The sequence below is a fragment of the Paenarthrobacter sp. JL.01a genome (assembly GCF_025452095.1).
Taxonomy (GTDB): Bacteria; Actinomycetota; Actinomycetes; order Actinomycetales; family Micrococcaceae; genus Arthrobacter.
Genome location: NZ_CP104877.1, coordinates 3997630 through 4053401, shown reverse-complemented (window position 1 = coordinate 4053401; position 55772 = coordinate 3997630). Strand labels below are relative to the sequence as shown.

Sequence of the window (55772 nt, the reverse complement as noted above, 5' to 3'; positions counted from 1 at the left end):
CTCCGGTGGAGCGGAGGACGTCGGCCACGGACTGGTCGCGCTGGAAGTCGACGAAGTGGTTGTGCCACTCGCCCGGCTCGCCGGTCTGGCCCGGCACCAGCCACAGCTGGCGGGTCGGGGCACTTGCCACTGGAGCCTTCAGCTCGGACGGGGTGGTTGCGGACTCGAAACCGGCAGCGATCGAAGCGGCCGCACCGGCGGAGATACCCTCAGCCAGGCAATCCTGCAGCTCGTAGCTGCCACGGCCTGCGCCCACCACCTGCTGGTCGCGGACAACGCTGGACGGGATGAACGCAGCGAGTTCATCGTCCCAACGCAGCTTGCCTTGGCGCTGGCTGTGGAGGTGGACCACGGGGCTCCAGCCACCGGAAACGGCGAGCAGATCGGCAGCCAGCTGTTCGACGCCCGAGGTGAGTTCGCCGTCGTCGTTGATGCTGCGGACGGTGACGCCGTTCAGGCGACCCGACTCATCTGCGCTGGTGTCTGCAACGGCGCTGCCGATCAGGACCCGGATACCGCTTTCGACGGCGGCTGCGGCCTTCGCGCTGATCTGCGGACGGGCATCGACGACGGCGGCAACCGGTACGCCTGCTGCCTTCAGGTCCGCGGCAAGTGCGTAAGCGGAGTCGTTGGTGGTGCTGATGACCACCCGCGAGCCGGCGGCCACGGCGTAGCGGTTCAGGTAGGAGCGGGCGGCAGAGGCGAGCATGATGCCCGGGCGGTCGTTGTTCTCGAAAACCAACGGACGCTCGTGGGCGCCAGGGGCCAGGACAACCTGTGCAGCACGGATGTGCCAAATCCGCTGGCGCGAGACGCCCGGGGCTGCCGGGACGCTCAGGTGATCCGTGCGGTTCTGGGCCGCGATGACGTAGTTGGAATCGTAGGAGCCGAAGGCTGTGGTCCGGTTCAAGACCGTGCATTCGGCGGCGGAAACGAGTTCGGCCTCGACGTCTGCCACCCACTCGAGGGCGGGCTTGCCTTCGATGGTTTCCTGCAGCCCGGGGGCCGTGGAGCCGGAGAGCAGCGAGCCGCCAAGCTCAGGCTGGTCGTCGATCAGGATGACGCGGGCGCCGGTGCGGACTGCTTCACGTGCTGCTGCCAAGCCGGCAACGCCACCGCCCACTACCAGGACATCGGTGTGGACGTACTTCTTGTCGTACTCTGCCTTGTCCTCGTTGGGGTCCAGCTTGCCCAGACCGGACAGGAGCTCAATGTCCATGCCGTCAACCAGCGAAACTGCGCTGGCCGGGAGCATCGACTCGGCGACGTGGCCCGGGAAGCGGGGTGCGATCTTGACCAGGGCGTTCGACTCTTCCACACCTGCGGCCATGATGCCGCGGGGGCGGTCCTCGTAGAGGGAGTTGCCGGCGTTGATGTGGCCGTTGGCCAGCAGCGCTGACGCAATGGTGTCTCCCGGGTGGCCGGTGAATTCCTGGCCGTCCACCGTGAAGCGCCATGAGATGCTGCGATCGATGCGGCCGCCGGTAGCGAGGCGGGCGTTCTGGCTGCTCACTTCTGGGCTCCTTCCGGGGAGGTGGTTGTGGTGGGGGCGCCTGGGGCCAGGCCGGGTCCGCCGGCTTGGCCTTGTGCTGATTGGCCCGCAATGTCCGGCCGCGGTGAGCCCATCGCGTAGATGGAGTGGATGTCGTAGCTCACGGTGTCGCGCAGCATGTTGAACCACTGGCGGCAACCGGTGCTGTGGACCCAGCGCTCGGCGAAGGTGCCCTTGGTGTTCTCGCGGTAGAACAGGTATTCAGCCCATTCACGGTCCGTGAGGTCGTTCGGGTTTTCCGGGTAGGGGACGTGTGCTTGTCCGCCGTAGTGGAATTCGGTTTCGTCGCGTGGCCCGCAGTTGGGGCATGAAATGAGGAGCATGTCCTTGCCTTCCTGTCTTAGTGGGCCACGGCTGCGGCGCCGTGTTCGTCGATGAGGGCACCGGTTTCGAAGCGTTCCAGTGCGAACGGGGCGTTGAGCTCGTGCGGAGCGCCGGTGGCAATGGTGTGGGCGAAGGTGAGGCCCGCTGCCGGGGTTCCCTTGAAACCGCCGGTTCCCCAGCCGCAGTTGACGAACATGTTTTCCACCGGGGTCACGCCGACGATCGGGGAAGCGTCCAGCGTGGTGTCCACGATGCCGCCCCAGGTACGGAGCACGTGTGCCCGGGCGAAGATCGGGAAGAGCTCCACGGCTGCTGCCATCTGCTCCTCGATCACGTGGAAGGAACCACGCTGGCCGTAGCCGTTGTAGGAGTCGACGCCGGCACCCATCACCAGTTCACCCTTGTGGGCCTGGGAAACGTAGACGTGGACGTGGTTGGACATGACCACGGTCGGGTGGACGGGTTCGTGCAGCTCGGAGACGAGGGCCTGCAGCGGGTGGGACTGGATCGGGAGGCGGAAGCCGGCCATTTCCGCCAGTACCGAGCTGTGGCCAGCGGCTGCGAGGCCAACCTTTTCCGTGTTGATGGTGCCGCGGGTGGTCTTGACGCCGGTGACGCGGTTGCCGTCCTTGATGAAGCCGGTGACTTCACAGTTCTGGATGATGTCCACGCCCAGCTCGTCACACTTGCGGGCGAAGGCCCAGGCAACGTGGTCGTGCTTGGCGATGCCTGCGCGCGGCTGGTACGTGGCGCCCATGACGGGGTAGCGGATGTTGTCGCTGGTGTTCAGGATGGGGCAGAGTTCCTTGACCTGGTCCGGCTCGAGCCATTCGGCGTCCACACCGTTGAGGCGGTTGGCGCCGACGCGGCGCATGCTTTCGCGGACATCGCCCAGAGTGTGGGCGAGGTTCATGACACCGCGCTGGCTGAACAGAAAGTCGTACTCGAGTTCCTCGGGCAGGATTTCCCAGAGCTTGAGGGCGTGCTCGTAGATGGCGGCGCTCTCGTCCCAGAGGTAGTTGGAACGGATGATCGTGGTGTTGCGCGCCATGTTGCCACCGGCCAGCCAGCCCTTTTCCAGGATGGCGATATTGGTCATGCCGTGGTTCTTGGCCAGGAAGTAGGCGGTGGCGAGGCCGTGCCCGCCGCCGCCAACGATCACTGCGTCGTAGGACTTTTTGGGTTCCGGGTTGCGCCAGAGGAAGTCAGGGTGTTCGGGGAGGTGGTCGACACTCACTGGGCTGCTCCAATCATTTCTGCTTCGAATACGGATTCGGCGCCATTGCCGAGGTGGGGGTAAAGCGGGAACTTCTCCGCGAGTGCGGTAACGCGGCCGCGGAGTTCGACGGCGGTCTGGTCACCCAGGGTGCCGCTGGCAGCAGAGGCGATCAACGCCGTCGCAATGATGTCCGCGACTTCGGTGAATTCCTCGGCGCCGAAACCGCGGGCAGCCAGTGCCGGGGTGCCGACGCGCAGGCCGGAGGAGACCATCGGCGGGCGGGGGTCGAACGGCACGGGGTTGCGGTTGACGGTGATACCGATGTGGTGCAGCGCGTCTTCACCTTGCTGGCCGTTGAGTTCGGAGTTGCGCAGGTCCACGAGGACCAGGTGAACGTCGGTACCGCCGCTGACGACGGAGATGCCGGCTGCTGCGACATCTTCTTTAAGGAGACGCTCAGCAATGATCTTGGAGCCTTCAAGGACGCGCTCCTGGCGCTCCTTGAATTCGGGCTCTGCAGCAAATTTGAAGGCCACGGCCTTGGCTGCGATGACGTGTTCCAGTGGTCCGCCCTGCTGGCCGGGGAAGACGGCGGAGTTGACCTTCTTGGCGATGTCGGCGTCGTTGGTGAGGATGACGCCGCCGCGGGGACCGCCGAGGGTCTTGTGAGTGGTGCTGGTGACGATGTGGGCGTGGGGGACCGGGCTCGGGTGGAGTCCTGTTGCCACCAGGCCGGCGAAGTGTGCCATGTCCACCATCAGGTAGGCGCCCACGGAGTCGGCGATCCGGCGGAACTCGGCGAAGTCCAGTTGGCGGGAGTAGGCGGACCAGCCGGCAACGATCAGCTGGGGCTTGTTCTCGACGGCCAGGCGCTCGACCTCGGCCATGTCGATGGTGTGGGTGTCTTCGCGGACGCTGTAGGGGACAACATTGTAGAGCTTGCCGGAGAAGTTGATCCGCATGCCGTGGGTGAGGTGGCCGCCGTGGGCGAGGTTGAGGCCCATGATGGTGTCGCCGGGCGTGATGAGGGCGTGCATTGCTGCAGCGTTGGCCTGGGCGCCGGAGTGGGGCTGGACGTTGGCGAATTCCGCCCCGAAGAGTGACTTCAAGCGGTCGATGGCGAGCTGCTCGATGACGTCAACGTGCTCGCAGCCGCCGTAGTAGCGCTTGCCCGGGTAGCCTTCGGCGTACTTGTTGGTGAGCACCGAGCCCTGGGCCTCCATAACGGCGGTAGGGGCGAAGTTCTCCGAGGCGATCATTTCCAGCGTGGACTGCTGGCGGACAAGTTCCTGGGCGATCGCCTGATCAACCTCCGGGTCCGCCTCGGCGAGCGGGCGGATCAACGGTGCAACCATGGTGTTCTCCTTAGAAGTACGGGTGGTGGCTGACTGTTAGTCAACTAATATATTAGAACTGTTGCCATGGTATGTTGGAGATCACATAGTCGTCAACAGATCTGCTGAAAGTCCTCGTGCAGACTGGGGGGATACGGCGTTGGGAGAAGGCGATGAGCACAGCACTGGAAGCTTTGGAAACAGTCCCGCAGGGTACGTCCCTGGCGGATAACGCCTACCTGCTCCTCCGCGACAGGCTCATCATGCTGGACATCAAGCCGGGCGACCCCATCAATGACGGGCAGGTCGCGGCAGAACTCGGGATCGGCCGAACGCCAGTCCGCGAGGCCATCAAGCGCCTTGAGAGCGACCACCTCGTGGTCTCGTACCCCCGCCGGGGCACCTTCGCCACCGGCGTGGACATCACCCAGCTCGCCGAAGTCTCCGAAATCCGCGAACTCCTGGAGCCGCTCGCATCACGCAAGGCTGCGCGCATGGCCAGTCCAGCCATGCGGTCCGAGCTGCGTGACGTCGCTGCCGCCATCCGTGACCTCGAGGGTCAGGATGCGTCCTCCGCGGAACTTATGCGCTACGACATTCAGGTCCACCGGCTGATCTACAAGGCCTCGGCCAATGCGCACCTCGAGGACGTCCTCATCCGGTACGACAACCTCGCCACCCGCATTTGGTGCCACATGCTGGAAAAGATGCCCTCCGTTTCAGGGCACATCTCCGAGCATGCCGAGCTCCTCACCGCCATTGCCGACGGCGACGAAGAACTCGCCGCCAAGCTCGCCATGCACCACGTGGTGAGCTTCGAAGAGACCATCCGCAAAGTCCTGTAGCACCCTCTCTCACATCCCGCCTGCTTGAGGCGCACCCTCTCTCACGTCCCGCCTGCTTGAGGCGCACCCTCTCTCACATCCCCTGTGCTTGCGCCCGACCCTCTCTCACGTCCCGCGAGACTTCGGCTGGCCAGAAGGGCCCGACGTCGGCACCCAGGCCGGGTGCCGACGTCGGGCTTTTGCTTTGCGTGAGTGAGGGTTGGGTTGAAGGGTGGGGGATGTGAGTGAGGGTGGAGGCCATTTGGGCGGTCGTCGCAACCTTGAACCGTTCACTGCAACTTTTGATGGTTTTCAGTCATGACTCGTTCCCCTGTGAATTTCCCTTGACAACCAATTTCAGCTTAAAAATAGCCTCTTGACCGTGATCCACCACACACGTAGTCTGATGCAACAGCGTTGCGTTTGATGCAACCCCAATGATTTTGGTGGACACATGAGCAATGAATCCTCTGTGGCAGCCGAGCAAGGCATATCCTCCGCCTCGGGCCACAACAACACACCCAGCCTTAAGAACACAGTCAGCAAAGACACTCGACGGCGAGTGGTCACTGCCAGCTTCATCGGCAACTTTGTCGAATGGTTCGACTACGCCGTTTACGGTTACTTGGCCGGCATCATCTCCTCGGTTTTCTTCCCGGAGTCCGACCGCCAAACGGCGCTCCTGGCGACCTTCGGTGTCTTCGCCATCAGCTTCTTCGTGAGGCCACTCGGCGGTTTCATCTGGGGCCACATCGGCGACAGGATCGGACGCAAGCAGGCGTTGTCCCTGTCCATCCTGCTGATGTCAGTTGCTACGTTCTGCATTGCGCTGATTCCGGGATACGCAACGATCGGCGTCATGGCGCCCGTCCTTCTCCTCCTGGTCCGTGTGGTCCAAGGCTTTTCGGCGGCCGGCGAGTATGCAGGTGCCTCGGCCTTCCTGGTGGAGTACGCACCGGCCAATCAGCGCGGACTCTATGCCGCCGTCGTGCCTGCAAGTACGGCAGCGGGACTGCTGCTGGGATCCCTGCTGGCCGCCCTGCTGAGTTCAGTGCTCACCGCGGAGCAGTTGAACGAATGGGGGTGGCGCCTGCCGTTCCTGCTCGCGGCGCCGATGGGCCTGATCGGCCGCTATATCCGCACCAAGCTGGAGGACACGCCGGCATTCCGTGAACTGGCCGAGAAGGACACCGCAGTCAAAGCACCTGCCTTCGCCATGTTCAGGACCTACCGGAAGCAGCTCATCATCGCAACAGGTGCGGTGCTGCTCAATGCCGTGGGCTTCTACGTCATCCTGAGCTACATGCCGACGTACCTGTCGGAGGAGCTGGGCTTCGGAGCCGCGGAGTCATTCCTGGCCACCACCATTGCACTGGCCAGCTATATCGGCTTTATCTTCCTGACCGGTATCGCTTCAGACAAATTCGGCCGCAAGCGCATGCTCCTGACCGCATCCGTCCTTTTCATCCTGTTGACCGTGCCAGCTTTCATGCTCCTGGACACCCGCAACTTCCTGGTGATCGTGCTGGTTCAAATCCTCCTCGGCGGGATGCTCACGCTAAATGACGGCACCCTGCCAAGCTTCCTCGCCGAACTCTTCCCCACCAAGGTCCGCTACACCGGCTTTGCCGTGAGCTTCAACCTCTCCAACGCCCTGTTCGGTGGCACTGCACCATTCATGGCCACACTCCTCATCGGCATGACCCACAACCAGCTGGCTCCCGGCTGGTACCTCGTGGCCGCCTCCCTGGTTTCCCTCATCGCAGTCCTTTTCGCAGCAGAAACGTCCAAGAAGCCGCTGCAGCAGGACTAAATCAACCACCCATTGAAAGGAATCACCATGACCATTACCCAGAACGAGTCCGTCAACGACGTCGCGAAACTCGAGCGCACCAAAGTCCTCAACAACGGCGAAAAAGTCTCACTGACTTTCTCCGACGCCGAATTCCAGTGCCGCCTCAGCGGCCTTCGAGCCATTATGGCCGAAAAGGACCTCGACGCCGTCATCCTCACCAGCTACCACTCCATCAAGTACTACTCCGATTTCCTCTTCACCTACTTCGGCCGCTCGTATGGCATGGTGGTCACCAAGGACGACACGGTCACCATTACGGCAAATATCGACGCCGGGATGCCTTGGCGCCGCAGCTACGGCGAGAACCTCGTGTACACCGACTGGCGTCGGGACAACTACATCCACGCCATCCAGGAAGTCCTCCGCACCCGCGGTATCAACCCGCGCCGCATCGGCGTCGAAGATGATTCCCTGCCGTTGGATAACCGCAACAAGATCCAGGCCGCTTTCTCCGGAGCAACGCTGGTGGACGTCGCCCAGGCAGCAATGCGCCAGCGCATGATCAAGTCGGATGAAGAGATCGCGGTCATCAAGCACGGCGCCCGCATCGGCGATCTCGGCGGCGAAGCCATCCGTAACGCCATTACCGCCGGCATCACTGAATACGAGGTTGCCCTGATCGGCACCGAGGCCATGGTCCACGAGATCGCCCGGACGTTCCCGGACTCGGAGATCCGCGACACCTGGGTGTGGTTCCAATCGGGCATCAACACCGATGGCGCCCACAACTGGGCCACCACCCGCAAGATCCAGGAGCACGACATCCTGTCCCTGAACTGCTTCCCCATGACCAGCGGATACTACACGGCATTGGAGCGGACCCTGTTCTATGGCGAACCGGATGCCCGTTCCCTGGAACTGTGGAACATCAACGTTGAGGTCCACAAGCGCGGACTGGAACTCATCAAGCCGGGCGCTGTCTGCAAGGACATCGCTGCCGAGCTCAACGAGATCTACATCAGCCACGGCCTCCTGGCGAACCGGACCTTCGGCTACGGCCACTCGTTCGGTGTGCTCAGCCACTACTACGGCCGCGAAGCCGGCTTGGAACTGCGCGAAGACATCGATACTGTCCTTGAGCCGGGCATGGTGGTGTCCATGGAACCGATGATCACTGTTCTGGACGGCCAGCCGGGTGCGGGCGGCTACCGCGAGCACGACATCCTGGTGGTGGGCGAACACGGCGCGGAGAACATCACCAAGTTCCCGTTCGGCCCTGAGTACAACATCATCGGAGCGTAAGTGATGCGGCCGGTGGGCGCAGTGCACGGCGTCCACCGGTTCCAGGGCCGCAACGCCAGCAGCCCGCAGCGAAATATAGTGAACCCATGACTCCCTCCGAATCCAGCGACGCTCCAAATAACGGCGACAGCAAGAGCACCTCGGTCATCGTCAACGCCATCGCAGTCCTCCGAAGCTTCTCTGCCGACGAACCCCTTCTGGGAGTCACGGAGATCGCAAGCAGGATTGGCCTGCACAAGAGCACCATTTCGCGGATTTTGGCGACTTTGGAGCAAGAGGGTTTAGTGGAGCGCGACGTCGATTCGCGCAGGTTCCGCTTGGGGCTGGGCATGATCGCGATGGCGGGCCCCCTCCTGGCGGAACTCGAAGAGCGGCGTGTCGCCTATCCCGTCCTCCGCGAGTTGACCGAGCGCACGGGCGAGACCAGCGCACTTATGGTGTGGAACGGCGTCGAATCCATGTGCGTGGAGCAGATCCCCAGCCGCCACCAGGTGAAACACCTGGCCCCGCTCGGAGCCCGCTACAACGAGGCGTTGAGTTCATCGGTGCAGGTTTTCCTGGCTGCCGAAGACCACGAACGGGTCCGGAACCTGCTTCGCGGCGGATCCATCACGTTGCCCGGGCTCGATGATGCTTCCGTGGAGACCTACCTTGACCGTCTGAAGGAAAGCGCGGCTCGTGGGTGGGCCGTCAATTTCGGTGAAACCTCCATTGAGGAAGTCGGTGTTGCCTCCCCGGTCCATGACCACCGTGGCAACATCGTGGCCGCCGTCCTGATCCCTGCCCCGAAGTTCCGCGTCTCGCAGGACGTGCTGACCAGTCTCGGCGAGGCCTGCGCGGAAGCCGCGGCCAAGGTCACCACCCGCCTGGGCGGCCGCACGCCGCAGTAGGCAGTGTGAGGCGACGCCGAGGTGGCAGTTAATGGCAGTGCGGCACGCGAACATTGTCATCAAATGCCAAGTCGCGGCACGAGAACGGCGGCCGTCCCCTCAAAGGGGCGGCCGCCGTCGTTGTTTCCGCAAATATCGAGGGCTTACATCTTCCTTCGAGTCGCGGCTGTTTCGTCCATGACATCCCTGCCGAGCCAGACGCCCAGGCCGATCATGGCTACGCCAAGGATCAGGTGGAGCCAGTTGTCGGCCGTGTTGAACGGGATGAAGTTGGCGCCCGTTCCCTGGTTGATGACCAGGCCGTAGATCCAAAGGACGATGTACACGGCGCCGCCGCCCAGCAGGAACAGGCGGGCCATGCGGTCGTTCCTTGCCATGGCCAAGCCGGCCGCGCCGAACAGCAGGTGAACGATGTTGTGGAGTATGGACACTTGGAAGACTCCAAGCAGCATGGCGCCGGATTCATGTCCCGCAAAGGTCATGGCGCCGTAATTGGTGGTGATTCCCGGGATGAAGCCCAGGACGCCTACCAGCAGAAATACAATGCCAACGCCCATGGCGGTGTTGCGAAGTGTCAACCCCATCATGTGGTGGTGTTCGGCAGGGTGCGAAGCGGTGGTCATCAGTCCTCCCTTTCACGCGGTTATCCGGCTCTTCTCCTGGAGAGCCGACCTGCGGCAAGGGGTGTGGCAAAACCTTGCCGACGCCGCCATAATACTCCTGAAATGCTCCGGATAGCAGGGGATCGGCCCGGTTCAGGAGCCGGTTAGCATGGATTCATGAGCCAAGTGCCGAACGGTCGCGTGCACACCATTTTTCATGATGTCCGGGATCTGACGCCCTTCCGCGAGGGCTACGTCCGGACGCCTGTGCGTGGCCTGGCTGACGGCGTGAATGATGTCCTTTCGGGGGTTCTCAGTGGCCGGGACCATGCACGTTTGTCCGTTGTGGGCAGCGTCCCGAGGTTGAAGATGCTGTCCTCGAAGGCGGCGAAGGCCATGCACGATGCCGTCTTTTCCTCCACTGATCCGGACCGCCTGCTCGCTTTCGCGCGGTCGAATCCCGGGTGGGCGGGGTTGTGCCACATCATGGCCGGGTTGCTGGTCTACAAACATGGCGGATACTTGCGCGCGTCCGAACTGCTGCAGCGCGGGTTGACTACCAGGATCGACGACGACGCCAGCCAGTTCTCGGCGATGTACCTCGGGCAGGTGGTCAACCGGGTTGAGGTCGCCGAACGCATAGAGGTTCCCGTGCTGTTCAGTGAAGAATCCGTATTCCTGGCGCTGGCCCATTGCCTGCGGGAAATGGGAATGACCGAGGCCGCCCTTGAAGCTGTGGTGGGTCTGCCGCCGTCGTTGCCTTCTGCGTTGGCCCGCTGCACGGCGGCGTTCTCGCTGGAGCGCCACCGGGACGTGGTGGTCTGGACCGAAGGCCTGCTGAACACCGACGATCTTTCGGCAGCCCTGCTGCTGATCCGGGCGCGGTCACAGCGCGCGCGGGGTGACTTTGAGTCAGCCCAAGTGGCCTTGAAGGAGGTCCTTCGCCGCAGGAAGACAAATCTGGCGCTGAAGAACGATGCCCTGACGGACCGGGCTCTTCTGGCCTTGGACCAGGGGCGCAGGACGTTGACGCCGCGGTCCATGCGGCAAGCTCCGCCGGCCGAGCTGGAATCCATGGATGTGATCCGCAAAGACGCCGAAATGCGCCGCCTCTGGGAGAACGACTTCCGGCAACTCGGCGGCGAATAAAAAACCCATTGTGCTGGCTGTCGCGTAGGCGTAATCTCTTAATCAACCAATTCATTGATCAAATGATTGGTTGACTACGAGAGGTCAAACAAACGATGGAACAGGAAGTCGGCCACCCCGACACCTTGGACAGGGCCTTCATGGCACTGGCCGATCCGGTCCGGCGGGCCATTGTTGCCCGGCTCTCCCGGGGAGATGCCACCGTCAACGAGCTCGCGGAACCGTTCGCCATCACCAAGCAGGCAGTGTCCAAGCACATTCAGGTCCTGGAACATGCAGGACTGGTGACCCGTTCCCGCGACGCCCAGCGCAGGCCCGTCCATCTGGACGCCGCCGCCCTTGAACGCATGACGGCGTGGATCGACCAGTACCGCCTGATCGCCGAGTCCAGCTACAGGAGGCTCGACCAACTGCTCGCCACCTCCGAACAGGAACAAGAAACAAAGGAAGAACCGAAATGAGCAATCCAACCACCATCACCGCAGACGACGGCGTCCCCTTCGTCGACACAGTCCGGGAATTCGATGCGCCCGTCAGCGCGGTCTTCAAAGCCCACGTTGACCCCGACCTCCTGGCCAAATGGCTGGGGCCGCGCAACGCCACGCTGAACGTCACCAAGTACGACGCAACCACGGGCGGCAGCTGGCACTACGAGAGCGGGCACGAAGACTCCATGTTCGGCTTCCGCGGTATCTTCCACACGGTCGAAACCGATGCGCTTATCATCATGACGTTCGAATTTGACGGCGCCCCCAACCAAGTGGGCATCAGCACCACCACTTTCGAGGAAATCGACGGCCGCACCCGGATCGTCGCCCACGAGGTCTATCCGACCGTGGAAGCACGCGACATGGCGCTGGCTACAGGCATGAACTATGGCGTAGTTGAAGGGTATGAGCGCCTGGACGAGCTGCTTGCCGGTTAAACGTGCAGCAGCAGCGGCAGGATCTGCTCCGACAACAGCACAGTTCCCAACCCGATCATGATGATCCCGCTGGTCAGCGTCACGGCCCGCGCGGCACCCGGCCGGGACGCGAGCAGCTTCCTCGATGTCAGGGCAACAGCGGTGTAGACCAGGCCGGCAAGGACCACGAAAGTCAGTCCCAACAGGCCGGACTGGACCGGGACAGGCAGTGCGGCCTCGGGACTGACGAATTGGGGCACCAGGGCGACGAAGAACAGCAGCCCTTTGGGGTTGATGCCGCTGGTGCCCATGCCCTGGAAGAACGTGCGGAGCTGGTTTCCGGAATGCACGACGCCGTCTTCCGCACTGAAGCTCGCACCTCGCCACGAGCGGATGGTGCCGATGCCGAGCCACAGCAGGTAGGCCGCACCGGCGATTGTCAGCGAACCCAGAAGCCCGGGGACTCCGGCGAGGAGTGCGGCCAGTCCAGCCGCCATCAGGAGGGTGTGGATGACGTAACCGCTGCAGAGGCCGGCAACTGCGGGCACGAAACTGCGTTGGCGCAGCCCCGCCGAAATCGAGTACGCCCAGTCGACGCCGGGCGTGCAGGCCAAGGTGACTGCCACGATGATGAAGGCGAAGAACAGTTGCGGATTCACGATCTCTCCAGAGCTTGTTGGTAGGAAAACTCTAGGGAAAATCAGCCCATAAGTGTTTCCTTTTTTAGCTCTCAGGAGCGCTCGCTGCGTAAGATTATTGCGTGATTGACGGTATAGACAGAAGTATTTTGCGTCACCTCAAAGAGGATGGTCGAATGACTGCCACGGCGTTGGCGTCCAAGGTCGGATTGACGGTGGCTCCCTGCCATCGCCGGCTCCGGGATCTGGAGTCGACGGGGGTGATTCGCGGATACCGTGCGGACATCGACCCTGCGGCTGTCGGGCTCGGGTTCGAAGCGATCGTGTTCGTTACCCTGCGCCAGGTGGACCGGGGAACTATGGCGGCTTTCGAAGCCAGGGTTACCGCCAACCCGAACATCGTGGAGGCCCAGCGGTTGTTTGGTTCCCCCGACTATCTGCTGAAGGTCATAGCAGCGGATTTGCCGGCCTACCAGCGCTTCTACGACGACGAGCTTGCCGCCCTGCCCGCGGTGGAACGACTCACGTCCACATTGGTCATGAAAAACCTTAAGACGAACATCGGGCCGCCGGTTTAGCCGGGTCAGCGACCCGGCGGGGCACTCAGCTGGCCGGGATGACGTGGACGATGATGACCTGGGTTTCCTTGGAGCCATCGAAACGGAGGTCGTAGTTGACCTCCAGTCCGGTGCTGTTGCCCGAGGTCAAGGAGTAGTCGCTTTTTGTTGATGAGTCCTTGCCGTTGGCGGAGATCCATCGCTCGGCGTCGTCGGCGTCGATACCGTACTTCTCCACTCCGTCGCGGATCAAAGCAGCAAAACCCTCTGCGGAATCCGCGGTGAGGAAGTAGGTGACTTCGGTGAAATCAGGACGGGCATCGGTGGTCTTGAACCTGATGCGGTCTGTCTGGGCGCGGATCTCACCCTTGGGTCCCACAATGGTCAGGTCTATTTTCCCGGAGTCCTGGGTGTTGATCTCCGGGCCGTAGCTGTCCCCGGATACCCGTACGGCCGACTTCTGCAGCGCGCCGCTGCTCATGTCCAGCTTGGCCCGTTTGTCGGTCCTGATCCGGTCAACACCTGCAGCATCAAGAGTGGAATAATCCGAGGTAATCACTGTGCTCCCTTGGGACGTTGATGGTGAAGCGGGGACGGGGATCTGGCATGCCGAGGTGGTGAGGAGTCCCACGCACGCAGCGGCCAGTCCCAGGACTCTCATGGTGCGGGTCATTGGTGGACCTCTGCGTCAAAGCCATCCAGGAACCGGTCCATGATGCCCGGAATGTTGTTGGTGGGCCTGTACTGCTCAACACGGCCGTTGAAGTCCGAGCCGATGATGTCCCGGGCCTGCTGTGGATTGTTGGCCAGGAGGTTTTGGTAGGCCGGGAGGGTGTCCTGCTTGATCAGGGCCCAGCGTTGATCGGCGTCGGCAATGTTGCCGTCGGGGAATCCAGTGGTGAAGTCCGTGCGGAACTGCGTTGGGTTGTCCCAATTGGTGAACGGGAGGTTCTGTGGCCCAGGGCTTTCCACGCTGAACTTGTACGGGAACACTTCGGGGTAGCTCTTTGCTCCGGGAATGGAGGGTTCACCTGCCAGCGTCACCATGTAGGTCACGGCTTCCCCGCCCGGGTGGTTGCGCATGTTGTCGTAATCGTCGGCGATGATCTCGTTCTGCTCCCGGTACAGCAGGGCCGTGTTGCCCTCCTTGACCTGTGCCGGGTCGCCCGAATTAATCTGCGCCCACGCCTTTGCGGTAGCTGGGTCGATGGCGCCGGAGTCACGGAGGCGGTTGATCTCGTCAATGCCGCCATTCATGTAGGCCTGGTGCTGCCGGGCCTGGTCCAGGAAGATCTCTTTGTTCATGTCCAGCATGGAGGTCTCGTAGAACTTGATCTCGGCATCAGTCATGCCGGCGAGCTGCTCGATTTGGTCGAGTACCGGGATGGGGATATCCGACGCGGGATTGTCTGCGATCTGCCGTGCCAGATCTCGCAGCATGGCCATGTCCTTGAATCCGCCGGCGAAGGATGGGCCGATCATGTTGGCCATGCCGGCCCACTGGAGGTCCGGATTGGCCAGAAATGCCTGACCGTAGAAGTCGTAGACCTTCTTGATGGTCTCCCAGTTGTACTCAGTGCCCTTGCTGGTGTCCCACGTGGAAGGGTCCATACCCATCTCCCGCATGGCCTGCTGGTTCCAATAGTCGCTGAGGAACTGGGAGTACTCGGGAGACTTTTTCTCTATAAGTCCCGAGTCGGCTGCCGCGTCCATGGCCGCTTTGGCTTCCTGGGGATGCTCGAGCGCCCACTTCTTGAACTCGTCGCTGCGCAGGTAATCCGCGCGCTCTTCGGGAGTCATCCCGTTCAACAGATCCGTGAGCTCCTGGCCGCTTCCGCCGGAACCAAGGCCTCCGGAGCCGGCACCGCCCACCCCGCCCTGGGTACTCGCGGTTTCCTGTTCCCCGGCATTCTGCAACAGATTCCGGGAGGCTGCCTTAATGCCGGAAGCCGCGCTTTGGAGGGCGCGCAGGTGCGAGCTGTTCCATTCGTGACGGAAGCGGTCGCCGTCGTTCCCCCGCCACTGACTGTTGGTGATGGTGCCGGATAACTGTTGACCCAGATGCGTGAGATTGTCCGCGTTGCGGGCAAGCTCCTTGGCCAACTGCCGCAACTGCGCGACGTCCGCGCCGTAGAAGTTACCCGCCACGTTGCCCCCAATGTAGTGTGCCGTTGCCTGACCCCATCCTAGGCTGGCGCCGCAACCGGGCACATGGGGACAACTTCCCTATGTGCATAAGTGACTACTCGCTGAGCAGCCCGGTGGTCCTGTAGGGAATGACTTCCCGGAGGAACATGCTGGTGGAGGTCCGGACAATACCGGGGCACAAACGGATTTCCTCGGACACCCGGTAGAGATCGTCGGGGCTCCTGGCCACCACCCGGATGATGAGGTCGGTGTCGCCGGCGGGGGCGTGGCATTCGAGGACTTCCGGGATCTTGCGAAGAGCCGCGATGGCCTGGTTCAGGTGGCTCTGGTCGAGCTCCGCGCTGACGGCGGCAGCCACTCCCCGCCCGAGGGCCGATGGCAGGACCCGGCTGCTGTTGGCCCGCAATGCACCGGACGCCGTCATCCGTTCCAGGCGGGACTGCACTGTCCCGCGCGCCAGGTGCAATTTCTGCGCCAGGACCATGATGGGTACACGGGGATCGTCGTCGAGCGCGGCCAGGATCCGGCGGTCCGTAGCGTCCAGTTCCTGCAAAATGACCACTTCCTGCCCGGTTTCTGATGGATGAGTAGTCAGATCGACCAACAACCGAGACGACTATTGCTCCTACTGTATGTCTCCTGCTGAAATTGTGGCAACGAAGCAGGTCGAGGCCACCGCCGAAGCCCGCCGGCACCAGGTCCCCGGAACACCACCCGGATTCCTGCACAGGTTTCCCGCAAGGAAGCAGCCGCTGATTGACTCTTGTTCACAGCATTGTCATTCTGCACTCGCCCGCTGGACGGGCAGCACAGCAAGAGCCCCTGAGCCACCGGATCGTTGCGGTAGCTGAGGGGCTCTTGTGTTGCCCGCACGGGGCGGGCGGCCGCAGCCCCGCCCGCACCCAGCGCCTTGCGCGCATAGGCTTGTACCATGACTTCCGCCGGGCGATTTGCCCCGAGCCCTTCGGGTGAACTCCACGTTGGCAATCTCCGTACGGCCGTGCTGGCCTGGCTGTTCGCAAAGTCCAGCGGTCGCGATTTCCTGCTGCGGGTGGAAGATCTCGATCGCGCCAGATCCGGCGCTGAGGCGCAGCAGCTCCGCGATTTGGAAGCCATCGGCGTCACTTGGGACGCCGACGTCGTTCGCCAGACCGAGCGCGCGGGCCACTACGAGGAGGCGATCCAGCGACTGGCGTCGCAGGGGCTCACCTATGAATGCTTTTGCACCCGCAAGGAAATCCAGGAAGCGCCGTCGGCCCCCCATGCTCCCCAAGGGGCTTACCCGGGCACGTGCCGGCGGCTGTCGGCGGCTGAAAGAGAGATACGGCGCGCTTCGCGTCCAGCATCCATCCGGCTGCGGTCCGAAGCCACGGAGTGGGCTGTTGAGGACCAGTTGCACGGCACTTTTGTGGGAGTGGTGGACGACTTCGTGCTGCGTCGGAATGACGGCGTGACCGCCTACAACCTGGCCGTGGTGGTCGACGACGCCGCTCAGGGAATCGACCAGGTGGTACGCGGCGACGACCTCCTGCCGTCCACCCCGCGACAGGCCTACCTCGCCACCCTTTTGGGCCTTCCCGTCCCCGAGTACGCGCACGTTCCGTTGGTGGTAAACCACGACGGCGTGAGGCTGGCAAAGCGCGACGGTGCCGTCACGCTGGACGACCTCGCCGCTGTCGGAATACCTCCCGAACAGGTGCGGGCCCTGATCCTTGGGTCCCTCGGCTTGCCCGCCGGGACCCTCCAGGACGCGCTTCCGGCGTTCGAACCGCAGCGGCTCCCCAAAGAGCCTTGGGTGTGGATAACTCCACCTGCCTGAATGGTCCACCACGTAGGCTGGCTGGATGCACTCACAGATGGTCGCCCCAGGTTTTGAACCCGTCGCTGAACTTTTTGCCCGTTTCCTGGATCAGGATCCGGAGTACTCGGCCCAGGTGGCTGCGTACCATCGCGGCGTCAAAGTGGTGGACCTGAGCGGAGGACCGCACATCCGCCCCGACTCGGTGACCGGAGTGTTCTCCTGCTCCAAAGGCATGGCCGGCCTGGTCATCGCCTTGCTGGTGCAAGACGGGCAACTGGACCTCGACGCCGAGGTGGTGAAGTACTGGCCGGAATTCGGGGTGGAAGGCAAAGCCTCCATCACCGTTGCCCAGCTCCTGTCACATCAAGCCGGGTTGTTGGGCCCGGAGGGCGGCCTGACTCTGGACGAAGTAAATGATTCCAGCCTCGCCGCTGCCAAGCTCGCCAAGCTCCCGCCGCTATGGAAGCCTGGCGCCTCCTTCGGCTACCACGCCCTGAGCATCGGGATCTTCATGGAGGAGCTGTGCCGGCGGATCACCGGCCGGCCGCTTCAGGAGGTTTTCGAGCACCGTATCCGGTCGGTCGCCGGCGCACATTTTTACCTTGGACTTCCGGAAGCCGAGGATTCCCGCTTCGCGCCCTTCCGTTGGGCAGCTGATCCTTCGTGGCCTTGGGTGGACCCGGCCAGCCACTTCGGCCTGGCAACGAATGCGGCAGTGGGTGACATCCTTGATTTGCCGAATATCCGGGAAGTCCGGGCTGCCGGGTTGAGCTCCGCGGCGGGCGTGTCCAGCGCAGAGGGCATGGCGAGGATTTATGCAGCCGCGCTGACCGGCCTGGCCGGGGACGCCGGCGTCGCGCCCCTCCTGACGGAGGGCACCATCACAACGGTAACCGCCGAACAGGTCTTCGGCATCGACAGAGTGTTCGGCGAGACCGGTTGCTTCGGCACCGTCTTCATGAAATCGCACTCCAGGATGCCCTTCGGCAGCTACCGCGCCTTCGGGCACGACGGTGCCAGCGCATCACTGGGGTTTGCCGATCCCGTTTACGAGCTCGGTTTTGGCTATGTACCCCAGCAGGCCGAACCCGGGGGAGTGGGATGCCGCAATTTCCTGCTGAGCGCCGCCGTGCGGGAAGTCATCGCCGGGTCGGCTGCCTAGCGGGACTGGGCGGCCGGCACGCCTGCGGCCATTCCTGCCCACAACGTATCCGTGGTTGCCGCAATGGCGTCGCTCACCGGAATTCCTTCCAAGTGCTTGCCGGCAGCGAGGAGCGCCGCGCCGTGGAGGCTGACGAAGCAGACCATGGCCAATGTGGCCGGGTCGCCGGGGGCCAGCTCGCCGGCTTCCTGTGCCTCGACGATCATTGCCTGCGCTATCTCGATTCCTTGACCGCCGGTGTTCCGCAGCTCGGTACTTGAACCGGGGTGGTGCTTCGTGGAGTACATAACGGTCAGCAGGGCGGGGTGGGCCAATGCGAATCCCACATACGCCTTCGCGACGCCGACGAACCGCTCCCGCAGGCTGCCACCGGCCTCCGAAGCGGTCTGGATGCGGCTGTTCATCAACTCGAAGCCAGCCATGGCCAAGGCGTCGATCAGCGCCTGCTTGTCCCGGAAATGCTTGGCCGGTGCCCCGTGGCTGACGTTGACATCCCGCGCGAGCTGCCTGAGGGAAAGCCCGTCGACGCCGACCTCTTCAAGGGTCTCCATGGCACGCTCCAGAAGGGCTTCGCGGAGTTTTCCATGGTGGTAGGGCTGCTCGGTCATGCTTCAAGTCTAGGTCAATGTAGGCATTGACAACAATGTAGGCGCTGCCTACCATGTAGACAGCGACTACATCAGTCCCCCATACAACGACGGGAACCATCATGACCATGACCTACTCCGGTACCACCGCGCTCATCACGGGAGCCAGTTCCGGGCTTGGCGCGGAATTCGCGCGGCGCTTCGCCGCCCGTGGCTCCAACCTTGTCCTGGTTGCCAGGCGGGTGGATCGCCTGGAAGACCTGGCGCAGCAACTGCGGAGTGAACACGGCGTCACGGTGACGGTGCTCCCGATGGACCTCGGCCGGGCCGGTGTGGGGGCGGAGCTTTTCAACGAACTGTCTGGACGCGGCATCGCCGTGGACACCCTCATCAACAACGCAGGCTTCGGTACCCATGGGGCCTTGGTGGAGGAAGATCCAGCGGTCATAGCGTCGGAGATCGCGCTCAATGTTGCCGCCTTGGTTGATATCACGCGGGCTTTCCTGCCTGCAATGCTCACCTCCGGCAAGGGCGCGTTGGTGAATGTGGCCAGCACGGCTGCCTTCCAGCCGATTCCCGGGATGGCTGTCTACGGCGCCACCAAGGCCTTCGTCCTGAGCTTCACCGAGGCCTTAGCCCACGAAGCCAAGGACTCCGGGATCAGTGTCCTGGCACTATGCCCGGGAGCCACAAAGACGGAGTTCTTCGAGGTCCTCGGTAGCCAGTCGGCCGCAGTGGGAGCCATGCAGACCTCGGCCCAGGTGGTGGAGACGGCCCTCAAGGCTTTGGACCGCAAGGTGACTCCGGGCAGCGTCGTCTCAGGATGGATGAACCGGGTGGCCGCAGGATTCGCCCAGCGACTGCCCAGGGCCGTTACCGTGGCGATCGCCGCACGCGCCGTCCAGGATTGGTAGGCGGTACATCCACGCCGCCGCAACGGATAGCCTGAACGGGAGGACCCATCCCTGAAGCTCCTTTGCCAACCCGGAGGCCACAATGACTGAACCACGCTTCACCGTAGAGACAGCCCAGGTCCTGGCGGAGGTGGCCCACAACCGCCAGAAGGACAAACTCAAGCGTCCGTATCGGGAGCACGTCCTGGCAGTGGGCGATGCCCTTGCCGACTTCGACCAGGACATCCAGATTGCGGGCTACCTCCACGACATCGCCGAAGACACCCCCATCACCCGGCAAGCGCTGCTGGATATGGGCGTTTCGGAGCGTGCCCTCGCCATTATCGAGCGCGTCACCCGGCGCTTCCACGACGACCCCGATGATTACGACGCCGGCATCCGGTACGTCGCGGAGGACCACGACGCCACGTTGGTCAAAATTGCGGACAATGCCCACAATTCCTTGCCGGAACGCGTCCGGGCGCTGGCGGAGAAGTGGCCGGGCAAACCACCGGTAACCCGGTACGCCGATGCCCGTCCGGTGCTCTACGCGGCCGTTCCCAAAGAGGAGGTCCGGCTGATCCTGCAACGGATCAACCCGCACCTGCTCGAAGAACTGGACGAGATCGTTCCGGAGTAGTCAGCCGGCCGCTGGCGCTAGCCGGCCGCAGCTTCCAGCCGACGCAGTGCGGCAGCCCGCCCCTTGTGTCCACGCCGTTCGTCGTAGGCAATGGAGAGCCCCAGGACCAGCATCATCTCCAGCATGCACACGGGCACGGATGCACCCGCTGCGGCCATGGCGATACTGGCCGTCAAACCAATCACCACAAGGACGGTGCTCCACAACAATTCGCGGTCCGGGCTGAGCATGAACCCGTAAAGCGTTGTCAGGGACACCTTGAAAAGAATAATGGGGATGGCTATCGATGCCACGGCTGCGGCTGCACTGATACTGGCCTCATGGTCGATGTAGTAGGCGGCGACGTGCAGGCCGGCACCCGTGGCAGCAATGCCTGCAAAGACCGGCATATGCGCATAACCGAAGACCCATGAGCGGTGCCTTTGGAGATGGAGCGCCGGACCCGCGGGAAGAATGAAGTAGATCCACCACATGGCGAAGGCCAACCCTGTACCGCTGAAGCCAACCAACGCGGTATCCAGCGTCCAGCCATGCAGGGCAACCATCGCCCGCAGTGTCTCAATGGCCCCGATCAGGCACTCGCCCAGGGCAATGATGGCAAGCAGCCCGTAGCGCTCGGCAATATGGTGGGCATGCCACGGTGTCCGGGCTTTGCGTTCAGCAAGTCCGGGAACGGACATCTCCAGGACGAACAGAGGCGCTGCCATGAGAAACGTGGTGAGAACGCCGGCGTCGATCAACAGGACGGCAACCCAGCCAACTTGGACAATCGAGACGTACTTTGCGTAGCGCAAACACGTTTCCCGGCGTTCGGGGTCTTGGCGGGCAGCGCGCAGCCACTGAAAGACCAGGGCTACGCGCATGACGATGTAGCCCAACACCATGGTGAAGTTGTCTACGTGCTTGCCTTCGATGATGGAGTGGAATACAGGCTCGATGCCCATGGCCAGGATGAGGACGCCCACCATCTGCACCATGGTGACCGTGCGGAATACCCAGTCATCGGTGTCGTAGGCGCTGGCGAACCAGGTGAAATTGATCCAGGCCCAGATCACCGCAAACATGGCGAAGGAAAAGGCCAGGAGTCCCGGCCAGAAGTGCGCCTCGGCCACAGCGTGGGCAAATTGGTTGCCTGCCACCCCGAAGGCGATAACGAAAGTCAGGTCGAAGAACAGCTCAAGCGGGGTGGCGGTGCGGTGTTTCTCATGGGGATCGCGCCCGCCCATCCGGGAGAGGGCATGGCGGAGGGGATTCGTGGACATGGCTCAAAGATTACCGTTGCCCGGCGAGCCCGCGCCGGGTTCGCGGGAACGCGTCCAGTGCGCCCGGAAATTAGCGGCGATCTGGCAAGGTTCCCGCGAACTCGCTGCGCAAAGACCCTAAACGCGGCCCAGGACGTCGATGTCTTCCAGGAAGTCCTGGTGCACTTCGGGGCTGACAGTCGTGCGGGTGTCCGCGATTGCGTCGAGGTAGTCCTGGGTAACCGGGCCCTTCCGGTCGTTGGTGCCGTCCGAGGCAGAGCCGGCGGCAGCGCCGTCGTCGTACACGGCTTTTTCCAAGGCCCGCTGGGAGGCACTGCGCGCGGCGAACTCAATATCCGCGGGCGAGAAGCCCTCGGTCCGCTCGACCAACTGCGCAACATCCACCGAGTCCACCACCGACGCCGGGATGAACCGTTGCCACATGGCCTCGCGGGCATGGACGTCCGGAAGCCCGATGGGGATGACGTAGTCGAAGCGCCCGTGCCGGAGGAACGCTGTATCCAGCGCTCGGATGAAATTGGTGGCACACACCAGCAAGCGGCCGGGCTGTTCGCGGAAAGCCGGGATGATCTTGAGGAGCTCGTTGGTGACGCCCTGAAGCGGCGAAGGCGGATCACCGGCACGCTGGGAAGCGATCTCCTCCACCTCGTCGATGAACACCACGGCGTGCTCCAGCTCGGCGATCTCCAGGAAAGTCTCCCGCAAGGCGCCCGCCAGCCCCTTGGGATCTGAGGCCAATCGGGACGGGAACACCTCCACGAACGGCCACTCCAGGCGTGAGGCGATGGCTTTGGCGAAGGTGGTCTTGCCTGTGCCGGGAGGACCGAACAACACCACGGCGCGCGGCGGAACAACGCCGTATTCGTCGGCGAGGTCGGCTTCGGCCAAGGGGAGCACCAGCCGGCGCTCCAGCAGTTCCTTCTCCCGGCGCATGCCAGCCACGTTCTCCCACAAATCGCGCGCCAGGACGCGCCCGCCGAGCAGTCCCAGCGCACCAAGTTCCTGGCGCTGCACGGGAATGGTCCGCTCGAAATAGCGCAGGTTTTTCTTCACCACGAAGCCGCGGCCCAGGAACGCCTCGACCCGGGTTTCCGTCTCCGGCATCAGCGCGGAAAGTTTATTGAGGCCGTGCGGAGCCATCCGGTTTTCGACGGCGGCCAGCAGCGAGGTGCCGATACCCCGGCCGCGGAACTCGGGAAGCGTCGCCAGGAAGACGATCCAGCCTTGGTCATGGGCGGCACGTCCGACGGCGGCACCCACCACCTGCTCGCCCTGAACCGCCACCACCGCATGGTCCTTCTCGCAGGATGCCAGGACTTCGGACAAGGCGTAGACGGGCTCCACGCCGTCGGCCTTGAGGGACTCCCACAGATGGAGTATGCCGTCGAGATCTGAGGAGTGGAAGTCCCGGATGCGCCAATTGGTCATGAGTTCTTCTCCTGGGGCTGTCAGTGAGTCGCCATTGATTCGTTGGAGTTGAGCATAAGCGAATCACTGCCGGGGAACGTTGCGGCTTCGTTGCGTTACGGGGACCGGGCCCCGTCTAGGATGAGCACAGGAAACACCCAGCACGTTCGAGGGAGAAGCGGTGGGAGCATTCAGGCGCAGGCGGCGGCCAAGGTCTGTCCGGGCGCCGGGGTCCGTCATGGCCGCGATTCTGGCGGCTGTCCTTTTGGCCGTCCTGCCCGTTCCCGCTGCCAACGCCGTGTCGCCGGACGAGTTCACCATCAGCGGCCCGACGTACGTGGGAACCGGATTGTCGGTCAGCGGCGCCTACGAGTACTTCTCTGCCTGCGATCCCGACCCGCAGCACGGCTATTCCATCCAGTGGATTCGTGACGGTGAGCCGGTAACGCCGCAATCGGGCTTCTCCAACTTCTACGAGCTGCGCATGGAGGATGTCGGCACCCGGATCTCGGCTGTTGTCACGGGTTCGCAGGCGTGCAACCCGTCACAGGTGGTGGTGAAGGAATCCGAGGTGGTCAAAAGCCAGCCCACGCGCGTTGAAGGATTTACGGGCCGGGCAGTATTTGAACTGTTGGGACGCCGGCATGATGGTGCACTGATGCTCTACCCGGGCTTGGACAGCGCGCAAGGCTGGAAGCCGCCGCGGCTGATTGGCTCCAACTGGGGTGCCTATACCAGGATCATCGGTGCCGGCGACCTCACCAGCGACGGCAAGACCGAACTCCTGGCCACTGATGCGGTGGGCAGGCTCTGGATGTTCTGGGGCAGGGGAGACGGAACATTCCCCGCAGAGGCCTATCCCTCGGAGATCGGCTGGGGGTGGAACGCCATGGACAAAGTGGTGGGCCCCGGGGACTTCGACGGCGACGGGTACAACGACCTCCTGGCCACCGAACCCAACGGCAACCTCTACCTCTATCCCAAAGCAGCCCGCGGGTGGACGCCCCGCGTCCAGGTGGGCCAGGGGTGGGACGTCATGGACCTGCTCATCACGCCCGGTGATTTCAATGGCGATGGCACAGCGGACATCCTCGCCAAGGACAAGGCCGGAAGGCTGTTCCTCTACGGCGGCAACGGAAACGGCGGATGGCTGGCTCCGAGGCAGGTCGGCCAAGGCTGGAACGTGCTGAGCAAGGTGGGCAGCGTTGGGGACTTCAACCGTGACGGTTTTGCCGAAGTCCACGGGGTTAACAGCGCCGGTGAACTGCTGATGTACTACGGCGATGGACGCGGCGGTTGGAAGGGCGTGGAAACCGTTGGCTGGGGCTGGAACATCTTCAACGGGCTCTACTGAACCGGCCTCCCTACTGAACCGGGCGAAGCCGCAGGCCCTGCATGCCGCCGTCGACCGCCAGCGACGTACCCGACGTCGAGCCTGACAGCGGACTCGCCAGGTAAGCCACCGCGCCGGCTACTTCGGCGGGATCCACCATGCGTCCGTGGGGCTGGCGGGCGTTGAGGGCAGCGCGCTCGCCGGCGGGATCGGACGCCGAGTCCAGCAGGCGCCCCACCCACGGGGTGTCCACGGTGCCGGGATTGACGCAGTTCACGCGGATGCCTTCACGGACGTGGTCTGCGGCCATCGCCAACGTAAGGGACAGGACCGCGCCCTTCGACGCCGAGTACAGCGCACGCTGTGGCAAGCCCGCCGTTGCGGCGATGGAGCAGGTGTTGACGATCGAAGCAGCCGGCGACTCGCGCAGGTAGGGCAGTGCCGCCCGGCTGACGCGCGCGATTCCCACCACGTTGATGTTGAGGACGCGGAGCCACTCATCGTCATCGTTCGCGGCGATGTCACCTTGCGCCCCGATGCCGGCGTTGTTGATGACGATGTCGAGGCGGCCGAACCGCTGGGCGACATGCTCGACGGCGGTACGCACCGAGGCGTCATCGGCAACGTTGCACTGCACGCCGAAGTGCGGGCTGGCTTCCGGTGTGAGGTCCAGGACCGCTACCTGGGCGCCGCCTGCGGCGAGGCGGTCCGCGATGACCGCACCGATCCCGGAAGCCCCACCTGTCACGATTGCCGCGAGGCCATCAAATTCCTTGGTGGTCATGGCGCGGCCTCAGGCGTTGGTGCCGGCGACGGCGACCGGGCGGGCTGACCCGGCATGTGCCCGGAAGTACTCCTGGCGCTGGCGTCCCAGCCCATCAATTTCCAGCTCCACCACGTCACCGGGTTGGATGAACGGGAAGCGGCCGGACAACGCTACGCCCTCGGGGGTTCCGGTGATGATCACATCGCCGGGTTCCAGGACCATGTACTGGCTGAGGTGGTGGACGATCGTTGCGGGGTCGAAGATCATGTCCGAGGTATTGGAGTCCTGGCGGGCTTCGCCGTTGACCAGGGTCCGGAGGCGAAGGTTGCCCGGATCGATCTCGGAGGCGGGGACCAGCCAGGGACCCAGGGGAGTCGAACCGGGGAGCGATTTGCCCTTGGTCCACTGTCCGGCAGCCCCGGGGATCTGGTACTCACGCTCGGAGAGGTCGTTGGCCACCGCGTAACCGGCGATGCTGTCTTCGGCCTCTTCCAGAGTGGAAAGGTATGACGCTTCCCTGCCGATGATGATGGCCAGTTCCACCTCCCAGTCGTACTTTTCCGACGACGGCGGGATGGGAGCGGCGTCGTACGGTCCGGCGATGGTGTTGCTTGGCTTCAGGAATACGACCGGAACTTCGGGCGGGTTCGCGCCGGACTCGGCTGCGTGTGCGGTGTAGTTCAGGCCGATCGCGATGACGGATCCAGGCCGGGCAACGGGTGCTCCGATGCGCAGTCCTTCAGCCGGAATTTCCGACAGTTCCCCTTTATCCAAGGCTTCGCGGGTGCGTTCGATACCGTCCGAGGCGAGGAAGCCGCCGTCGATGTCCTTGGTCAGGGGCGCAAGGCTGTAGTACTTTTCGTCGCCGTTGGCGTCCTCGGCGATGACTGCCGGTTGTTCGTTTCCGGCCGTACCCAGCCTGGCGAATTTCAAGGTCATGGCTTCCTCCGTGCGTTCGGGACTAACATCCGAGCTCTAGTGTGATGTTTCCTCCCATAATACGGAAATGTGACCCATTGACAAGGCATACATCCGATGTTTAGCTTCAACGAAGAACAGCTATCCAGCCAGGAGCCCCATGAGCCTCATTACCGACGTCGAGACGTTCGATATCCGCTTCCCCACTTCCCTGGACCTTGACGGCTCCGACGCCATGAATCCGGACCCGGATTACTCAGCCGCCTACCTGATCATCCGCACGGACGCAGATGACGGATATGAAGGCCACGGCTTCGTGTTCACCATTGGCCGCGGCAACGAAGTGGAAACCGCGGCCATCGAAGCGCTTCGTGGACACCTCCTTGGCCTTTGCGTCGAAGAACTCCTCGACGACATGGGAGCCACCTGGAAACTCCTGGCCCACGATTCCCAACTCCGCTGGCTTGGGCCGGAAAAGGGCGTCATGCACATGGCGATCGGCGCCGTCGTCAACGCCCTCTGGGACCTGAAGGCCAAGCGCGCCGGGCTGCCGATTTGGGAACTGCTCGCAGGCATGACGCCCGAAGAACTCGTGGCGTTGGTGGACTTCCGATATCTCACGGATGCCCTCACGCCGGATGAAGCATTGGCCATCCTTCGCGCCGCCGAACCCGGACGGGAACAGCGGAAGGTGGCACTTCGCGCCGAAGGCTACCCGGCCTACACCACGACGCCGGGCTGGCTGGGTTACAGCGACGCGAAACTGACCCGGTTGGCCAAGGAAGCCGTGGCTGACGGCTTCGAGCAGATCAAGTTGAAGGTGGGGGCGTCCCTGGAGGACGACATCCGGCGGGTTCGTGCTGCGCGGGAGGCCGTTGGTCCTGATATCAGCATCGCCGTGGATGCCAACCAACGTTGGGACGTGCAGGAGGCCATCGACTGGATGGCCCACCTTGCTCCCTATGACATCGCCTGGATCGAGGAACCCACCAGCCCGGACGACATCCTGGGCCACGCAGCGATTGCCCGGGCTGTTGCGCCGATTCCGGTGGCAACAGGGGAGCACGTGCAGAACCGGGTGGTGTTCAAACAGATGCTCCAGGCAGGCTCCCTCCAGGTCCTGCAGATCGACGCGGCCCGCGTGGCCGGAGTCAACGAGAACATTGCCATCCTCCTGCTCGCGGCCAAGTTCGGGGTGCGCGTTTGCCCGCATGCCGGCGGAGTTGGTTTGTGCGAAGCCGTGCAGCATCTGTCCATGTTCGACTACGTCGCCGTGTCAGGAACCAAAGAGGGACGGACCATCGAGTTCGTTGACCACCTGCACGAACACTTCGTCACGCCGGTGGAGGTCCACGGCGGTGCTTACTGGCCGCCGTCGAGTCCTGGTGCCGGAAACGAAATGCTCCGTGAAACACTGGCCGCGTACAGCTTTCCTGACGGCCCGGTATGGAAGGAAGACCAGTGATCCAGCACGCCCCCTGGTTCGAGGAAGCACGCTTCGGGATGTTCGTGCACTGGGGCATCTACGCCCTGCCCGCACGGCACGAATGGGTGATGAACAGGGAAGAGATCACCGTGGAGGAGTACTCGAAGTACTTCCGGCGCTTCGATCCTGACCTGTACGACCCCCGCGAATGGGCCCGGGCCGCCCGCGCCGCCGGGATGAAGTACGTCGTCCTCACCACCAAGCACCACGATGGCTTCTGCCTGTGGGATTCGGCCCTCACCGACTACAAAGCCACAAACACCCCCGCCGGCAGGGACCTCATCCGGCCGTATGTGGAGGCACTCCGCGAGGAGGGGCTGAAGGTCGGCTTCTACCATTCCCTTATTGACTGGCACCACCCCGACTTCACCATCGACGGGGTACATCCCCAACGCAACGCGGCCGACGTCGAACGTTTGAACAGCGGCCGCGACATGGCCCGCTATCGTGAGTACCTCCACGGCCAGGTCCGCGAACTCCTCAGCAACTACGGCACCATCGACTACCTGTTCTTCGACTTTTCCTACGCAGGGCACGGAGACTTCTGGGGAGGCAAGGGCCGGAAGGACTGGGACTCGGAAGAGCTGCTGGCGATGGTGCGCGAGCTTCAGCCGGGCATCGTGGTCAACGACCGCCTGGACATACCGGGAGACTTCGTCACGCCGGAGCAGTACCAGCCGGCCGGCCCCATGACGCTCGACGGCGAACCGGTCACCTGGGAGGCTTGCCAGACGCTGAACGGCAGCTGGGGGTACGACCGGGACAACCAAAACTACAAGTCTGTGGACCTGCTTATCCGGATGCTGATCGACGGGGTGTCCAAGGGCGGAAACCTGCTGCTCAACGTGGGCCCAACGGGGAGGGGCGCTCTGGATCCGCGGGCTCTGGAGTTGCTGGAGGGAATAGGGGAATGGATGAAACTGCATTCCCGCTCCATCTACGGCGCGGGTGTTTCCCCGTTCACCGCTCCCTCGGACGTCCGGTACACCCAACGCGGGGACCGGCTCTATGTGCACTTGTTCGCTTGGCCGTTCGAATACGTGCACCTGCCTGGCCTGGCCGGGAAGGTGGAGTACGCCCAGCTGCTCAATGACGCGTCGGAAGTGTTCTTTCGCGAGGTGGACCCGGACCAGCAGGCCATGAACATGACTCCGGGGGGCCAACCGCCGGGAACACTGACCATCAAGTTGCCGGTGCAAAGGCCCGACGCGGCAGTCCCGGTGCTGGAACTGTTCCTAAAGCCCTCCACTGTGGAACCGACGGTCAGCCATGGTTGAGAGCATCGCCCTGCACACCAGGCTCAAACCGGGCACGGAAGATGAGTACGCCGACGCCCACGCGCACATCCCTCCGGAACTCGTGTCCGCGCTGAAGGAAGCCGGCGTTCGGAACTGGCGGATCTGGCGCAGCGGACTCGATCTCTTCCATGTAGTGGACGTGGACGACTACCAGGCGATGCGGCATGCGCTCGCCGACCATCCCGCCAACGTGCCGTGGCAGGCCAGGATGGCTGAACTTTTGGACGTCCAGGACGATTACTCCGGGACGGATACGGGTATCCCCAAAGTATGGGAACTGCCGTGAACTCACTCGACCTCCACAGGCTGGGCAGGCTCGGCTTCGGCGGGGCCGGGATCGGAAACCTTTACCGCGCCATCCCGGACGGCGAAGCCCTTGCCACGGTACTGGCCGCCTGGGACGCGGGAGTCCGCTACTTCGACACCGCGCCGCACTACGGCCTGGGCTTGTCGGAACAGAGACTCGGCGCCGTCCTGCGGGACAAGCCGCGCGATGAGTTCATCATCTCCACCAAGGTTGGCCGTTTGCTGGAGCCCAACCCAGCCGGCGGGCGCGACTCGGAGGGCTTCGACGTCCCGGCCACCTCCCGACGCGTCTGGGACTTCAGCGAGGCAGGCATCCGGCGCAGCATCGAAGAATCGTTGGAGCGGCTTGGGCTTAGCCACGTGGACATCGTTTACCTGCACGATCCCGACGTCCATGACCTTCGCACCGGAATCACGCACGGGCTGCCCGCGCTGGAAAAACTCCGCTCACAGGGCCTTGTCTCCGCCATCGGCGTCGGCACCAACTCCGCCGAAGCCGCCCTGGAATGCATCGAAGCGGCTGACCTTGACCTCGTGATGCTCGCCGGACGCTACACCCTGCTGGAGCAGCCCGACGTTCCCCTGCTTGAACGCTGCAGCCAGCGCCGCACCGGCGTCGTAAGCGTTGGCGCCTATAACTCGGGCCTCCTGGCCCGTCCCGAGGTCCCTGATGATGCGCACTACAACTACGGGCAAGCACCGTCGGCTGTTCTGGAGCGGGCCCGGGCGCTCGCGGCCCTTTGCCGCGATTTCGGGGTGGAACTTCCGACGGCGGCACTCCAGTTTCCGCTGCGGCATCCGGCAGTCGTGAACGTGACGGCTGGAGCAACCTCCCCTGAACAGATGGTCACCAACGCGAAACGAATGGACCAGCCCGTTCCCGAGGAACTGTGGGCGGCGTTGGAAGGACTGGGCAGTGATTGATTCGCACCTGCATCTGTGGACCTTGGATACCTTCGTCACGGGCGGTGAGAGGCCCTATTCCTGGCTCGGCCCGCAGCATCGGGCCTTGTTCCGCAGCTTTGGCGAGGACGAAGCGTGGGAGACTTTGTCCGCCGCGGGTGTCAGGGGAGCGGTGCTGGTCCAGGCTGATGACACCGTTGCCGATACCGAGAGCATGCTGGCTGTGGCCGCCCGGAATCCGTGGGTCCTGGGGGTGGTGGGTTGGCTGCGGTTGGATTCACCGGACGAGGCAGCTTCCCAGCTGGACCGCTTCGCAGCGAACCCGGTGTTCCGCGGCGTACGGCACCTGGTGCATGACGATCCCCGGCCGGATTTCCTGGACCTTCCCTCCGTGCGGGAATCGCTGGCTTTGGTGGCGCGCCGTGGCCTCACGTTCGACGTTCCGGATGCTTTCCCGCGGCATTTGGGTGCGACGGTCCGGCTGGCCCGTGAGCTTCCCGAATTGATCGTTGTCCTTGACCACCTGGGCAAGCCGCCTTTGGCTGATTCGGCGCTCATGGAGCCGTGGCGCAAGGATTTCCTCGCTTTGGGACGTGAGCCGAACACCGTGGCGAAACTCTCCGGGCTTCACGTCGCGGGGCAGCCGTACACCAGCGAGGCGTTGCGGCCCCTGTTCGAGACTGCCGTGGAGGCTTTCGGTGCCGGACGCTTGATGATCGGCGGAGACTGGCCGGTCAGCACCCTCGGGGCGCCGTATGGCCGGACGCTCGATGTGCTGCTGGAACTCGTGTCCACGCTGGACCCGGCTGAACAGGACTCAATTTTGGAGGGGACCGCGATCCGTACCTATGGGCTGGCAGCCAACCCGATGGTGGATGCCTAAAGAGCTTGGCGCAGCCAGTTCTCCACGCCACTGATGTGCACAGTGACCAGCGCGCGGACCAGCTCCGCGTCCCCGCGCTCCAGTGCGTCCGCGATGGCCCGATGCTCCGCCAAGGTGTGTGACACAGCCTTTTCCTGGGTCAGCCCACGCCAGATCCGCGCCCGGACAGTGCTGCTGGACAGGGCTTCCAGGAGGCTGCCCAAGTAGTCGTTCCCGGCGGCTTCGGTGATGATGCTGTGGAATTCGAGGTCGTGGGCGACGAGTTCCTCAACGTCCGTGTTCTCGTCGATTCCGTCCATCGTTGCGCGCAGGGCCAGGAGTTTTTCCGGGGTGATCTTCGCCGCCGCGAGGTGGGCCGTGGCGGGTTCAAGGATTCGTCGGACCTCGAAGAGCTCCAGGATGGAGCGGTCCTGGTGCAGATCCACCACGAACGCTACGGCCTCGTTGAGAAGTTTGGCGTCGAGGCTGGTCACGTAGGTTCCGTCACCGCGGCGCACATCCAGCACCCGGATCAGCTCCAGGGCCTTCACCGCTTCGCGCAGCGAGCTTCTGGACAGGCCGAGCCGTTCGCTCAGTTCCTTCTCCGGCGGAAGCCGATCGCCGGCCTTGAGTTCGCCCCGGATCAGCATGTCCTTGATCTTGCTGATCGCCTCGTCTGTCACAGCCATGGACCAATAGTAGCCACGAATGATCGGATGTCTGTCTCCGCCGCGTCCTCACCCATCTGGGGGACAGCAAATGTCGTATTGGGGCGTCATTGCGACATGTGCTGTCCCCCAGTTGGGACGTTAACGGACGACGGCGGCACCCACGTTCCGCTGTTACGGAACCCGGGTGCCGCCGTCGTGAGTCAGGGGTTGCTTTACTTGTCGCCGCCGCCAGGCAGCGGACGGTTGGCGATCACCGGAGCGCTGCCGGTATAGCCATCGCGGGTGGCAGCGAGCTCGTGGATCTGCTTGCGGCACAGGAACCAGCCCCAGACCATCAGCGCGCAGGCGATCGCGGTGACCAGCATGGTGAGCGGCGACTCAATGAACACCATCACCAGGACGCCGGCAAGGAAGAGCAGCGATAACCAACCGGTGTACGGGGCGCCGAAGAGGCGGAAGGACGGGCGCTTGACCCAGCCCTTATCCGACCAGCGCTTGAGCTGCATCTGGCACAGGACGATGGTGGCCCACGTAACGATGATGCCGACGGATGCGACGTTCAGGACGATCTCGAACGCGTCGGACGGGACAAGGTAGTTCAGCGGAACGCCGAGCAGGGAAACACCGGCAGTGATCGCGATGCCACCGTAGGGGACGCCGGCCTTGTTCATGCGCTGTGCGAACTTCGGAGCAGAACCGGCCACGGACATGGAGCGGAGGATACGGCCCGTGGAGTACAGGCCGGCGTTCAAGGAGGACAGTGCGGCGGTGAGGACCACGAGGTTCATGATCACGTCAACGCCCTGGACGCCGATGGATCCGAAGAACGTCACGAACGGGCTGACGCCCTTCTGGTACGAGGTGTACGGGAGCAACAGCGCCAGCAGGATGACCGAGCCGACGTAGAAGACTGCGATACGGAAGACCACGGAGTTGATGGCCTTGGGCATGATCTTCTCGGGTTCCTTGGTCTCGCCCGCCGCGGTACCCACGAGTTCGATGGAAGCGTACGCGAACAGGACACCCTGCATGAGGATGATCATGGGGAGGATGCCGTTAGGGAAAATGCCGCCGTTGTCCGAGATCAGGCTGAAGCCGACTGTTTGGCCATCAACCGGGGTGCCGAAGATGACGAAGTAGGTGCCCACGAGCAGGAAGGCCACCAGGGCAGCAACCTTGATCAGCGCGAACCAGAACTCCATCTCGCCGAAGACCTTGACGGAGACCAGGTTCAGGCTCAGCACCACTACCAAGGCGATGAGGGCCCACGCCCATTGCGGCACGGCGCCCATCCACGGCACGTATTTGCCGAAGAAGTTCATGTAGAGGGCTGCGGCCGTGATGTCCACGATGGTGGTGGTGGCCCAGTTGATCCAGTAGAACCAGCCCGAGACGAAGGCCGCCTTCTCGCCGTAGAACTCACGGGCGTAGGAGACGAACGATCCGGACGAGGGGCGGTGCAGCACCAGTTCGCCCAGTGCGCGGAGGATCAGGAAAGCGAAGAAACCACAGACGGCGTACGCGATCACCAGGGAAGGGCCGGCTGCGTTAAGGCGGCCACCTGCGCCAAGGAACAGGCCGGTGCCGATGGCGCCACCGATAGCGATCATCTGGATCTGCCGGGGCTTAAGGTCCTTGTGGTAGCCGGAGTCCTCTTTGTGGAGGGCTTTCTCACTGGCGTGCGCTTGGGCCGGAACCGTGTGGTCAGTGATTGGATTGGTCATTGGAATCCTTAGGAGTGTCCTGTTGGGGTTGTCCTGGGTGCTGGCCGGTCGGGGTTCCGGGCACACAAGACAGCGCCTCGATTGGGGTATGCCTCATCGGGCGGGTCGGCTGTTCAAAGCCGCTGGGCTTTTGGCCGTTGTGGGCCTATTTGCTCAGGTTGGCCAGACGTTCTGGACTGAGCAATTCTTCGAGCTGGGCAGCGGTCAATAGGCCGTGCTCCAAAACAAGTTCTGCCACACCCTTGCCCGTTGCCAGCGCCTCCTGGGCAATGGCGGTGGCGGAGGCGTAACCGATGTGGGGGTTCAATGCCGTGACGAGACCGATCGACTGCTCCACGGTAAGCCGTAGCCGTTCGGTGTTTGCGGTGATGCCCCGGACGCAGCGTGCCGTAAGGGTGCGGCACGCTGCTTCCAGGTGGGAGATGCTCTTGTGCAGGCTGTGCACAATGATCGGTTCGAAGGCATTCAGCTGAAGCTGGCCTGCCTCCGCGGCCATGGTGACTGTGACATCGTTGCCGATGACTTCGTACGCCACTTGGCTGACCACTTCCGGGATCACCGGATTGATCTTGCCGGGCATGATCGACGAACCGGACTGCACGGCCGGAAGGTTGATCTCGCCCAATCCCGCGCGCGGTCCGGAGGACAGCAGGCGAAGGTCGTTGCAAATCTTGGAAAGCTTCACGGCCACCCGCTTCAGTACACCGGAGAGGTGGACAAACGCTCCCACGTCCTGGGTGGCCTCGATGAGGTCGGCGGCAGTGAGCAGCGGCAGGCCGGTGATTTCGGCCAGGTGGCGGCAGGCAGCTTCCGCGTAGCCCACCGGGGCGTTCAGTCCGGTGCCGATGGCCGTGGCACCAAGGTTGATCTCGTGGATCAGCATGTGGGACTCGTCCAAACGGGCACGGTCCTCGCCGATGGTGACGGCGTAGCCCCCGAACTCCTGGCCCAAGGTCATCGGAACGGCGTCCTGAAGCTGCGTACGGCCCATCTTCACGACGGTGCGGAACTCGCGGCCCTTCTCGGCGAAGGCCTCTTCGAGTTCCTCCAGCGCCGCAAGGAGTTCCTTCACGGAGAAGATCGTGGCGAGGTTGACCGCCGTCGGGTAGACGTCGTTGGTGGACTGGCTCAGGTTCACGTGGTCGTTCGGGTGCAGCTTGGAGTAGTCGCCCTTGGGGTGTCCCAGGATCTCCAGTGCACGGTTGGCGATGACCTCGTTGGCGTTCATGTTGGAGCTGGTGCCGGCTCCGCCCTGGATCACGTCCACCATGAACTGTTCCTGCAGTTTGCCATCCAGGATGTCCTGGCAGGCCTGCTCAATGGCATTGGCGCGTTCTGAGTCCAGGAGGCCGAGTTCGTGGTTGGTTCGGGCGGCTGCCTGCTTCACTGCAGCCAGTCCGCGGACCAGGTGCTTGTTGGTGGAGAGCGGCTGCCCGGTGATGGGGAAGTTCTCGATGGCTCGCAGTGTGTGGACGCCCCAGTAAGCGTCCGCAGGTACATCGCGGTCGCCCAGGAGGTCGTGTTCGGAACGGAGGGGGATCGCCTGATCGACGGTGGTCATAGCTGTCCTTGGTTGGTTGCTGAAAATTCTGCTGCGCGGAGTTCGCCGACCGGAAGGCCGCCGCCCAACACAGGTGGGCTTTGAAGCGTGTCCAGGCTGCCGCCGTCGACACCCAATCTGCGGAGTACCTCAACGGTGACCGGCATGCGGGCGCGGTCGCCGCCGTCGGAAATCTTGACCGCCAGCCCGGTGCCGTCCGGAAGGCCGACGAGCTGGAGCCCCTCGAAGCCGTCCTTAGCGAGCAACCCGGGGACGGCGCGCATGAGGGCAGTGACATCCCTGCCTTCGCCGGCCACCATCTCCGGGAAGCGGCGCATCGCGTGCGCCACCTTGCCTTCGAGGGTGTCCTCGTCCGCGGCGGCCAGACGGCCATAAGCGCGGGCCATGCCGTGCAGCGAGTGGGCGAACAGCGGAGTACCGCAGCCATCCGTGCTGACGGCGGCGGCTTCCTCGCCGGTCAGCTCGGTGATGGTGTCGCGGACCAGCACCTGCAGCGGGTGCTCGGGGTGCAAGTATCCCTCCAAAGGCCAACCGTTGATGACGCATACGGCGGTCATCGAGGCGTGCTTGCCGGAGCAGTTCTGCGTGATGTGGGTAGGGCCGTTGCCGGCCCGGAGCCACTCCTCGCGCTCGGCGACGCCGTACGGGAGGTCCGTGCTGTTTGCCAGGGCTGCCTCGGTGAGACCGTGGAGCTTCAGGATTTCAGTGGCGCCGTCACGGTGCATTTTCGCGCCGGAATGGCTGGCAGCGGTGAGGGCCAGGAGGTTTTCGGGGATGTCCAGGCCGGCCTTGAGCAGCGCGACGGCCTGCAATGGCTTCAGGCTTGAACGCGGGTACATGGGGGCGTCGGGCTGGCCGGCTTCGACGATGCTGCTGCCGTCAGCGGCAAGCGCGATCAGTGAACCGTAGTGGACGCTTTCCACCAGTCCATCCCGGGTCACTTCGACCAGGGGGACGTGGTTGGGGGCCGTCGCTTTGTGGGCGGCAGGTGCCGGGGCTTTGTGCGCCGGAGCTTCGTCTGCCGGAGCTTCGTGTGCCGGTGCTTTGGGGGCGGGCATGGTGTCGGTGTCCTTCGGGTGTGTCATTTGCTGAGGATTGTGTCCAGTGCCACGCTGACGGCCTGCAGGTGGGCGGCCATCGCCTTGCTTGCGGCGTGGGAGTCGCCCGCCTCGATGGCGTCGAGGATGGCGACGTGTTCCTCGTCCGAACGGTGTTGCCGGTCAGCGACGAGGTTCAAGGTTTCGGACTGGTGGGCCAACGCTTCGCGGATGTCCGACACCACGCTCGCGAACACCCGGTTCCCACTGGCCCGCGCAACGGCCGAGTGGAAACTGGCATCCAGGTTTACCCAGGCTTCGGGGTCGTTCTCGTTGAGCATTTCCTGGATGATGTCCTTCAGGTGCTCAAGCTCTTCTTCCGTCCTTCTCTCAGCCGCCAGGCCGGCAGCCGGGATCTCGATGTGAGGACGTGCTTCGTTAAGATCGCGCGCGCTGTACTGGCCCAAGGTAAGGTCATTAGCAACCTTGTTGGCCACAATGAAAGTGCCCTTGCCGGTTTTGGTGACAGTGAGGCCCAAGGTATTGCAAGACCTCAGCGCTTCCCTGATCACTGAACGGCTGACGCCATACTGGGCAGCCAGGGTCGCTTCAGAACTCAGCTTGGTGCCGATGTCGAACTGTCCGCCTTCGATGGCCCGGCGGAGTGCGGCAAAGACGGCCTCAGCCGCGGAAATCCGCGAAATAGGCATATGCGCTGGGCGGCCGCTCTGGGACTCCGGTTGTCCGGCTGTCCGGCTGTCTGACAGGTTCACGTTTCGAATATGGCACGGGTCACAAGACGCTGTCAACGCTGAAAGGCTTGCTTCACGGTTTGGGGACTGGTAATGGCGTCAGCACAATGGATCATGCCCTTCACCAGAAAGTCCCTCACCGAGGACGGCTTCACCGGCTTTCGCCCCCTCGACGAACTCGACCCCATGCGGATCCCTCAGGGGCCGGGGTTATTCGTGATCCTGCGGAAGGGCGACTTTGTGCCTGCCTTCCTCAGCAAAAGCGCCGCGGGGACCTTCAAAAAGAAGGACCCGTCTCTGAAGCGAGAAGCATTGGAAGCCGAATGGGTTTCCGACGCCTCCGTGCTGTATATCGGCAAGGCCAGCGCCGGCAGCCAGGGGAACAGGGGCCTTCGCAAGCAGATCCAGGAGCTTTTGGATTACGGTCGCGGCCGGCCGACCATCGTATGGGACGCGCGCCTGATCTGGCAGTTGCGCGATGCCCTGGACCTGATCATTGCCTGGAAGGAGCTCCCCGCCTCCGAGGTCAGCGCTGCCGAAGCCGCCTACCATGCCGCTTTCGTTGCCGAACATGGGCGCCTTCCGTTCGCGAACCTCGTCCAGGCCCGCCCCAGGAAATAGGTAACAGCGCCCGACGGCGGCAGGCGCGTTCCGTCGTCGGCCTCCCCCTGGGTGGCTAAACGGCGCATAATGGCGTCCATGACGGCCAGTAACCCCGACAAGCCGCGCATCACCGTTGAGGTGCCGGTTCTGCGCGTTGGTGCAGGAACCGCTGACTACCAGGGCCTTGATCGATTCGTTGATTCACTGCGCAAGCCCCAAGGACTGCACATGACCTTGCTGCATGTGGGAATCCTGGATGAACTCGTCGGGGACATTGCCGCGTGGACCAAAGGCAGGGCGGAGCCTGGGAAGGTGCTGCCCGAGGTCACCAGTTGGCTGACCGAATTGCCGGTGTTGCAGGGTTTTCTGGGTAAGTCGGACAAGCTGGTGCCCCTGGGTGGCGGTCGACTTATGGGACTCGAAGTTGACGTTCCCCAGGACGTACACGATTACCAGGCCCTCCTGGTGCAGGGCCTGCACGTGTTGCTTGATGAGCTGGGCCTCGACAACATCGACGACTTTATTCTGAGCTCACCTGCCTTGGGATACAGGTCGCCGAGGTGGCTGCCCCATATTGCCGTGGGGAGGGCACGGTCCCGTCACGAACCGCCAATGGAAATTTCTCCGGTGGCCATCGAGTTCGGTGATTCGCGCATCCGGCACCGGGAGGCCCTGCCTCCTGCTGATTCTTAGCGACTTGCCAGTCACGGTAGGTTGGAGGTGTCTCCCGCTTCCTACCCGAGGACTCCCATGCAACCCCGCGCCTTGTTTCGTACCGTCGCTTTTGCCGAGGCCGTGACATGGACGTTGTTGCTGATCGGGTTGTTCCTTAAGTACGTCACCCGGACCACCGATGTGGGCGTGAGCATCGCCGGAGGCATCCACGGCTTTGTTTTTCTTTGCTACGCAGCGACGGCAGCCTTTACCTGGATCAACCAGAAGTGGTCCCTACGCACGGGCCTCCTTGCCATCTGCTCGGCTGTGATTCCGTATGCCACCGTCCCAATGGAAAAGTCGCTGGATCGACGAGGACTCCTTGCCGGCGGGTGGCGCTTGGCCGCCGGAGGTGAATCGCCGCAGGGAGGGTTTGAAAAGGCCCAGGCTTGGGTGCTGCGGAATCCGATCCTTGCTGTTGTGGTGACTTTGGTTGCCGTGGGGGTTGTGTTCAGCTTCCTGCTGTTCATGGGCCCTCCGGGGACCTGGTTCTCCTAATGTTTGCCACCGGGAAGCATCAGTTCTTCGGAACTGGTGCTTTTCTTCTTTTAACACTTGGTTGCCGCCTTTGCGTGTGCTCTCAGCACCGACTTTGAATCCCGGATGGCCTGGACGCGCCGTTGGAGTGGTGCCTCGATCGGTGTTTGACGGTCAAAGTGGGTGCTGGCGGCCCGGGCTGGGTCTTGTGTGGCTTCCTGACCTTGTTTGAGGTCGGAGGGCGTGATTTTCCGGTGGTTTCGAGCTGTTTTGGGTCTAAACCGGGTCAGGAAGCTGCGGTGCCTCGGGCCTCTACTGGGGTTCTGTGCCGGGGCAGCCCCAGGATTGGGGGTTTTGTTCGCAGGTGTCGGCGACGAGGGCTCGTTCTGTTTTCCAGACTTGGATGGTGATGGGCGGGGTGGTTAGGTTCAGGGTTCCGTTGATGGGCAGGGGTGGGCCGTTGTTGACGGAGTAGGTGCCGGTGAAGGTGGTGGTGACTGATGCCGGGTAGTTGCCGGTGTCTGTGTAGGCGTGGCTGGTGCGGGTGTCGGTGGTGAGCCATTCGCTTTGGGGGATTGAGTAGCCGGTGGCGGGGGTTGGTCCGAGGGTGGTGCCGTCGCCGAAGGTGTAGGTGTAGCTGGTCGGTATGGCGGTGAGGTGGACTGTTTGGCCGAGGATGGTGACGTTGAAGCTTTGCTCGGTTGTGCTGGTGTAGAGGTTGGTGGGTGCGCCTTTGAGGGTGTGGGGGAGGGGCTGGGCTTGGAGGGTTCCGGGGTTGACGGGGAGTTGCCGGAAGTCGGTGAGGATGCGGGCGGCGATGTCGGCCAGGACGTTCTGCGGCTCTGCATCATAGAGGCACGCGGGTTTACCGTCGACAGGCTGCCAATCGGTGAAGGTCGGGTTAGTGACGGCTTTCGGTGCTTTCAACCAGATAACCGGTGAACCCTCTTTCCCTCCGGGTGTTGTAGGTGGGCATTCAAGGGTCAGACAGCCCATTTCACGCGCCCCGGGGCCACCGAGAGTACAGCGAAAGTCCGGCTTGTACTGGTAGGGATCTTCGGTGGCATCATTGCCGAGCTTCGTCGAAGGAACACCGGTTGCTGATTCGACTGTGAACTCAGCGCCGACAGCAATTGAGCGATCAGTGAAGCCAGTTCCTGGACTGGGCGTCGTGTCCATCCCGGGAGCTAGGGCATAGGTTGCTGCCAAACTAAACAAAGCGCCCACGACGGTGGTACGGATTCCCTCTCCGATCATCACCTGATGACCCCGAGGTCAGTTACGGACCAAGATCCGTCAGCAAAAACACCAAAGAAGGCAGCCGCGTCATTAGTTTCGCCGGTTGGCTCCCGTCCGGCCGAGCCATCTCCATTCATGTAAAGGATCTGCTGCTGCAGAACCTGAACTTTTGCTGATTGGGACGGGCTGGACGGAGCCCAAAAGACCTCGACCACGGGAGTTTGATACTGCCCGCCGATCAGCCACCGGCCATTCGAGTAGTTCGCAGCGACTCCCGACAGGAGGTCGTTGCACAGTCGGCACGTATCGCTAGACAACTCGTCGGCCCTTGCAGTATCGCCGGTTTCGTAGGCGTAACTCAGCTCCTGAAACCAGTACCCAATGAACGCCTCCAACCCCGCCTTCGAGTTCTCCTTGGCCAGCTCAGGCATCACCGGAACCGGGACGTTCTGTGCCTTCCCCTGCGCATCAGCGGGTTTGTAGGCACCGGACGAGGACGAAGTAGGCGAAGCAGCCGGAACCGAAACGCTCACGGTGGGTGACGCCGTCGTCGAGCCTGTCTCGGAAGGGGAGCCGCTGGGTGTTGCGGAGCCCTGGCAACCACTGAGAAGCACAGCGGCCCCAACGGTGAGCACCACCACCCGTCCTCGTAAAGACAACAAAGCGGCAAACGTAACGCGTGACATAAAGCTCCCCAAAGCTGTTTCGGCGGTGTGGCGGCCAGTCTAAGCAGCGGGCGCGAGGGGATTCACGTCAGAAAAATGCTCCTGTGGATAAGTGCCAGGTAATTTCTGCTGGATGATCGGGACGTTGATGTCGCAAAAGCCTGAGATTCCACGGATTCCGGTCGGCGCCCAGCCTGATGATCCAGCAAAATCTAAGCTAAACACCGCAGGGTCAGCCGCGCAGTTTCTCCATGTCGCGACGGTCCTTCTTGGTGGGTCGGCCGGCGCCGCGGTCGCGCTGGGGCAGGCCGAGCTTGGGGGCCACCGGGCGCGGGGGAGTGTGGTCGGTGAAGCAGTGCGATGCGGCCTCGGCACCAACGCGTTTTGCGATAAGCCGCCGGACTTCGAGGATCCGTTCCCAGCCGGACTCGCGGATGCGGATGGTGTCGCCGATGATCACGCTTTGGGAGGCCTTCACGGGGTTTCCATTGATCCGGATATGCCCGGCGCGGCAGGCAGCAGTAGCCGCGGAGCGCGTCTTGTAGGCACGGATGGCCCACAACCAGGCATCAACGCGGACGTTCGCTGGGGATGATGACGGGATACTCATGATTGGATCGAGTCTAACGGGGCGGCAAGCGCACTGCGAGGACGCGGGAAAGCGTCGAATTCGCTGGAAGTTTCCCGGAGTACTCGCAGTGTTCCAGCGACCTCGGCGCAACCGGCGCAACCAGCCCGAGCAACCACCGCAACCAGCTACCGCACCGTCACCTCCACCCGCTGCGCCATGTTGTTCCCCAGTCCTTGGTAGTTCCACACCTGCTCGGTCGACTGCAACGCGCCCGACGTATCCATCGCCCGGCACCGCAGCACATGCTCACCCGGACTGGCCACCCACACCATGGACCACCGCCGCCATGCGAAGTCGCCCAGCGCCGGTTCGAGGTGCGCGGGCATCCATTCCCCGTCGATTCCCACTTCCACCCGTTCCACTTCGCCGTGACCGGACCATGCGCGCCCTTCCAGCATCACCGGACCGGCGTCCACGACGCGGCGGCGCGTGAAAAAGTCGGGTATTCCCGGCGGCACCATCAGTGAACGAACCCGGATGTGGGAAACGGGCAGACCCGGCCCATCTGGCCCCTGCAGGTAGTGGTAAGCCACGGACTGCTGCCAACCTGTGAACCTCGACCTCACTGCCTCGATGGAAGCCAGCCACTTCACACTGGCCATCCCGTACCACCCCGGCACCAGCAGCCTCAAGGGAAAGCCGTGCTGCGGCGGCAAGGGTTGGCCGTTCATGGCGTAGGCCAGCATGACTTCGGGATGCATGGCCTCTTCGATCGAAAGACTCCGGGCATACGGCTCTTCAACCCCGCCTTGGATGCCGCTGTCGGCACCTGTAAAAACGAGTTCGACGGCGTCACGCGCCAAACCTGCCTCCTCCAGCAGGGGTGCCAACGGGGCCCCGGTCCACTCGGCCGTGCCCACTGCGCCGAGTACCCAGGGCTGGCTCAGGGGCCGAGGTTGGAGCAGTGAGCGCCCATTACCCGCACATTCAAGAGTTACGGGCATGGTGACGGCGGGCCGGGCCTTGATGTCGTCGAGGCTCAGCTCCAGGCTGCGGTGCACGGCCCCGCCCAACCTCAACCGCCAGGATTCGGCGGACACGAGCGGGATGTCGAAGTGGATCAACAGGTAATGGAGCCCGGCCGGAGTGATGTCCTCGTGCAAGGCTTCCAAGGGCATGGAGTGGTTCCGCCCCGAGAGCAGAAGTTCCTCGTGGGTCAGGGGGCCTTCGGTGGGTTGCCCTGACCTGGCGGCCTGTGCAGCCTTTTGTTTCGTGTGATTCTTGGACATGGACGGCGGCGTTCTACTGGAAGTGAAACGCTGCGGAGTGCCGCAGCACTTAGCTCAAGGATCACGCCACGGCCAAGACCCGTCAATAGCTCCTTGCGAGGCCTGCTCTGCGCGCAAACGCATGGCTATAGCGTGCAGAACGGGCCCCACAACGGAAGGGGGCTACCGGCGTCGTAGTTCTGGGTACTCGAGGTGGGGTGCTACGGTGCCGGCGTCGCGCTCCAGGAAGTTGACGGCCGGCGCCACGATGTCGTCGATCTCATCGAGGATTGCTTCGCTGAGCACCATATCAGCCGCCTTCAGGTAATCCGTCAGGTGCTCCTCTGTCCGCGGTCCGATAATCACGCTGGTCACCGCGGGGTGGTTCAACGCAAAAGCAACCGCCAGCTGAATGAGGGTCAGGCCGTGACGTGCTGCGAGCTGTGCCAGCGCGTCTGCTGCGTGCAGCTTGCCTTGGTTGAAGGGCGCGGTCACGTCGAACCGGCCGGGAAGCGCGGAGAAGCGCGAGCTCTCGGGCTGCCCGGCCCCGACGCGGTAGCCGCCGGCGAGCCAGCCGCCGTCGAGCGGTCCGTAACTCAAAACCCCGACGCCGTACTGCTGGGTGATGGGCAGGACGTCGCGTTCGTTGGCACGCACCAGGAGCGAATAGGGAACCTGGTCCACTACCGGCGGGGTCAGATGGTTGGTGTTGGCGATCCACTGGGCTTCGACCAGCTGGGCAGGGCTGAACACGGAAGTGCCGTAGTACAGGATCTTGCCCTGGCGGATGAGGTCGTTGAGGGCGGTAATGGTTTCCAGCAGGTCGGTGTTGTAGTCCGGACGGTGCGCCTGGTAGAGGTCGATCCTGTCGGTGTTCAGTCGTCGCAGACTGTCCTCGACGGCACGGACTATCCAGCGCCGGGAGTTGCCGGCGTGCGCGGGGTTGGAGCCCATTTGGCCGTGGAACTTGGTGGCGAGGAAGACGTCGTCGCGGCGGCTGTGAATGGCCTGGCCGACCACGGTTTCGGACTCGCCCTGGGAGTAGATGTCGGCTGTGTCGACGCTGGTGATCCCTGCGTCGAGGGCGGCCTTGATGATCCGGATGCTTTCTGCCGGACCCGTGGGAGCGGCGCCGGTGCCGAAGTTCAGGGTACCCAGCGTGAGCGGGCTGATCAGGGCGCCAGTGCGTCCAAGCGTTCGTAGCTCGTTGAGGCTCATGTCGGCTTCCTGTGGAGGGATAGTGCTTGGTGTCCAGGCCGGGGCATTGGCCGTGGACGGGGTGTTCAATCGAGGCTACACACGGCCCGGTTGGGCATAAACGCAAATGGTAGAAGTTCTTCGCTTTTCGTCTTGCGGAGTAACGGAAGGGGCCATACTTCGCGACATTTCTTGACACACGGCAACACAAATGACTTGCGAATCAACAAATATTGCCGTTCGTCCAAGCACGTGAATTATGGGAAAGGAACTCAGGAAAACGCACGAAAGGGACAGCGGGATGACACAGACCACAGTGGAAGAAACGGCGGCCATCAAGGCGGCCTTTGCGCAGTTCCCGTCGGGAGTGGCAGCCTTCAGTGCGATGGTTGACTTCACACCGGAAGCCCTGGTGGCATCGTCCTTCACAGTGGGTGTCTCACTGGAGCCGCCGCTGGTCATGTTCGCGGTCCAGAACTCGTCCACCACCTGGCCCAGGTTGCGCCAGGCCCAGCGGCTTGGCGTTTCGGTCCTCGCGGAAGGACAGGAGGCCCACGCCCTCCAGCTGGCGTCGAAAACGCGGGACCGCTTCGCCGGACTCGATACCAGCGTCAGCGACTCAGGTGCCGTCCTGATCGATGGTGCCGTGCTGGGCTTCGAATGCGAAATCGTCTCTGAGACTCCTGCCGGCGATCACGCGATAGTTGTTCTTGAGGTCAAGGCAACCAACGTCAACCTTGAGTCCAAGCCCCTGATCTACCACGGCGCCGCATTCCGTCAGTTGGCTGCATAGCACCAGCCGCCCACGCTAGGAGTTGCGGGAGACGCCGCTGAGCGAATCTTTTTGGCCGGGATTTTTTTGGGCAGGAACCTGAGGCTTTCCTTTTGCGGAAGCACCGGGGTTCTGTTTTTTGGCCGGGCTCGCGGGGCTGCCGGTGTTCGCGCCATTCGCTGCGGGCGCCGGCTTCTGGCCGTTCGACGACGGCGCGGGCTCGTCCAGGTCCCGGACCGTCACCCTGATGGGCGGCGGCTGTTGGGCCTTGGCGCGCTCGGCTTCACGGCGGTCTGCTTCAGCAACTGCGTCGGCCCAATCCTTCGCGAGAACAGGCGGTTCCTTGGTAGCGGCCACAACAATCGGGTGGTGCGCGGTCTGGTGTTCGACCGCTGACTTGACCTCTGCCGGTTTGGGCAGCTTCCGCGGGTTCGCCTTGGTCTTCAACGCGCCATCCTTGACGACCGCCGGAGCCGCAGGCTCCGCGACGGGAGCAGCAGCAACGCCAGCAGGCTCCGCGACGGGAGCAGCAGCAACGCCAGCAGGCTCCGCGACGGCAGCCGCAGCAACGCCGGCCGGGACAGCGACAGGCGCCGCCTCCGGTTCCACATCGCCGTCCTCGTCAAAGGCGGGGTCCGGGGCGTAACCAGGTTGCGCAGGAAGGTGCACGATGGGCGTGTTGTCCTTCTTGGGGAAGATCCCGATCAACGCCAGGAGAATGACGGATATCAGCCGTCCCACTCCGGCAACCACCAAGGTGATGATGATGACCAGCCCAAGGCCCAGGAACATCAGCACTGCCAGGCCCAGCGTCCCCAAGTACGTCAGGTTGATGGCGAGTGTTGTCGGATCCTCCACTTAGCCTCCCCTGGCCGTCGTTGTGCGATGCGCGCAGTGCCCACCCAACTTGCTTATCAAGCCTAAGGTCCCGCACCGACGGAATCACGCGCCGCAGCCCACTCGGGCAGGGTTGTTTCGAAGCTGTTATATGGCATGGGAAAATATGTTGCCCAGCTCTCATTTCCAGCCCAGATTGGCGCGTCGTGACCCCTGACACCACCCGGCTCCGCAACGGCTCATGCCCCTGCCTTTCCGGCGAACAGTACAGCGACTGTTGCGGCCGGTTCCATCGCGGCGACGCTGAGGCGCCCACGGCGGAGCAACTCATGCGCTCCCGGTATTCGGCATTCGTGGTCCTCGATCCCGGATACCTGATCCGCACATGGCATCCGAGTACCCGCCCGGCGTCCATGGATCTCGATCCGGACGTTGAGTGGCGCAGGCTGGATATCCTCGGCACAAGCAACGGCGGACCACTGGATTCCGACGGGATCGTTGAGTTCGCAGCCCACTACAGGTCCGACGGCGAACGCGGAGTCCAGCGCGAAATCAGCCGTTTCGTGCGGGAAGGCAAGCGTTGGTACTACGTGGACGGGGACGTCCGCTAGCTGGTTACCGATACTTGCGGTGGAGGTTCTCCTTGGTCGAAGCGCCGGGGGAGGCGTCGCCGATCCAGGGGCCTGTTCCTTCGGACTGGTCCAGGATTCCGGCCTCCATCCAGGTGTAGTCGCCGGCCAGGACCTTGCGTGAGAGGTCGTGGTCGCCGTCGTCGGTATTCCTCCACAGCTGGTCGAAGTATTCGTCAACCCGCACGCGGGCCTGTTCGCAGAAGGCCTCGGCCAATTCAAAGGCGGGGGCGCCCTGTTCGGGGTGGGTCCGCAGCAGCGCCTCGGCGCGCGAGCAGCAGGCTGCCATAGCGAACAGCTCCGCCCCGATGTCGACGATCCTGCCCAGGAATGCCTGCTTGTATTCGAGCTTGGCCTGCCATCGCCCCATCCCGTAGAACGTCTGCCGGGCCAGTCGACGGGAGGACCGCTCAACAAACCGCAGCTGCTTCCCCAGACGCCCGAATTCGGCGTAGGACCGTGGATCCATGCCCGCACCCGCAACCAGTTTGGGCAGCCACCTCGCGTAAAAGCCGGAAGCGCCGACGGCGGCCCTCGCCTTGTCCTGCAGGCTCGCATCCACTGAGGCGAGGTCGCCGGCCGCGGCAAGGTGGGCGTCCACGGCTTCGCGGGCGATCAGCAGTTTCATGATCTCGCTGGAACCCTCGAAGATCCTGTTGATGCGAAGATCTCGAAGCAGCTGTTCGGCAGGAACCGCCCGCTCGCCACGTGCTTCCAGGGAGTCGGCGGTTTCGAAGCCCCGGCCTCCACGGATCTGCACCAGCTCATCGGCAATCCGGCAGCTCAGTTCGGTGGACCACAGCTTGGCCAAGGCGGCCTCGATGCGTACGTCCTTCTGTCCGGCGTCGGCCATCTCGGCGGACAGCTCGAACACTGCTTCCAAGGCAAAAGTGGTGGCAGCGATGAAGGCGATTTTCTTGCCCACGGCCTCATGCTTGCCCACTGGGCGGCCCCACTGGGTGCGCGCGTTGGACCACTCGCGGGCGATCTTGAGGCTCCACTTCCCGGCGGCTACACAGAGCCCCGGGATGGACAACCGCCCGGTGTTGAGCGTGGTCAGGGCGATCTTCAGTCCTTGGCCTTCGCGTCCCAACCGGTTGGCGGCAGGCACGCGCACCCGGTGGAAACGCGTCACGCCGTTCTCGATGCCGCGCAGCCCCATGAAGGCGTTGCGGTTTTCCACGGTGATGCCGGGCGAGTCCATCTCCACGACGAACGCCGAGATGCCGCCCTTGTGCTCGGTTCCGTCGGTATCGGTGTGGGCGGGAACGCGGGCCATGACCACCACGAGTTCGGCAATGACACCGTTGGTGGTCCACAGCTTCACGCCGTCCAAAACGTAAGAACCGCCGTCGTCGGACAGTACGGCAGTGGCGCCCATGCGCGCGGGGTCGCTGCCGACGTCGGGCTCTGTCAGGAGGAACGCCGTGATGGCGCCGGCGGCGCAGCGCGGGAGGTATTCCTTCTTCTGTTCCGGCGTGCCGAATTCCTTGACCGGCTCGGGAACGCCGATTGACTGGTGGGCGGAAATCAACGCACCCAAGCTTGGATGGACCGAACCTAAAAGGGCAAGCGCCCGGCCGTAGTAGACCAGCGACAAGCCCAGGCCGCCGTATTCGCGCGGGATCTTCATCCCGAACACGCCAAGTTCGGCCAGTCCTGCCAGGTATTCGTCCGGAATCCGGGCATCGCGTTCAATCACCCGTCCGGACAGTGTCTTGGCGAAAGCGAGCAACCGGGCCATGAATTCTTCGCCGCGCTCCACGTCCTCCGCCTTGGCTTGCGGCCAGGGATGGATCAGGCTGAGGTCGAAGCTGCCCAGGTACAAGCCCTTGGCGAAGCTCGGCCGGTTCCATTCGGTTTCGCGTGCGGCTTCGGCGACGGCGCGGGCTTCTTCTGCTGTGGCGTTGACGCTGGCGGCGGTGAGGCTGTTGTCAGTAGCGGACGTCATGGGACAACTCCTTTAACCGGTTGTGCCGGTGGTGGAGCCAGGGTCCGCCGTGGGTGGGAACCCTTCAGCTGTCCCTCAATGCTACCCGCGGGTAGCTACCCGTGCCAGAGGAAACCTGCGGCTGGAATTCTGCCGGAATTTCCACTTGTACGGCGTGGTGGACCAAACGGTCCCACGCGAAATTGATGCCGTGGACCAGGCCACCCAGGACACCCTTGACGGTGTACCAGACCATGCCCATGGCGCCGATAAGAACAATCGTTGCCATCGCTGCGGCGGCAATGAAAGCAGCCAGAATGACAGCGAATAACAGCGTCCCAATAACTACGTAAGTGCCCGTTTCAAGCGCAGTGACATCGAAATCCATGGTTCCCCCCGGAGCGACATTGCGTGGGTCGACGCGGCGTGGTTGCGTCGATGATCTGACATTAGGGGCGGGGTTGCTTTCCGGCCAGCGCTGACGCGCGTCTTCGCGGCGTTGATATCCGATCGAAACAGTACCGAAGGGTAAGTCACGGAATGGTTGCGGGCCCTTGCGGCAGACGCGCGACGCCGGCACGTCCGGCCCGCTCGACGCCGGCACGTCCGGCCCGCTCGACGCCGGCACGTCCGGCCCGCTCGACGCCGCCTCGACGCTCTGCGTTAACCTTGTACGGGGCAGTTTCCGCTGCCAGCCAGGTTTCGCAGCAGCTGAAGGAGAGTAGTTGTCCCGTTCAGCCATGTCCTCGGCCGATGCCATAGGCGCGAGGCTCCGCGACCTCGAGCAGCTGACGAAGGGCCCCCCATGGGCCCTGACCCGCTCGGCGCCGTGGGTTATAGCCGTCCTCCAGGCTTCCTTCACCCGCACCAGGCCGCAACTTCCGCTCGAAGAGTTCCATGCCGACGTCGACGCTTTCCTTGAGCAGCTCCGTCGCCAGGATCCCGTGCTCGGCGGGCAGCAAAACGGCAAGTCATTCGGCGACGAATGGACACGCAAGCAGTTCCTGACCCGTCGTAACCAATCCGGCCAGATCGTCTACGAAGTCACGGAACCGGCGGCCCGCGTGCTCGCGTTCCTCGACAGCCTGTCAAGCGAACGTTCCACACTCAACGGGTCACGACTGGGCACCCTGCTTGGCGATGTGGAGAAGCTCGCCAACGAAACCAACCCGGACCAAAGCGCCCGCCTGGAAGTTCTGGAAGAGGAAATCCAGGAGCGCCAGCAGCTGGTGGAAGACATCAGTTCCGGCGAGTTCGATGGCCTGCTGGATGACGAGGAAGCCGTGGAAGCCGCGGGCAACATCCTCGACCTGGCCGCCAGCCTTCCCGCGGACTACAAGAAAATGCGTGACCGCATCGAGGAACTGGTGGGTGAACTCCGCAACCAGATCATTGAAGAGTCCCTCAGCAAGGGCGCCACCATGGCGCAGGTTTTGGAAGCGGACAAACGGCTGCGGCAGAGCCCGGAAGGGCGTACGTTCCGCTCGTTTACGGCCTTCCTGGAGGATCCGCAGCAGCAGCTTCGTTTCCGATCGGCGATCGGCGAGGTCCTCAGCCGGCAGTTCGCGGATGATCTGTCGCACGAGGACCGCGAAACACTGAAAAACCTCGTGGCCGAACTGCGTTACCAGCACAGCCAGATCCAGCGGATTTACGGCAAGCTCTCCGAGAGCCTCAACACCTACATCCAGAGCGACGACATCCGGCAGTCGGTCAGCCTCCGCAAGGTCCTGGCCGAGGCCGAGCAAGCCATCCGTTCCCTGCCCTACGAGCGTGACAGGCCGGGCCTTATCCCCGGACCGGTGCTGTTCAACGCGGGTTTTGAATCACTGGCCATGGTCAAGCTCTTTGACCCGGACGAGTTCGCGACACCCCCACGGCTGGCCGACCCCATCGCGTTCAGCGACTCGGACCGGATCCGTTCGGCGCGCACCGGCAAGGCGCGGCCCGCCGTCGTGCGTGCTGCCATGGCGGGTTCGGCAACCATTGGTGAGGCGTGGGAAAACCTGCCCGCCGAAGAACGGCACATCAACAGCGTCCGGACGCTCCTGTCCCTGGCGCTTCAGGGCGGCGCAGCCTTCGACCGCGCCGCGTGGGAACACATCGACTTCGAACAAATCGACGGCAGCATGCGCACGGCGTACCTGCCGGTCGTCACGCTGAATGAGGATTCCAATGACTGAGGACATCACGACGACGGACGTCACCCTTGAGGAGGACGTCACTGGCCCGGATGAGGTCACAAATACCGACGAAGTCACCGGCCCGGATGAGGTCACCGAAGAGGCGGCCGGGACCGCGGCCGGGCACGTGGACCCCTTCCGCATCACGCCGCGGGATACCTTCGTGGACGGCGCCGCACTCTTCCCGGGCGATACCGGCGTGCTCCCCATGAAGGTCCGCCATGCCCTGGTGAAGCTCCTCAAGGGTCCCTACATTGACGGTGGCCGCGACGAGAAACTGTGGACCACCCTTTTGGACAACCAGTTGATCCTCCGCAGCCGCCTGTCCGAGCTCTTCCTCACCCTGCAACTGGACCACGACCGCAAGATCGCCGTGCTTCGGCCGGTTGATCCGGAAATCGTTGGGGCCAGCTCCCGCTCCAGCATCCTGCGCCAGCAGCGTGCCCTCAGCCGTGTGGAAACCATCGTGCTGCTCCGCCTGCGCCTCCTCCTGGACCGCCACGTCACAGCCCAGACCGACCCGACGATCACCCGCGAAGAGATCTCCGACCTCGTGGCGAACTACACCCCGGCCGGCCAGCAAGATGCCCTGCGCGACTCCGACGTCGTGACCCGCACCATCACCAAACTCCTGGCCCGCCAACTGCTCCTCCCCACCCCGTTGGACGATACGTACACCATCAGCAACGCCCTCCCTCTGGCCCTCCCCTTCGAAAACATCGGCGACATCCCGGCCCACATCGAAGCCCTGGTGGCAGTAGGAACAGACGAATCCGGCACGGAGCCCCTGCTGGAGCTCTCCGATTCGAACGAGGACACGGATGACGACGCCGACGGTGACGTGCGAGCCGACGCGGACGCAACCAACGCTGAAGGGACCACGAAGTGACTATCGCAAGCATGCTCCCGCTCGGCGAACTGACTAACCCCGGCCAGATGCGCCTGGCACTGGTCCAGGTGGTCAACTGGGGTACGTTCCATGGCGCCCACACCATGCACGTGGACCGCAAGGGGACGCTGCTCACCGGTAACTCGGGCGTGGGCAAGTCGACGCTCTTTGATGCGATGCTTCGCGTTTTCGATGCCCGTCCGCGCTCCAATGAGGCCGCTGCCCAGCGTGCCGGCGGGGCTGTGGAGGACAAGAGGACCACCTTCACCTACATGCGCGGCAAGGTTGGTGATAAGGCGGTAGGGGATAGCTCGGCCAGTGCCTTCCAGCGCCCCGGTGCCACGTGGTCCGCCGTCGCCCTCACGTTTGATAACGCCGCCGGCACCAAGGTGACGATATCGGCGCTGTTCGACCTGCCAAAGAACGGCACGGAGTCCAGCGTCGGGCGTTTCTATGTGATTGACAGCAAGCCGCTGGATCTCGAGGCGATCGAGGGCATCGCGCAGAAGCGGTTCACCAAGGGCGCTCTGGAGGGGATTTTCCCTGACGGCCAGGTTTTCGACGTCCACAAGGCTTTCGCCGAGCGCTTCCGCCGCCTGCTCGGTATCAACTCCGACCAGGCGCTCCCGTTATTGCGTGTGATCCAGGCGGGCAAGGGCTTGGGCGGCAGCGTCAATACCTTCTTCCGTGACCAGGTCCTGGACGCCCCGGCCACGTTGGCTGCTGCGGATGATGTGGTGGAAGAATTCAGCAACCTGATGTCCATCCGGCAACGGCTGGAGGATGTTCGCCTGCAGCGCGACCAGTTGGCTCCGGTGCCTGCGCTGAACAAGGAGTACGCGCAGGCTCTACTGGATGCCAACCGTCTCCGCGAGCTGGCCGGCGAGGAGTTTGAGGCCTACAAACAGCAGCTCGCCGTCACGGTGCATGCCAAGACGTTGGCCCGCTTCAAGGAATTGGCGCAGTCCAAGGCGCAGGAACTCGCCGCAGAGCGTGTGGTGCGTGACGCCTTGGCCAAGGAGCTGCGCGACCTTGAGCTGGACTACAACAACCGGGGCGGCAACGCCATTTCGGCTATCGAGCAGGCCTTGGAGAACGCCAAGGTCGGTTTGAAACTGCGCAAGCAGGTTGAAGATTCGGCCAAGAAGGCACTGACGGACGCCGGGTTGAACCTGGAATGGTCCGCCGAGGGCTGGGACCAGGCGCACGAGCAGGCAGCAGCCCGCTCCATCGAGCTGAAGGACGATTCGGAGGCCTTGAAGGAACTCCGCTTCGAAGCTTTCGACGGCCACGCAACCAAGAAGCGCGAACTTGCGGCAGCCCAGCAGGAGCTGCTGTCCCTGCGGTCGCGCAAGTCCCTGCTGCCGCCGTCGAGCATTGAGAACAGGGCGGCCATCGCGGCCGCCACGGGCGTTCCCGAAGAGCGGATGCCGTTTGGCGGCGAGCTGATCGACCTCGCCGAGGGGCAGGACCAGTGGCGTCCCGCCGCCGAGCGGGCCCTGCGGAACCTCGCTACCACATTGCTGGTTCCGGGCGAGCACTTCGCTGCGGTGACCCGGTATTTGAACGACAACACTGTCCGCGGAGCGCTGCGCGCGGTGGATGTTTCCAAGCCGCTCGCCGGTGGCGCGCTGGCTGTGGAGGACGTGTCCGACGGCGACCTCTTGACCAAGCTGAGCATCCTCACCTCGGGTGCGAACGCCGACGCCGGGGAATGGATCCGCGAGCGGATCGCCCTCGACTTCGCCTACCCGTGCGTCGAAAACCCGGACGAGCTCGCTGCGATGGACAAGGGTCTGAGCCTGGGCGGCGTGGTCAAGCGGAACCGGCACACCGTGGAGAAGGACGATCGCTTCACCAGCCGGCAGGACTACGTTCTGGGCTTTGACAACGCCTCCAAGCTGGAGCTGGTAGCGGCCCGCGTTGGCGAGCTGGAAAACGAGCTTGCAAAGGCCGCGGAGCTGGCGCAAAGCCGCGAGGATTCGCACCAGGGCATGGCACGCCAGCTGGAGGCCCTGCGTCGCGTAGCTGAAGATGAGCGGCCGTGGGAGCAGGTTTCCGCCGATGTTGCAGCCGAGGAGCTGGCGCGGATTGAGCAGCGCCTGGTCGATGCCCTGGCCGCCCAAGCTGACCTTGAACCGTTGCGCGACAACATCGAAACGGTCCGCGAAAAGCACCAGTCCTCCACAGGCGTCGCAGCTGTGCTGCAGAGCGAATACAAAGCGCTCGACCACCAGATGACCACGGCTGACGGCCTCCTCGACGCGGCGAGGCTCAAGCTCGAGCAGTCACCGCCGTCGGCCTCCACCGTCACGGCGCTGGAACCGTACTTTGCCGGCGCCGCGGACGTCTCCGAACTGCACGAGCTGGACAACCTTGCCAACAGTGTCCGCAACAAGCTCCTTGACGAACTACATGCCGCGGAATCCCGGGGCCAGGCCACCGCCGAACGGCTGACCCGCATGTTCGAGGCCTTCGTCCGCGACTGGGGGAGCGCCATCAGCGCCGACCACGGCACCTCGATCGCCGCGGCCGGGGACTTCGAGGCCCGCTACCACGCAATCGTCAGCGATGGCCTGCCCGCGCAGGAGGCCGAGTTCCGGCTGTTCTTCAACCAGCGCACGCACGAGTCCTTCAGCACGCTCCTGCATTTGCTGGATGAGGAGCGGCGCAGCATCACCAGCCGCATCCTTCCCCTCAACGGCATCTTGTCGGAGGTCAATTTCCACGAGGGCAGCTTCCTGGAACTGGACATCAAGCAGACACTGCCCGCGACGGCCAAGGTATTCAAGGATGCCATCCAGAACGCCTTGAAGACCAAGCACACGCGGCCGTCCCGTTCCGCTGCGGCCGCGGGTTCGGTAGAAACCGACGACGACGCCGAGCTCACCGCCCGCTACAAGTCCTTGGAAACCCTGGTGAAGCGGCTCGGATCCCAGACACCTGAGGACCGACGCTGGCGTGCTGAAGTGTTGGATGTTCGTGGGCACGTCTTCATCCAGTGCAAGGAACACCGCGAGGTCGCACCGGGCAAGAACAGCAAAGCAGGCAAGAAGAAGACCGAAGTGTTCATGCATGCCGATACCGGCTCGATGTCCGGCGGTGAGCGTCAACGGTTTACCGCGTTCATCATGGCGGCGGCATTGAGCTACCAGTTGGGCATCGCCGAGCAAGGCTTCACCACGTACGGCACCGTGATGATGGACGAGGCTTTTGTGTTGGCTTCCGAGGAATTCGCGGGTGCAGGCATCAAGGCGCTTCACGAGTTTGGCTTCCAGTTGCTGCTGGCCGCCCCGGAGAACGTGATCGACCTCTCCCGGCACCTGGGCTCAGTCACGGAGATCCTGCGGGATAAGCGCACCAACCGTTCCGGCGTTCTCACGGCGCCGGTCATTTCCGGGCAGGGTGAGCCCGGAGCCTGGCGCTCCGAAGCCAACCCGGTCGATATCGTCCTCCGCTAGAAGCAACGCGGGGTCACTTATGGCCCTTTGGTAGGCCCTTTATGGGCCATAAGTGACCCCGCGTTGCTTTGCTGTCTAGCTGCGGACGCGGTCCAGGAACTGCGCGGTCCGGGACTCCAGCCCTGCGATCTGCTTCAGGACCACGGCTGCCGGGTCCGGATTGATCTCATTGACCGGCGGTTCTTTGCGCACATTGGCGCTGCAACCGAACTCCGCGCAGATCAGGGTGCCCACAGTGTTGCCGTCCTTGCCGGATTGCCCGGCCTTCCTGGCAACCCAGAGGTAGACGTCGTCCTTGGAGAAGACGTCCCGGCACAGTTCGCAGAGCACCACGCGCTTCTTGCCGGACCCTCCTTCGGGCGCGCGGAGCATGATCCCGGTGAGCTTTCCCCGGTACGGAACCACGAGGTAACCGCGCTGGGGCATTTTCTCGTCGCGCCATCCCAGGAACTCGAGTTTGTCCCAGTCGATGGCGTCGAAGTCGCGCGGAAGGTTGGCCTTGGCAGCCTCGGAGCGGCTGGCGTTGATGAAAGATGAGCGGATTTGTTGGGAAGTAATTTTCTGCATGGCAATGCTTCTTTCGAAAAATGGTCGACGTCGGCAGCGCGCCTGGCGCTGCGGGTGGCACTGGGCCGTCGGTCACCAAAGATAAGAACAAGGGCGCGCTAAAAGAAGCCCAACTGATGTTGGTGTTTTTGGGCGCTACTTGGCTGGTTCCGACGCGACGGGGTGGGCCAAGCAGGCCGAAACGGCCACCTCGCCAACCATGGCTGCAGCAACTGAAGTGTGCACGCTCATCCCCTCGTCGTTTTCAAAGAAGCGGTAGTCCGCCCTCAACATCCTAACCCCACCAGAAAGCAACGCGGGGTCAAATATGGCCCATTGGAGCCCCAAACATGGGCCATAAGTGACCCCGCGTTGCAGGTGGAGGAGATTACGTGACGCAAACGTTTCGTAATTGTCCGGAGGGTAGGCTAGCCTTACTTAGGTTCGCATCACTTACCTAAGGAGTCCCGTGGCTTCCCTTCTTCCACGCCGCGCCCTGCTCAAGACCGCAGGTACCGCGACGGCCGCTTTGGCCGCCGTCGCCCTTTCCCTCACCGGCTGCTCCACTGGTCCGGCCACCTCGACACCGGCGTCCGAGCAGGCTGAGTCCGCCGCCTTCCCCGTCACCATCAAGAACGTCTTCGGCGAGACCACCATCAAGGAACAGCCCAAGCGTGTTGTCACCGTTTCGTGGGTCAACGACGACGTCGCCCTCGCCTTGGGCGTAGTGCCGGTCGGCGTTCCGAAGAACGAGTGGGGCAACAACGACAAGGGCTCCACGCCGTGGAAGGACGCAGCCCTCGAGAAGCTCGGCGCCGGTTTCGGTACTGACAAGGCCCCGGTCCAGTTCTCCGAGGCCGATGGCATCAACTTCACCGAGATCGCCAAGCTCAATCCGGACGTCATCCTGGCTGCCTACTCGGGCCTGGAAGAGGCTGACTACAAGAAGCTCAGCGAAATCGCCCCCGTCGTGGCGCAGCCGGAATTGGCCTACGGCACGCCGTGGCAGGAAAGCACCACCCTGATCGGCAAGGCGCTGGGCAAGGAAACCGAAGCCAAGAAGCTGATCGAGGACACCGAGGCCACCATCAAGGACAAGGTCTCCAAGTACCCGCAGATCAAGGACAAGACCTTCATCTACGGCAACCTTGAGCCCGCCAAGGGCGACGGCGCCAACGTCTACA

General features: G+C 63.4%; 55 protein-coding genes (2 of these 55 only partly in view). 27 read left to right on the top strand and 28 right to left on the bottom strand.

All coding sequences use genetic code 11. The features are described 5' to 3' along the window. The 4 genes in view from N5P29_RS19220 to glyA are tightly spaced (at most 17 nt apart) and all read right to left on the bottom strand, a layout consistent with a single transcriptional unit that may run on beyond the window. A protein-coding gene (locus N5P29_RS19220; RefSeq protein ID WP_262276376.1) for a 2Fe-2S iron-sulfur cluster-binding protein crosses the window boundary here: on the bottom strand, positions 1-1513 show its 5' portion. It extends 1433 nt beyond the left edge of the window; only the first 1513 of its 2946 coding nucleotides appear in the window; its start codon is at positions 1511-1513; the stop codon falls past the left edge of the window. After that, complete coding sequence (locus tag N5P29_RS19215; protein WP_262276375.1) at positions 1510-1875, bottom strand: sarcosine oxidase subunit delta; 366 nt, start codon at positions 1873-1875, stop codon at positions 1510-1512. Before N5P29_RS19215 ends, N5P29_RS19220 begins: the two co-directional genes overlap by 4 nt. A gap of 17 nt (positions 1876-1892) precedes the next feature. Further along, a complete protein-coding gene (locus N5P29_RS19210) occupies positions 1893-3113 on the bottom strand; it encodes a sarcosine oxidase subunit beta family protein (protein WP_262276374.1) in 1221 nt (406 codons plus the stop codon). Continuing rightward, the gene (gene glyA, locus N5P29_RS19205) at positions 3110-4450 is read right to left on the bottom strand and encodes a serine hydroxymethyltransferase (RefSeq protein ID WP_262276373.1); all 1341 of its coding nucleotides are present in this window, start codon (positions 4448-4450) and stop codon (positions 3110-3112) included. The genes N5P29_RS19210 and glyA overlap by 4 nt, the downstream gene beginning before the upstream one ends. A gap of 152 nt (positions 4451-4602) precedes the next feature. Here glyA and N5P29_RS19200 point away from each other — a divergent pair, with 152 nt between their 5' ends. The 4 genes from N5P29_RS19200 to N5P29_RS19185 all read left to right on the top strand — a co-directional run bounded on the left by N5P29_RS19200 (position 4603) and on the right by N5P29_RS19185 (position 9240). Next, a complete protein-coding gene (locus N5P29_RS19200; RefSeq protein ID WP_262276372.1) occupies positions 4603-5274 on the top strand; it encodes a GntR family transcriptional regulator in 672 nt (223 codons plus the stop codon). A 433-nt stretch (positions 5275-5707) separates the two neighbouring features. Continuing rightward, positions 5708-7066, top strand: a complete 1359-nt coding sequence (locus N5P29_RS19195; RefSeq protein WP_262276371.1) for an MFS transporter — start codon at positions 5708-5710, stop codon at positions 7064-7066. A gap of 27 nt (positions 7067-7093) precedes the next feature. Continuing rightward, a complete protein-coding gene (locus N5P29_RS19190) occupies positions 7094-8350 on the top strand; it encodes an aminopeptidase P family protein (protein ID WP_262276370.1) in 1257 nt (418 codons plus the stop codon). Positions 8351-8436: 86 nt separating this feature from the next. After that, entirely contained in the window at positions 8437-9240 is an 804-nt protein-coding gene (locus N5P29_RS19185) for an IclR family transcriptional regulator (RefSeq protein ID WP_262276369.1), read from the top strand. Positions 9241-9383: 143 nt separating this feature from the next. Here N5P29_RS19185 and N5P29_RS19180 read toward each other — a convergent pair whose 3' ends face one another. Next, a complete protein-coding gene (locus tag N5P29_RS19180; RefSeq protein WP_262276368.1) occupies positions 9384-9863 on the bottom strand; it encodes a DUF4383 domain-containing protein in 480 nt (159 codons plus the stop codon). Positions 9864-10019: 156 nt separating this feature from the next. Here N5P29_RS19180 and N5P29_RS19175 point away from each other — a divergent pair, with 156 nt between their 5' ends. The 3 genes from N5P29_RS19175 (at position 10020) to N5P29_RS19165 (ending at position 11916) form a co-directional block, all read left to right on the top strand. After that, positions 10020-10991 (top strand): hypothetical protein, encoded by a 972-nt coding sequence (locus tag N5P29_RS19175; RefSeq protein ID WP_262276367.1) that lies wholly within the window; start codon positions 10020-10022, stop codon positions 10989-10991. A 95-nt stretch (positions 10992-11086) separates the two neighbouring features. Beyond that, entirely contained in the window at positions 11087-11452 is a 366-nt protein-coding gene (locus tag N5P29_RS19170; RefSeq protein WP_262276366.1) for an ArsR/SmtB family transcription factor, read from the top strand. Continuing rightward, positions 11449-11916 (top strand): SRPBCC family protein, encoded by a 468-nt coding sequence (locus N5P29_RS19165; protein ID WP_262276365.1) that lies wholly within the window; start codon positions 11449-11451, stop codon positions 11914-11916. The genes N5P29_RS19170 and N5P29_RS19165 overlap by 4 nt, the downstream gene beginning before the upstream one ends. Here N5P29_RS19165 and N5P29_RS19160 read toward each other — a convergent pair. Beyond that, complete coding sequence (locus N5P29_RS19160; protein WP_262276364.1) at positions 11913-12554, bottom strand: LysE family translocator; 642 nt, start codon at positions 12552-12554, stop codon at positions 11913-11915. The genes N5P29_RS19165 and N5P29_RS19160 overlap by 4 nt on opposite strands. A 101-nt stretch (positions 12555-12655) precedes the next feature. On the opposite strand from N5P29_RS19160, the gene N5P29_RS19155 reads away from it, so the two are divergent. Beyond that, entirely contained in the window at positions 12656-13111 is a 456-nt protein-coding gene (locus tag N5P29_RS19155; protein ID WP_144662223.1) for an Lrp/AsnC family transcriptional regulator, read from the top strand. 25 nt (positions 13112-13136) lie between these two features. Here N5P29_RS19155 and N5P29_RS19150 read toward each other — a convergent pair whose 3' ends face one another. The 3 genes from N5P29_RS19150 to N5P29_RS19140 form a co-directional block, all read right to left on the bottom strand. Then, entirely contained in the window at positions 13137-13763 is a 627-nt protein-coding gene (locus tag N5P29_RS19150; RefSeq protein ID WP_262276363.1) for a hypothetical protein, read from the bottom strand. Continuing rightward, the gene (locus N5P29_RS19145) at positions 13760-15238 is read right to left on the bottom strand and encodes a WXG100 family type VII secretion target (RefSeq protein ID WP_262276362.1); all 1479 of its coding nucleotides are present in this window, start codon (positions 15236-15238) and stop codon (positions 13760-13762) included. Before N5P29_RS19145 ends, N5P29_RS19150 begins: the two co-directional genes overlap by 4 nt. A gap of 94 nt (positions 15239-15332) precedes the next feature. Then, the gene (locus N5P29_RS19140; protein ID WP_262278619.1) at positions 15333-15791 is read right to left on the bottom strand and encodes an Lrp/AsnC family transcriptional regulator; all 459 of its coding nucleotides are present in this window, start codon (positions 15789-15791) and stop codon (positions 15333-15335) included. 378 nt (positions 15792-16169) lie between these two features. On the opposite strand from N5P29_RS19140, the gene gluQRS reads away from it, so the two are divergent. Both gluQRS and N5P29_RS19130 read left to right on the top strand, forming a co-directional pair. After that, positions 16170-17057 (top strand): tRNA glutamyl-Q(34) synthetase GluQRS, encoded by an 888-nt coding sequence (gluQRS, locus tag N5P29_RS19135; protein ID WP_262276361.1) that lies wholly within the window; start codon positions 16170-16172, stop codon positions 17055-17057. A gap of 25 nt (positions 17058-17082) precedes the next feature. Continuing rightward, positions 17083-18201 carry a serine hydrolase domain-containing protein gene (locus N5P29_RS19130; protein WP_262276360.1) on the top strand — a complete coding sequence of 373 codons (1119 nt, stop codon included), beginning with the start codon at positions 17083-17085 and terminating at the stop codon, positions 18199-18201. Here the strand turns inward: N5P29_RS19130 and N5P29_RS19125 are convergent. Further along, positions 18198-18809, bottom strand: coding sequence for a TetR/AcrR family transcriptional regulator (locus tag N5P29_RS19125; RefSeq protein ID WP_262276359.1), 612 nt, complete (start codon positions 18807-18809; stop codon positions 18198-18200). The genes N5P29_RS19130 and N5P29_RS19125 overlap by 4 nt on opposite strands. Before the next feature lie 101 nt (positions 18810-18910). Between N5P29_RS19125 and N5P29_RS19120 the strand changes: the two genes are divergently transcribed. Both N5P29_RS19120 and N5P29_RS19115 read left to right on the top strand, forming a co-directional pair. After that, positions 18911-19702: an SDR family NAD(P)-dependent oxidoreductase gene (locus N5P29_RS19120; protein ID WP_262276358.1), complete on the top strand. Its 792-nt coding sequence runs from the start codon at positions 18911-18913 to the stop codon at positions 19700-19702. A gap of 82 nt (positions 19703-19784) precedes the next feature. Next, on the top strand, positions 19785-20321 hold the full coding sequence (locus N5P29_RS19115; RefSeq protein ID WP_262276357.1) for a phosphohydrolase: 537 nt from the start codon (positions 19785-19787) through the stop codon (positions 20319-20321). Positions 20322-20338: 17 nt separating this feature from the next. Here the strand turns inward: N5P29_RS19115 and N5P29_RS19110 are convergent, their stop codons facing one another. After that, on the bottom strand, positions 20339-21583 hold the full coding sequence (locus tag N5P29_RS19110; protein WP_262276356.1) for a low temperature requirement protein A: 1245 nt from the start codon (positions 21581-21583) through the stop codon (positions 20339-20341). 117 nt (positions 21584-21700) lie between these two features. After that, positions 21701-23011, bottom strand: a complete 1311-nt coding sequence (locus N5P29_RS19105; protein WP_262276355.1) for an ATP-binding protein — start codon at positions 23009-23011, stop codon at positions 21701-21703. Positions 23012-23228: 217 nt separating this feature from the next. Between N5P29_RS19105 and N5P29_RS19100 the strand changes: the two genes are divergently transcribed. Next, positions 23229-24344 carry an FG-GAP repeat domain-containing protein gene (locus tag N5P29_RS19100; protein WP_262276354.1) on the top strand — a complete coding sequence of 372 codons (1116 nt, stop codon included), beginning with the start codon at positions 23229-23231 and terminating at the stop codon, positions 24342-24344. Positions 24345-24354: 10 nt separating this feature from the next. On the opposite strand, the gene N5P29_RS19095 is transcribed toward N5P29_RS19100, so the two are convergent. Together N5P29_RS19095 and N5P29_RS19090 are read right to left on the bottom strand one after the other, a co-directional pair. Further along, a complete protein-coding gene (locus N5P29_RS19095; protein WP_262276353.1) occupies positions 24355-25107 on the bottom strand; it encodes an SDR family NAD(P)-dependent oxidoreductase in 753 nt (250 codons plus the stop codon). A gap of 9 nt (positions 25108-25116) precedes the next feature. Continuing rightward, entirely contained in the window at positions 25117-26028 is a 912-nt protein-coding gene (locus N5P29_RS19090) for a fumarylacetoacetate hydrolase family protein (protein ID WP_262276352.1), read from the bottom strand. A gap of 139 nt (positions 26029-26167) precedes the next feature. Here N5P29_RS19090 and N5P29_RS19085 point away from each other — a divergent pair, with 139 nt between their 5' ends. From N5P29_RS19085 to N5P29_RS19065, 5 genes are read left to right on the top strand one after another with little or no spacing between them, the layout of a single operon-like run. Continuing rightward, on the top strand, positions 26168-27472 hold the full coding sequence (locus tag N5P29_RS19085; protein WP_262276351.1) for an L-fuconate dehydratase: 1305 nt from the start codon (positions 26168-26170) through the stop codon (positions 27470-27472). Continuing rightward, positions 27469-28770, top strand: coding sequence for an alpha-L-fucosidase (locus tag N5P29_RS19080; RefSeq protein ID WP_262276350.1), 1302 nt, complete (start codon positions 27469-27471; stop codon positions 28768-28770). The genes N5P29_RS19085 and N5P29_RS19080 overlap by 4 nt, the downstream gene beginning before the upstream one ends. Beyond that, a complete protein-coding gene (locus N5P29_RS19075; protein ID WP_262276349.1) occupies positions 28763-29077 on the top strand; it encodes an L-rhamnose mutarotase in 315 nt (104 codons plus the stop codon). Before N5P29_RS19080 ends, N5P29_RS19075 begins: the two co-directional genes overlap by 8 nt. Beyond that, positions 29062-30021, top strand: coding sequence for an aldo/keto reductase (locus N5P29_RS19070; protein WP_262276348.1), 960 nt, complete (start codon positions 29062-29064; stop codon positions 30019-30021). Before N5P29_RS19075 ends, N5P29_RS19070 begins: the two co-directional genes overlap by 16 nt. Continuing rightward, positions 30014-30883: an amidohydrolase family protein gene (locus tag N5P29_RS19065; RefSeq protein ID WP_262276347.1), complete on the top strand. Its 870-nt coding sequence runs from the start codon at positions 30014-30016 to the stop codon at positions 30881-30883. The genes N5P29_RS19070 and N5P29_RS19065 overlap by 8 nt, the downstream gene beginning before the upstream one ends. On the opposite strand, the gene N5P29_RS19060 is transcribed toward N5P29_RS19065, so the two are convergent. From N5P29_RS19060 to N5P29_RS19040, 5 genes are all read right to left on the bottom strand, one after another. After that, positions 30880-31551 (bottom strand): FadR/GntR family transcriptional regulator, encoded by a 672-nt coding sequence (locus N5P29_RS19060; RefSeq protein WP_144662255.1) that lies wholly within the window; start codon positions 31549-31551, stop codon positions 30880-30882. The two genes, N5P29_RS19065 and N5P29_RS19060, sit on opposite strands and share 4 nt — an antisense overlap. 194 nt (positions 31552-31745) lie before the next feature. Then, positions 31746-33257, bottom strand: a complete 1512-nt coding sequence (locus tag N5P29_RS19055) for an amino acid permease (RefSeq protein WP_262276346.1) — start codon at positions 33255-33257, stop codon at positions 31746-31748. 145 nt (positions 33258-33402) lie between these two features. Beyond that, the gene (gene aspA / locus N5P29_RS19050; RefSeq protein ID WP_144662259.1) at positions 33403-34818 is read right to left on the bottom strand and encodes an aspartate ammonia-lyase; all 1416 of its coding nucleotides are present in this window, start codon (positions 34816-34818) and stop codon (positions 33403-33405) included. After that, positions 34815-35903 (bottom strand): asparaginase, encoded by a 1089-nt coding sequence (locus N5P29_RS19045; RefSeq protein WP_262276345.1) that lies wholly within the window; start codon positions 35901-35903, stop codon positions 34815-34817. Before N5P29_RS19045 ends, aspA begins: the two co-directional genes overlap by 4 nt. Then, on the bottom strand, positions 35900-36628 hold the full coding sequence (locus N5P29_RS19040; RefSeq protein WP_262276344.1) for a FadR/GntR family transcriptional regulator: 729 nt from the start codon (positions 36626-36628) through the stop codon (positions 35900-35902). The genes N5P29_RS19045 and N5P29_RS19040 overlap by 4 nt, the downstream gene beginning before the upstream one ends. 93 nt (positions 36629-36721) lie before the next feature. Here N5P29_RS19040 and N5P29_RS19035 point away from each other — a divergent pair, with 93 nt between their 5' ends. The 3 genes from N5P29_RS19035 (at position 36722) to N5P29_RS19025 (ending at position 38422) form a co-directional block, all read left to right on the top strand. After that, positions 36722-37228 (top strand): hypothetical protein, encoded by a 507-nt coding sequence (locus N5P29_RS19035; protein ID WP_262278618.1) that lies wholly within the window; start codon positions 36722-36724, stop codon positions 37226-37228. Positions 37229-37306: 78 nt separating this feature from the next. Then, complete coding sequence (locus N5P29_RS19030) at positions 37307-37903, top strand: hypothetical protein (RefSeq protein ID WP_262276343.1); 597 nt, start codon at positions 37307-37309, stop codon at positions 37901-37903. Positions 37904-37960: 57 nt separating this feature from the next. Then, on the top strand, positions 37961-38422 hold the full coding sequence (locus N5P29_RS19025; RefSeq protein WP_262276342.1) for a DUF3817 domain-containing protein: 462 nt from the start codon (positions 37961-37963) through the stop codon (positions 38420-38422). A gap of 291 nt (positions 38423-38713) precedes the next feature. On the opposite strand, the gene N5P29_RS19020 is transcribed toward N5P29_RS19025, so the two are convergent. From N5P29_RS19020 to N5P29_RS19000, 5 genes are all read right to left on the bottom strand, one after another. Beyond that, positions 38714-39328 carry a PKD domain-containing protein gene (locus N5P29_RS19020; protein WP_262276341.1) on the bottom strand — a complete coding sequence of 205 codons (615 nt, stop codon included), beginning with the start codon at positions 39326-39328 and terminating at the stop codon, positions 38714-38716. A gap of 329 nt (positions 39329-39657) precedes the next feature. Beyond that, the gene (locus N5P29_RS19015) at positions 39658-40326 is read right to left on the bottom strand and encodes a DUF6318 family protein (RefSeq protein WP_262276340.1); all 669 of its coding nucleotides are present in this window, start codon (positions 40324-40326) and stop codon (positions 39658-39660) included. A 211-nt stretch (positions 40327-40537) separates the two neighbouring features. Beyond that, positions 40538-40915 (bottom strand): Hsp15 family ribosome-associated heat shock protein, encoded by a 378-nt coding sequence (locus N5P29_RS19010; RefSeq protein ID WP_262276339.1) that lies wholly within the window; start codon positions 40913-40915, stop codon positions 40538-40540. A 146-nt stretch (positions 40916-41061) separates the two neighbouring features. Further along, positions 41062-42165 (bottom strand): sulfite oxidase, encoded by a 1104-nt coding sequence (locus N5P29_RS19005; protein WP_262276338.1) that lies wholly within the window; start codon positions 42163-42165, stop codon positions 41062-41064. A 162-nt stretch (positions 42166-42327) separates the two neighbouring features. Next, the gene (locus N5P29_RS19000; protein WP_262276337.1) at positions 42328-43362 is read right to left on the bottom strand and encodes an aldo/keto reductase; all 1035 of its coding nucleotides are present in this window, start codon (positions 43360-43362) and stop codon (positions 42328-42330) included. A gap of 280 nt (positions 43363-43642) precedes the next feature. Here N5P29_RS19000 and N5P29_RS18995 point away from each other — a divergent pair, with 280 nt between their 5' ends. After that, positions 43643-44134 (top strand): flavin reductase family protein, encoded by a 492-nt coding sequence (locus N5P29_RS18995; RefSeq protein ID WP_262276336.1) that lies wholly within the window; start codon positions 43643-43645, stop codon positions 44132-44134. 15 nt (positions 44135-44149) lie between these two features. Here the strand turns inward: N5P29_RS18995 and N5P29_RS18990 are convergent, their stop codons facing one another. After that, entirely contained in the window at positions 44150-44971 is an 822-nt protein-coding gene (locus N5P29_RS18990) for a hypothetical protein (protein ID WP_262276335.1), read from the bottom strand. A 185-nt stretch (positions 44972-45156) separates the two neighbouring features. Between N5P29_RS18990 and N5P29_RS18985 the strand changes: the two genes are divergently transcribed. Then, entirely contained in the window at positions 45157-45561 is a 405-nt protein-coding gene (locus N5P29_RS18985) for a YchJ family protein (protein WP_262276334.1), read from the top strand. Between the two features lie 4 nt (positions 45562-45565). Here N5P29_RS18985 and N5P29_RS18980 read toward each other — a convergent pair whose 3' ends face one another. Together N5P29_RS18980 and N5P29_RS18975 are read right to left on the bottom strand one after the other, a co-directional pair. Continuing rightward, positions 45566-47530: an acyl-CoA dehydrogenase family protein gene (locus tag N5P29_RS18980; RefSeq protein WP_262276333.1), complete on the bottom strand. Its 1965-nt coding sequence runs from the start codon at positions 47528-47530 to the stop codon at positions 45566-45568. A gap of 64 nt (positions 47531-47594) precedes the next feature. After that, positions 47595-47897 (bottom strand): hypothetical protein, encoded by a 303-nt coding sequence (locus tag N5P29_RS18975; RefSeq protein ID WP_262276332.1) that lies wholly within the window; start codon positions 47895-47897, stop codon positions 47595-47597. 337 nt (positions 47898-48234) lie between these two features. On the opposite strand from N5P29_RS18975, the gene N5P29_RS18970 reads away from it, so the two are divergent. The 3 genes from N5P29_RS18970 to N5P29_RS18960 are packed head-to-tail and all read left to right on the top strand — an operon-like array spanning position 48235 to position 54042. Then, positions 48235-49692 (top strand): DUF3375 family protein, encoded by a 1458-nt coding sequence (locus N5P29_RS18970; RefSeq protein ID WP_262276331.1) that lies wholly within the window; start codon positions 48235-48237, stop codon positions 49690-49692. Beyond that, a complete protein-coding gene (locus N5P29_RS18965; RefSeq protein ID WP_262276330.1) occupies positions 49685-50581 on the top strand; it encodes a DUF4194 domain-containing protein in 897 nt (298 codons plus the stop codon). The genes N5P29_RS18970 and N5P29_RS18965 overlap by 8 nt, the downstream gene beginning before the upstream one ends. Next, a complete protein-coding gene (locus N5P29_RS18960) occupies positions 50578-54042 on the top strand; it encodes an ATP-binding protein (RefSeq protein WP_262276329.1) in 3465 nt (1154 codons plus the stop codon). The genes N5P29_RS18965 and N5P29_RS18960 overlap by 4 nt, the downstream gene beginning before the upstream one ends. A 75-nt stretch (positions 54043-54117) precedes the next feature. On the opposite strand, the gene N5P29_RS18955 is transcribed toward N5P29_RS18960, so the two are convergent. Then, complete coding sequence (locus tag N5P29_RS18955) at positions 54118-54609, bottom strand: FBP domain-containing protein (protein WP_262276328.1); 492 nt, start codon at positions 54607-54609, stop codon at positions 54118-54120. 448 nt (positions 54610-55057) lie between these two features. On the opposite strand from N5P29_RS18955, the gene N5P29_RS18950 reads away from it, so the two are divergent. After that, positions 55058-55772, top strand: the 5' portion of a protein-coding gene (locus N5P29_RS18950) for an iron-siderophore ABC transporter substrate-binding protein (protein ID WP_262276327.1). 356 nt of this gene lie beyond the right edge of the window; the window shows 715 of its 1071 coding nt (coding positions 1-715); its start codon is at positions 55058-55060; its stop codon lies off the right edge, out of view.

What these genes read in the sequence shown, in the direction of transcription:
- N5P29_RS19215 (WP_262276375.1), bottom strand. Translation starts at nt 1,875, where the DNA reads ATGCTCCTCATTTCATGCCCCAACTGCGGGCCACGCGACGAAACCGAA.
- glyA (WP_262276373.1), bottom strand. Translation starts at nt 4,450, where the DNA reads ATGGTTGCACCGTTGATCCGCCCGCTCGCCGAGGCGGACCCGGAGGTT.
- N5P29_RS19200 (WP_262276372.1), top strand. Translation starts at nt 4,603, where the DNA reads ATGAGCACAGCACTGGAAGCTTTGGAAACAGTCCCGCAGGGTACGTCC.
- N5P29_RS19195 (WP_262276371.1), top strand. Translation starts at nt 5,708, where the DNA reads ATGAGCAATGAATCCTCTGTGGCAGCCGAGCAAGGCATATCCTCCGCC.
- N5P29_RS19190 (WP_262276370.1), top strand. Translation starts at nt 7,094, where the DNA reads ATGACCATTACCCAGAACGAGTCCGTCAACGACGTCGCGAAACTCGAG.
- N5P29_RS19185 (WP_262276369.1), top strand. Translation starts at nt 8,437, where the DNA reads ATGACTCCCTCCGAATCCAGCGACGCTCCAAATAACGGCGACAGCAAG.
- N5P29_RS19180 (WP_262276368.1), bottom strand. Translation starts at nt 9,863, where the DNA reads ATGACCACCGCTTCGCACCCTGCCGAACACCACCACATGATGGGGTTG.
- N5P29_RS19175 (WP_262276367.1), top strand. Translation starts at nt 10,020, where the DNA reads ATGAGCCAAGTGCCGAACGGTCGCGTGCACACCATTTTTCATGATGTC.
- N5P29_RS19170 (WP_262276366.1), top strand. Translation starts at nt 11,087, where the DNA reads ATGGAACAGGAAGTCGGCCACCCCGACACCTTGGACAGGGCCTTCATG.
- N5P29_RS19165 (WP_262276365.1), top strand. Translation starts at nt 11,449, where the DNA reads ATGAGCAATCCAACCACCATCACCGCAGACGACGGCGTCCCCTTCGTC.
- N5P29_RS19150 (WP_262276363.1), bottom strand. Translation starts at nt 13,763, where the DNA reads ATGACCCGCACCATGAGAGTCCTGGGACTGGCCGCTGCGTGCGTGGGA.
- gluQRS (WP_262276361.1), top strand. Translation starts at nt 16,170, where the DNA reads ATGACTTCCGCCGGGCGATTTGCCCCGAGCCCTTCGGGTGAACTCCAC.
- N5P29_RS19130 (WP_262276360.1), top strand. Translation starts at nt 17,083, where the DNA reads ATGCACTCACAGATGGTCGCCCCAGGTTTTGAACCCGTCGCTGAACTT.
- N5P29_RS19125 (WP_262276359.1), bottom strand. Translation starts at nt 18,809, where the DNA reads ATGACCGAGCAGCCCTACCACCATGGAAAACTCCGCGAAGCCCTTCTG.
- N5P29_RS19120 (WP_262276358.1), top strand. Translation starts at nt 18,911, where the DNA reads ATGACCATGACCTACTCCGGTACCACCGCGCTCATCACGGGAGCCAGT.
- N5P29_RS19115 (WP_262276357.1), top strand. Translation starts at nt 19,785, where the DNA reads ATGACTGAACCACGCTTCACCGTAGAGACAGCCCAGGTCCTGGCGGAG.
- N5P29_RS19110 (WP_262276356.1), bottom strand. Translation starts at nt 21,583, where the DNA reads ATGTCCACGAATCCCCTCCGCCATGCCCTCTCCCGGATGGGCGGGCGC.
- N5P29_RS19105 (WP_262276355.1), bottom strand. Translation starts at nt 23,011, where the DNA reads ATGACCAATTGGCGCATCCGGGACTTCCACTCCTCAGATCTCGACGGC.
- N5P29_RS19100 (WP_262276354.1), top strand. Translation starts at nt 23,229, where the DNA reads ATGGCCGCGATTCTGGCGGCTGTCCTTTTGGCCGTCCTGCCCGTTCCC.
- N5P29_RS19095 (WP_262276353.1), bottom strand. Translation starts at nt 25,107, where the DNA reads ATGACCACCAAGGAATTTGATGGCCTCGCGGCAATCGTGACAGGTGGG.
- N5P29_RS19090 (WP_262276352.1), bottom strand. Translation starts at nt 26,028, where the DNA reads ATGACCTTGAAATTCGCCAGGCTGGGTACGGCCGGAAACGAACAACCG.
- N5P29_RS19085 (WP_262276351.1), top strand. Translation starts at nt 26,168, where the DNA reads ATGAGCCTCATTACCGACGTCGAGACGTTCGATATCCGCTTCCCCACT.
- N5P29_RS19075 (WP_262276349.1), top strand. Translation starts at nt 28,763, where the DNA reads ATGGTTGAGAGCATCGCCCTGCACACCAGGCTCAAACCGGGCACGGAA.
- N5P29_RS19070 (WP_262276348.1), top strand. Translation starts at nt 29,062, where the DNA reads ATGGGAACTGCCGTGAACTCACTCGACCTCCACAGGCTGGGCAGGCTC.
- N5P29_RS19060 (WP_144662255.1), bottom strand. Translation starts at nt 31,551, where the DNA reads ATGGCTGTGACAGACGAGGCGATCAGCAAGATCAAGGACATGCTGATC.
- N5P29_RS19055 (WP_262276346.1), bottom strand. Translation starts at nt 33,257, where the DNA reads ATGACCAATCCAATCACTGACCACACGGTTCCGGCCCAAGCGCACGCC.
- aspA (WP_144662259.1), bottom strand. Translation starts at nt 34,818, where the DNA reads ATGACCACCGTCGATCAGGCGATCCCCCTCCGTTCCGAACACGACCTC.
- N5P29_RS19045 (WP_262276345.1), bottom strand. Translation starts at nt 35,903, where the DNA reads ATGACACACCCGAAGGACACCGACACCATGCCCGCCCCCAAAGCACCG.
- N5P29_RS19035 (WP_262278618.1), top strand. Translation starts at nt 36,722, where the DNA reads ATGCCCTTCACCAGAAAGTCCCTCACCGAGGACGGCTTCACCGGCTTT.
- N5P29_RS19030 (WP_262276343.1), top strand. Translation starts at nt 37,307, where the DNA reads ATGACGGCCAGTAACCCCGACAAGCCGCGCATCACCGTTGAGGTGCCG.
- N5P29_RS19025 (WP_262276342.1), top strand. Translation starts at nt 37,961, where the DNA reads ATGCAACCCCGCGCCTTGTTTCGTACCGTCGCTTTTGCCGAGGCCGTG.
- N5P29_RS19015 (WP_262276340.1), bottom strand. Translation starts at nt 40,326, where the DNA reads ATGTCACGCGTTACGTTTGCCGCTTTGTTGTCTTTACGAGGACGGGTG.
- N5P29_RS19010 (WP_262276339.1), bottom strand. Translation starts at nt 40,915, where the DNA reads ATGAGTATCCCGTCATCATCCCCAGCGAACGTCCGCGTTGATGCCTGG.
- N5P29_RS19005 (WP_262276338.1), bottom strand. Translation starts at nt 42,165, where the DNA reads ATGTCCAAGAATCACACGAAACAAAAGGCTGCACAGGCCGCCAGGTCA.
- N5P29_RS19000 (WP_262276337.1), bottom strand. Translation starts at nt 43,362, where the DNA reads ATGAGCCTCAACGAGCTACGAACGCTTGGACGCACTGGCGCCCTGATC.
- N5P29_RS18995 (WP_262276336.1), top strand. Translation starts at nt 43,643, where the DNA reads ATGACACAGACCACAGTGGAAGAAACGGCGGCCATCAAGGCGGCCTTT.
- N5P29_RS18980 (WP_262276333.1), bottom strand. Translation starts at nt 47,530, where the DNA reads ATGACGTCCGCTACTGACAACAGCCTCACCGCCGCCAGCGTCAACGCC.
- N5P29_RS18975 (WP_262276332.1), bottom strand. Translation starts at nt 47,897, where the DNA reads ATGGATTTCGATGTCACTGCGCTTGAAACGGGCACTTACGTAGTTATT.
- N5P29_RS18965 (WP_262276330.1), top strand. Translation starts at nt 49,685, where the DNA reads ATGACTGAGGACATCACGACGACGGACGTCACCCTTGAGGAGGACGTC.
- N5P29_RS18955 (WP_262276328.1), bottom strand. Translation starts at nt 54,609, where the DNA reads ATGCAGAAAATTACTTCCCAACAAATCCGCTCATCTTTCATCAACGCC.